Source organism: Turicibacter sp. T129 (assembly GCF_025594975.1).
In the GTDB taxonomy this organism is placed as follows: Bacteria; Bacillota_I; Bacilli_A; order MOL361; family Turicibacteraceae; genus Turicibacter; species Turicibacter bilis.
Genome location: NZ_JAMQUU010000020.1, coordinates 1 through 54,176, shown reverse-complemented (window position 1 = coordinate 54,176; position 54,176 = coordinate 1). Strand labels below are relative to the sequence as shown.

The window sequence follows — 54,176 nt, the reverse complement described above, 5'->3', positions numbered from 1 at the left end:
TGGTGGCTGAATAGTTACTTTATATATAGATAAACTTATTTACTTGAATTTAATATAGGTTTATTGGATGGATGAGGTCACGAGAGAATAGTTTAGCTTATGGATTGAATATTACGTCATCTTGATTTAACAGTGGCTTCTATTTTTTATAAATTACCGTGCTTGATCATTTAAAAAGATATATGAATGACCAATGGAGATGAAGTTGTAGAACTAACCTCTATTCATCATTCCCTAGAATGAGGATTTAAAAAGGGCTCAAATGTTTAGAAAACTAATTATATGGGATGATGGGGGTGTAAGCACCGCCATTATGGATAATTCCGCTCATTTTTAAAAAGTTTTCGTTAACTCAAGAGCCCTTTTGTTATTCTAATTATAACTGTAACTATTTTAAATGATTCTAATTATTTTAAGATAACCTCTTTTCTTACATTAATGGTGCAAAGATACGTAAAAAGGCAAACATGATTTTTCTATACCAAGGAATCATATTAAAATCAGCAGACGTTATTTTCTGAGAAACTTTTAATGTTTCAAGATAGTCGTCACGCACGTCTAACACACTCTTCGTTTTATACAGCCATGCCGCACATTCGTAATGTAGATATAAACTACGGTAATCTAAGTTAATTGTCCCAACAACTGCATATTCATCATCGACCACAAATGTTTTCGCATGAACGAATCCAGGCGTATATTCATAAATCTTAACTCCATCATCAACTAAGGCCCAGTAGTTCGCACGAGTAACACCGTGAACATACCACTTGTCGCCATGATGAGGTGTTAAAATACGAACATCTACGCCACGTTTAGCGGCCTGAGAAAGTGCTGTAATCATTTCATGATCTAAAATTAAATAAGGTGTATTAATATAAACATACTCTTTTGCGTTGTTAATTAAGTTTAAATAAACATTTTCACCCACCGATTCATTATCCAGAGGACAATCCGTATAAGGCTGCACGAATCCGTCACCCTCAAACGGTTCCGGATGATGGACATGTGGACGGTAAGCCTCGTAATCTTCGTTAGTTTTACGTAAATAATCCCACATTGTTAAGAACATAACGGTAAAGCTCCAAACAGCTTCCCCTTTAATAATTAAAGCTGTATCTTTCCAATGCCCATGTTTATCAATCGCATTAATGTATTCATCTGCTAAATTGATTCCACCTGTAAACGCAGTATGTCCATCAATGACACAAATTTTACGATGATCACGATTATTCATACGTAACGTTAAAAGTGGAATAAATGGATTAAACACACAACATTTAATTCCCATCGCTTCTAATTTTTTATCATATCCAGTAGGTAATAAGAATAAGCAGCCGAAGTCATCGTAGATAACACGAACATCCACGCCTTCAGCAGCTTTCTCTTTTAAAATCTCTAAAATGGTATCCCACATTTGACCTTCTTCAATAATGAAATATTCCAAGAAGATATAATGCTTGGCTTTCTTTAATTCTTCAATTAAACGTTCAAACTTGCGCTCTCCTAAATTCAAATACTCACTACTTGTCTGTTGATAAATCGGACACAGTGCATAATTCGTAATATAATGTGATTGATTGGCTGCTCGTTTATCGATCGATTCAATCTCAGTCATAATTTGAGGATCTTGAGTTAAATGACGTTTCATTTTTTTATGAATGGGTAGCATTTCATTTAAAAACTTTTGTCTCGTTTGATCACTACCAAATAATAAATAAAATAATCCCCCGAAGATTGGAAAGGCCATGATTGCAATAATCCAACCAATCTTATAAGCTGGATTCAATCGACTATTCACAATCACCATGACAACAAGCACACTCAATAAAATACATAAAGCATAAAAATAAACAAAGTATTGTTGGAATCTTAAAATCACCACAATTAAAATAATGGCTTGAAGCGCGATTAAAAGTCCACAGAAACCAATACGTCCTAAAAGAATCCTTAGTGTCTTCTTCACTCGTATTTCTCTCCTTTTTAATAAAAAATATACCAGATAATGAAACATATTATAGCAAAATCCCCATAACCCGTAAACAGATATCGCTCCGATAGCGTTGTCAGAACGAACTTTCTTACGATAAAATAAGACATAAGAAAAGTGGGTGAAATCATGAAAATCATTAATGAATTAAACGAATTAAAACGGATGAATAAATTAACCTCAACGGAGCAAGGCATTGTTAATTACATCTTAACGAACCCAGAAGAACTCGAAAAAATCTCCTCTCGGCAACTAGCAGAATTAACCTATACCTCTCCCGCAACTGTCGTGCGTATTTGCCAAAAACTTGGGTTTAGTGGATATTCTGAATTTAAAATTAAGTATTTACAAGAAGTGAATCAAACACCGAGGATGGATCAAATTAATCGAACGAATCCCATTACAAGTGAAGATTCACTTCATCGTATTGTTAATAAAGTGGCAGCCTTAGAAATCACAGCGATTGAACAAACCAAAAAGGGAATTGATTTAGACCAATTAAATCGTGTATCAGAACTCTTAAATCAAGCAACGTGTATTGATTTTTATGCCTTTGATAATAATTTGCATTTAGCTAAAAATGCTTGCTCTCATTTTTTATATGCAGGAAAACAGGCAGTTATTCATGATAGTTCTAATGCACAGTTCATGCAAGCTTTTGCTTCAGTAGAAGGACATGTTGCCATTATTATTTCTCGTACAGGAGAAAATCCGATGTTGTATCGAATTGCAAACGTATTGCATGAGCGAAAGATTCCCTTACTTGTCTTAACAGAATCTCGTCATTCTTCATTAGCCAAAATCAGTACGGAACATTTATACCTCTATAATGTTCATCGTTTTACTGATATGGGAACAATCCTCTTTCAAACATCGGTTCAATATTTATTTGATTTATTATTTGCTATTTTATTTTCACGCAACTTTGAAAATAGTGTGAAGCAAAATGAAATGTATGAAGAAATTAATGAATATCATCAGTTTTATAAAGACCCTCAAAAACTGTAACACTGTTTCAAGAAAAGCAACGATTTTTTAATATTTTCTGAGACATTCAACCGGAAATCATCTCAAAGATTGAGTTGTTATTTTTGGTATGATATAAGTAAGTCATCACAGAATTAAAGGAGTGTTAAACATGACCAAACGTTTTCCAGATGGCTTCTTATGGGGAGGGGCAACGGCTGCTAATCAATTTGAGGGAGCCTATAATGAGGATGGAAAAGGACTTTCAACACAAGACGTTGCACCAAAAGGAATTAAGGGACCAATCACAGAGGTTCCAACAGAAGATAATATGAAATTAGTGGGGATTGACTTTTATCATCGTTATAAAGAAGATATTAAATTATTTGCTGAAATGGGATTTAAAGTTTTCCGTTTATCTATTGCATGGTCAAGAATCTTTCCTAATGGAGATGATCAGGCACCAAATGAAGCGGGACTAAAATTTTATGACAATGTATTTGATGAATTAGCGAAATACGGGATTGAACCATTAGTCACGATTTCTCACTACGAAACACCATTAAACTTATCTAAAAAATATGATGGATGGGTGAGTCGTGACTTAATTAAGTTTTATGAGAATTATGTGCGCACGATTTTTACACGTTATAAAAATAAAGTTAAATATTGGTTAACGTTTAATGAAATCAATTCTGTTTTACATGCACCCTTTTTAAGTGGTGGAATTTATACGGATAAAGAAAAACTATCAAAGCAAGATTTATATCAAGCAGTTCACCATGAATTAGTGGCGAGTGCCTTAGCTGTTAAAATTGGACATGAAATCAATCCTGATTTCCAAATTGGATGCATGGTTTTAAGTATGCCAACGTATCCATTAACACCAAATCCAGATGATGTCATTGCTGTCATGAAAGCTGAACATATGAATTACTTCTTCTCAGATGTGCATGTACGTGGAGTCTACCCAGGATACATGAAACGTTATTTCCGTGATAACCATATTGAAATTCAATTCGCTGAGGGGGATGAGGAAATCTTAAAACATACAGTAGATTTCATCTCATTCAGTTATTACATGAGTAGTTGTGAAACGGCTAATCCAGCTCAGAAAGTAGCCGGTAAAGGAAATATTATGGGTGGGGTACCAAATCCAACATTAAAAGCTTCTGAATGGGGATGGCAAATCGATCCACAAGGATTACGTTATGTTTTAAATCAATTCTGGGATCGTTATCAAAAACCATTATTCATCGTTGAAAATGGATTAGGTGCTGTTGATGAATTAGTTGAAGATGAAGATGGAAACAAAACAGTTATCGATGACTATCGTATTAATTACTTAAATGACCACTTAGTACAAGTTTGGGAAGCAATTGAAGATGGGGTTGAAGTCATGGGATACACTTCTTGGGGATGTATTGATTTAGTCAGTGCTTCAACAGCTGAACTTAAAAAACGTTACGGATACATTTATGTGGACCGTCATGATGATGGAAGTGGAACGTTAGAACGTTATAAAAAGAAATCATTCTACTGGTATAAAGAAGTTATCGCTACAAATGGTGAAAGTTTAAAATAAAGTTGAATTCCCTCTAGGATATAGAGGGAATTTTTCATTCTATCTCATTATTAATTAGTGTATAATAATAGTAAAGAAAAGAGGTGTTCTGATTGGAATGGTTTAAAAAATTTATGGAAGATCGAACAGGCGTTGATCATTTATCATTGGCTTTACTGATCGTTTCAATTCTTCTCTTTTTGGTTGGAAAGTTATTTGGATGGGGATTCTTTGCTTGGCTCGCTTTAGTTCCACTTGTTCTTTGTTACTATCGAGCACTATCTAAAAATAAACTAAAGCGTCATCAAGAAAATATTTTATTCTTAAAATACTGGTATCCTATTCAATCTAAATGGATCAACCAATATCGTGCATTCAAAGCAAAGCGTCAATATAAATATTTCAAATGTAAAGAATGTGGACAACAATTACGCGTTCCTCGTAAAAAAGGAAAAATTGAAATTACATGTCCAAAATGCCGTCATACGTTTATTAAGAAAACTTAAAGGACCTGGATTTTCCAAGTCCTTTTTTCATTATTAATGATTTATGGTTTTAAAATGACTTTAATACAGTCATCTTGTTTTTTATCAAAAATTTCATAAGCATGAGATCCTTGATCAAGAGATAATTGATGCGTAATAATATCAGTAGCATCAAATTTTCCCTCCTGAATAAGTTTCATAATCGGTTTAGTATAGGCTTGTGCTGGACATTGTCCCATTTTTAAGGTGATATTACGGGAGAAAAAGTCTCCAAGTGGAAATGAATTATAACGAGTACCGTACACACCAAGTAAAACAACTGTTCCACATTTTCGAACACACTGTGCTGCCAATTCAATAGCCGATTTTGAACCTCCTTGTAGCTTAAGTGCCGTTTCTATTTTTTCAAAGGTTGACATTTTACCATCCAGACCAACACAGTCAATCACAACGTCAGCTCCACCATGAGTGATTTCTTTAATATAATCTCCTGTTGAATCATGTTCTTCAAAATTAACAATTTCTACACCATAATGTCTTTTGGCATGTTGTAATCGATAGCCGACGCGATCAATGGCAATTACTCTTTTTGCTCCTTTAAAGATAGCCCATTTAATGGTTAATAAACCAACAGGTCCACAACCTAAAACAACAACTGTATCATTAGGTTTAACTCCCCCAATATCAACTCCCCAATAAGAGGTGGGTAAAATATCCGTTGTAAATAAAACTTGTTCATCAGTTAATTCCTCTGGTACTAAGACAGGTCCAACATTAGCATATGGCACTCGTAAGTATTCTGCTTGTCCACCTGGGTAATTACCGAAGGTTTTACTATATCCAAACAATCCTCCAACTTCACCATAATCATTTGAATTATCGCATTGACTGTATAATTCATGCTCACAAAACCAACAATGGCCACATGAAACAGGAAACGGAACGACAACACGGTCACCTTTTTTTAAGTGGTGAACATCTTTCCCAACCTCTTCAATAATCCCCATGGTTTCGTGACCAAGGACAGAACCTTTTTCAAGATTTGGAACTAAGCCGTGAACTAAATGTAAATCCGATCCACAAATAGCAGTAGAAGTTACTTTAATAATAATGTCATCATTCAGTTCAATCTTAGGATCTTCAACATGATTGACCTTAACTTTTTGTATCCCATCATAAATAATCGCCTTCATAACATTCCTCCTAAAAAGTGTAATATTTTTATTATGGGATTTAGTATCATTGACTATGTGTGAAAATCAAATATTATAAGAATGTCTATCTTTATAACGCGAGGGATGTATACATATTAATGACAATGTTTATCTTAAATCATTAAGAATGGTAAAGGATATTTAAGTTTAAATAGAATATATGAGTAATTGCACATATATTCATCCCTGTTGATAACTATTATCATTTGTATGAAACTATGCTACAATAGACATAACATAAGTAAGAGTACTTTTTTAGGAGGAGTTTTTTTATGAGAAAGTTTAAAGGATTAGTCTTTGTTTTAATGAGTTTTGTTGTCTTGTTGGTTGGATGTGATACTGATTCACAAACGGGTACGGTATCAGATAAATTACAAATTGTCACAACATTATTTCCACAATATGATTTTGCACGTGTCATTGGTGGGGATAAGGTAGATGTGACATTATTATTACCAGCCGGAATGGAGTCACATTCATACGAGCCGACACCAGCTGATATTATTAAGATTAATAAAGCAGATTTATTTATTTATACGGGGGAATCAATGGAGCAATGGGCGCATAGTATTATTGAGAGTGTTGATAGTAACGAAGTTTATGTTTTAGATGTTTCAAAAAATGTTCCATTATTAGCTCCAAATAGTACAGTTGAAGATAATCACGACCATGAAGATGAAAATCATGACCATGATGCAGATACTGATCACAATCACGAAGATGAAGACCATGATCATGATGCAGAAGTAGAAGCGGGACATGATCATTCTGAAGGGGATGGGCATAATCATACTTATGATCCACACATTTGGACAAGTCCAAAAAACGCGATGATTATGGTGAATAATATTTTGGAGGCCTTATGTGAAGTTGATCCAGAGAATGCAGACTACTATAAAGACAATGCTAATGCTTATTTAGCTGAATTAGAAGAGTTAGATCACGAACTTAAAGATGTGGTGGCGAATGCGAAGCGTGATACGATTTATCATGGTGGACGCTTTGCGATGCAGTATTTAACGAATCAATATGGAATTCATTATGTATCGGCGCCATTTGAAGCTGAACCGAGTGCTGCTTTAGTTGCACAAATGATTAAAGAGATTAAAGAACAAAATATTCCCGTTATTTATTATGAAGAATTAGTAGACCCAAAAATTTCGCAAATGATTAGTGACGAAACGGGAGCAAAAATGTTATTATTACATTCATGCCACAATGTTTCTAAAGAAGATTTTAATAATGGTGTCACTTATTTATCATTAATGAAACAGAATGTGGAAAATTTAAAAGTAGGATTGGATTAATATGGCGATTTTATCTTGTAAAGATTTAAATGTTCAATACGATAATCAAGTAGCATTAAAAGATGTTAATTTTGAATTAGAAGATGGCGATTATTTATGTATCATTGGGGATAATGGTTCTGGGAAAAGTACATTAATGAAGTCAATTCTTGGATTAGTAACGCCAAAGTCAGGTAATATTCAATACGGATCTCACTTAAAAAGTCATGATATTGGTTATCTGCCACAACAAACAGTGGTTCAGCGAGATTTCCCAGCTTCTGTGTATGAAGTGGTATTATCAGGATGCTTAAATAAACGAGGGTGGCGCCCGTTTTATTCTGCCGAAGAAAAAAAACGTGCCCTTGAAAATCTTAAAAAATTGAAAATTGAACATTTGAAAAAGAAATGTTATCGTGATTTATCGGGTGGACAGCAGCAACGTGTTTTAATTGCACGCGCACTATGTGCGTCAGAGAAAATTTTATTGTTAGATGAACCGGTCACAGGTTTAGATCCAGTGACGACTGCTAACCTTTATCAAATCATTGAAGAGTTAAATAAAGAATATGGTATGAGTATTATTATGGTAACGCATGATATGAATAGTGGTTTAGAACATGCAACGAAGATCTTGAGATTGAATAAAGAAGTTGTATTTTATGGAACGCCAGAGGAGTATTTATGCTTTACGAATTCGTGCCATCATATGGGAGAGGTAAAGCATGTTTAGTATTTGGCAAGAGATGTTTTCGTATAGTTTTATGGTGCGTGCGATTGTGGTTGGAAGTGCGGTATCACTATGTGCAGCTTTACTGGGCGTAAGCTTAGTATTGAAGCGTTATTCGATGATTGGAGATGGATTATCTCACGTCGGATTCGGGGCACTATCAATTGCAATGGCCATGAACTTAGCACCGTTAAAAATTTCAGTACCAGTTGTTGTCATTGCAGCATTTTTCTTATTGCGAATTTCACAAAATAGTAAGATTAAAGGTGATGCTGCGATTGGATTAATTTCAAGTACTTCGATTGCGATTGGGGTAACGGTGACGTCACTAACGAGTGGATTAAATGCAGATATTAATAGCTACATGTTTGGTAGTGTTTTAGCAATGACACAAAGTGATGTGAAAATTAGTATTGTGTTATCAGTTCTTGTATTTATTTTGTTCGTTATTTTTTATGATCGTATTTTTGCGACCACATTTGATGAGAATTTTGCAAAGGCCACAGGTGTAAAGGTGGAGCTTTATAATATGTTAATCGCATTCTTAACAGCAATCACGATTGTTCTTGGGATGCGTATTATGGGAACGATGTTAATTTCAAGCTTAATTATTTTCCCAGCTTTAACCTCTATGCGAGTGTTTAATAGTTTTAAGAGTGTTATTATTTCATCAGGAATTATTTCGGTCGCTTGTTTCTTTATAGGGATGACCGTTTCATTCTTATATTCAACGCCTGCTGGGGCTAGTGTCGTATTAGTGAATGCAGTTGCTTTTCTTATTTTTAGTGTGATTGGTATGGTAACAAAGCGCATATAATTAATGGGGTGTTTCATTTGAAACTCCCTTTTTTATAAGGAGGAGGATGCATGTTAGACGGATTAATGAGTGATTATCCATTTTTAAAGATGTTAGATGAAGAGGCATTAGCAATTATTGAACGGAATTTAGTACAAAAAAAGGTTCAAGCAGGGGAATTATTAATTAATGGTGAGGAAGCATGCTGGGGATTTTCATTTATTAAAAGTGGCGTATTACGTGTGTATCGCTTAAATGATGAAGGACGTGAAGTCACATTATATCGTTTAAGAAAAGGTGATAGTTGTTTTATGACCGTGTAGAAGAAGATAGTGAGCTTGTTATTTTACCGATTTTGTTATTTGAAAAGTATTTAATGAATCATCCAGTGTATTTACAGTTTGTCTTTAAGAATTTATATGAGAAGTTTTTAAGTGTGATACAAGTGGTTGAAAATGTGACGTTTAATAGTATTGAGCAGCGTGTGATTGATTATTTAAAAGAGCATAGTCGTGGTGGATTGTTATATCGCACCCATGAACAAATTGCCTTTGATATTGGTTCAACCCGTGAAGTGGTTAGTCGTACACTTAAATCGCTTGAGCGAAAAGGAAAGGTTAAGTTAGAGCGTGGAAAAATTTTAATCAAAAAATAGATTGCATTAACCATTGTGTGACTTTGTCACGGAATGGTTTTTTTATTTTATATATACTAGTACTATAAGTTACAAAAAAAGAGTGAATGAATCATGAAGTTACCAAATTGGATGAAGAGTGCAATTCTTTTATCGTTATCATTTTTTATAGCAGTTTGGTTAGTGAAGCCAGTTGGCATTTCAACGCAATTTAGTGTATTAAGTGGGATTATTCATACCGCAATTGATAAAGATGCTTTAGAAGAGAATGCATATTATCAAAAAGATGATGGGAAGATTGCTGAAGAAATTGAACATCCTTGGAATTACAATTTTGTATTTGTGTTAGCCATTCCGGTTGGTGGGATGATTGGCTATGCTTTAGATTCTAAGCGCCGTGAATCACGTCGTGAGAATACAACTTGTTCTATTAAATCATCAGTATGGCGTACGTATGTGTTACCGTTTATTGGAGGAATTCTATTGTTATTTGGAGCACGTATGGCAGGTGGATGTACAAGTGGTCATATGATGAGTGGAATGATGCAAAGTAGTGTGAGCGGCTATGTGTTTGCGGCGTCGGTTTTCATAGTTGCGATTCCAACCGCTTTAATTATAACTAAGATTCGTTCAAGAAAGGTGGGAATGTAAATGATGATTGTATTAGCTATTTTATTAGGTGGATTTTTTGGATTTGCCCTTTATAAAGTAGGAGCTGCTAATATGGATAATTTATTATCGATGTTAAGTTTACGTAATTTAACGTTAATGAAAATTATTTTATTTGCGATTGGATTAGCGAGTGTCTTAGTTGCGTTATTTTATGCGATTGGATTGTTTGATCCCGCGCATTTAAGTGTAAAAGCAACACACTTAGGTGTTGTTATCGGTGGATTAATTTTTGGTTTAGGATTTGGAGGGGTTGGTACTTGTCCTGGAACATGTGTTGCTGGTGCGATGACAGGCGGATTTAAAAAAGCTATTAGTGCGGTTTTAGGTGGATTAGTTGGTGCCTTTTTATTTTCAATGAGCTATGGATGGTTAGCTGATAAAGGATTTTTTGATGTGCTTAATTTAGGTAAATTAACACTATTTCATGTGTCAGACAAATATCCATCAGTGTTTAAAATGGGATATGGAGGACTAGCTATTGTTGGCGTAATTTTCATTACAGTTGCAATTATTTTACCGATCAAGGGATTAAAAAAATAATTGAATAAACATTAAAAGATAAACATAAGATAATATTGTTTTTCTTTGTCTTAAATGCTTTAAATAACATAAAAACCAAAAAAGTAAAGTAGTAAATGTTTTCGAAAATAATGAAAATAATGCTCAAAATTTACATGAATACTTTGCTTGAATCTTACGTTTTTTTTTAGTAAGATGGTTATATTAAATCTTCATCTTTTGTCGTTTTTCGCTAAAATGAGACGTTCAAAAGATGGAGATTTTTATGTGTAAAGGGGTGTTTACTGTGCGAGAAGTGATTAAACGTGATGGAACTCATGTAGCCTTTGATGAGTCTAAGATTTATCAGGCCATATTGAAAGCAATGAAATATGGAAGTGGAGTAATTGATAAGGAAATCGCAAAGAAGATTGCCCATGAGATCAATTTAACATTTGAACATTTACAAACAACGCCAACCATTTTTCAAATTGAAACGTATGTGTATTTAAAGTTAATTGAGAATGGTCATGAGTTGACAGCGAAAGCCTATGAAGGATATCGTGCGATTCAACTGTTTAAGCGTGAAACGAATACAACAGATGATAGTATTTTAAGTTTAATTGATTTAAGTAATGAAGAGGTCATGAATGAGAACTCGAATAAGAACCCAATGATGGCTTCTACTCAGCGTGATTTAATCGCGGGAGAAGTGTCAAAGGATATTACACGACGTAAGAAGTTGCCGGCACGTATCGTGCAGGCTCATGATGAGGGAGTCTTACACTTTCATGATATGGATTGTGTGAAACGTTTTCAAGAAACTCAAGTAGCCTAACTACTTGATGGGATTTGAAGGAGTAAATAAATTACTCTAACTACATTACTGATAACTCAAATGAGAGCGCCAATAAAGCTCGAAGGGGTACACTGAGACCTCCCGCATGCACTCTTAGCTAACAAATGAGAGTGTGTGAAGCCGGGTAAAGACGAGTGAAACCTACCCTAACACGTAATGGTGAGGAAAAATAAGTCAGAGGTGACTATGTAGGCATAGCACGGGTGGCGATTGACATGGTGAGAATGACATAAAATATGAACATAATATTTAGTCTGACGAACTTCCGAATGTACTGTCCTTAATGTCGGGTATATCGAAAGGTATACATACTCTTTGTGAAAGCAATGGGTAGTAAGTGTGGATTAGTAGTTCTTAGTCTTGGCGAAACTCCATATACCCTTATGGCGGGTATCAAGCTTGCAGGGCAATAGGAAGCACCTAAATCAATCATTAAGCTAAGTAATGTGGAACGTTTGAAGCTTCTTACATCTATATAGCCTTTGTTAGAGGTGATGGTGAGATATAAGACTCCGGTTGAAATTCTCTTTGAAGAAGTGGCAGTAGGGGTGTAGTAGCGACGAAACTATGATAATAAGTAGTGGAGCGAAGGCCCCAAGTCAATAAGATAAGCAAAATATAGCAGAATTGAGTCATAAATCAGTTACGAAAAAGAGGGGTGGAACCAAAATGAAGCCCGAATATGCTCAAACAACGAGGATACAGTTCTTTAAATCGGCTGATTACTATGGCATGTCAGAGGTATACGAAGATTTATACCATAAAAGCACGAATAACATTAATGTTAAGAGCTTAATTCCAATAATCAAAGATAAACGCAATATGCTTATAGCTATAAGATGTATCAAAGCCAATAAAGGTGCTGATACTGCTGGTATCGATGGAATTACTTTCTCCCAAATGCTTAAATCTAATTCAATAGATGAACTACATCATAAAGTATGTGAACTTATTGATGACTACAAGAGTTCGGGGGTAAGAAGGGTATACATTCCCAAGAGTAATGGTAAACTTCGTCCCTTAGGAATTCCTAATGCAATTGACAAGTTAGTCCAACAAATGATTAAACAAGTCTTAGAGCCTTACTGTGAAGGAAAGTTCTATAAACATAGTTATGGGTTTAGACCTACCAGAGGCGTAGGGGAAGCCATTGCAAGGTGTCACCACTTAGTTGTGAATGCTCGATGCACATTATCAAAGGTTTCTTTGATAATGTGCATCATAATAGACTAATCAAACAAATGTGGAACTTAGGTATCAGAGATAAACAAGTACTTATGTTAGTCAAGAAGATAATAAAATCCCCTGTAGATGGAGTTATCCCAACAAAAGGGACACCTCAAGGTGGCGTTCTATCGCCTTTACTAAGCAACATTTTTCTGAATGAATTAGACCATTGGGTAGCTAAACAGTGGGAAGATTTTCAATCTCACTGCCACAGTAATAAGACGAAAGATGAGTTCTACAAAGAACTACAGTATAAGAACAAAAGTCCTAATCCGAATTACATCCCAGGTAAGAAGACCAAAGGAAACTCAAAGTACATTCGAAAATGGAAAACCTTGAAAACAGGATTTATTGTTCGATATGCAGATGATTTTAAAATTTTCACATCAAATTATAAAGAAGCAATCAAATGGTTTCATGGTGTTAAACAGTTTATTGAGAAGAGGCTTCACTTAGAAATAAGTGAAACCAAATCAAAAATCATAAATCTTAGGAAAATGAAAAGTAAATTCCTTGGATTTGAACTTAAGGCAATAGATACCAAACAGAAGTACAAGAAAAGACGTACTAATGTTAAAAATAAAGGAAATAAAAGTCGATGTATCCTGCAAGTAAGAGTAAGCAGAGATAAATTGAATGAAATGGTAGGGAAGTACAGAACACTACTGAACAGTCTGCTCAAACAAGGGGCGAATAAGCCTCAGATAATGAAGCGGATTAACACGACAATCATGGGATGGCAAAATTATTGCCAACTCAGCACTTATCCATCAAAAGACATGGGTGAAGTCCATTATAGAATTTTTGGTAAACTCAAGAGATTAGCAATCTACCATGGGAAACTTAAAAAGATTTCACTTAAGGAAGCTAAGAAACGTAGTGAACTAATCAATAGGAAATATTCTGAATATAATGGAAAGACATTCATATCTGTCGAGGGTATTGTTTTATGTCCAATCTGGGCAATTAAACAGAAGAGACTGGCTCAAAGAAATCCTAATATTAGTCCATACATAAGGGATGATTTAGTCAACTACTGGTATAAGGAACTAAAATGGGATAACTCTGCCGGCAGAAGATTAATTGAAAACTATTGTAACTCCCAATGGGTGAACTCTTTAGTTTCAGTTCATGCCTTGAGTCTCTACACAAGTCAGTATGGTAATTGCCCTGTAACAAATCTACCACTTTCAGAAGGTTTTGAGATACATCACAAAGTAGCAAAGAAAGATGGTGGTGAAGACCATTATCAAAATTTAGTTCTTATAAATCCTTTAGCACATAAACTATTGCATGCAAAAACTGATGAAACAATCATGAAATATATTGGTTTAATTAAAAACTTTGGTGGAAAGATTAATAAATCGTATACTAATGAACTTCGTAAAAAGTTACATTTAAATCAAATTAGGATTACTGCTATGACCCAATAAATCTTATTGATGGAACGCCGTATGAGTACGAAAGTCTCACGTACGGTGTGGAGGAGGGGAAAAGGTAGAGATAACTTCAAAGCCTTACCTATTCCTATATTTCATGCAATCAATCTTCAACTGCTGCTTGATTGACATTAAAGATATGCTAGATAACGGAACGGTTATTAATAAGCGAATGATTGAAAGTCCAAAAAGTTTTCAAGTGGCTTGTACGGTTATGACGCAAATTATCGCGCAGGTAGCTAGTAGTCAGTACGGAGGCCAGTCAATCGATATTAGACACCTTGGAAAATATTTAAGACGAAGCCGTGATAAGTATGTGGCGATGTTAGAAGGTGTTATTTCTTCAAAAGCTGAACTTTCACAAACAGTCGAAGCATTAATGGCTAAAGAATTAGCATCGGGTGTTCAAACGATTCAATACCAAATTAATACATTAATGACAACAAATGGTCAGAGTCCCTTCGTGACCCTATTTTTAAATTTAGATGAAACTGATGAATATGCCCAGGAGGTTGCTTTAATTATTGAGGAAATCTTGAAGCAGCGTATTCAAGGGATTAAGAATGAAAAAGGAATTTATACAACACCAACATTCCCTAAGTTAGTTTATGTCCTTCATGAACATAACTGCTTAGAAGGTGGAAAGTATGATTACATTACGGAATTAGCAGTTGAGTGTAGTTCGAAACGTTTATATCCAGATTATATTTCTGCTAAAGAGATGAGAAAAATTTACGAAGGAAATGTGTTTAGCCCAATGGGTCAAGGAACGGCCCATGTAAAACCTTGTGAACTGTTATGTGCATAACGGGTGTGCATTCTACACGAGAGTGGAACAGTAGGAAATGACTGTTTAAGGATGTGCTAACTGGGAAGCCTAAGTGTTTTTACATATGGTAATCCAGTGCTAAGCCATTCATTTTTGAATGGAAAGTCAATCGACTATCGAAAGCGTAGCTCTCTTTGAGGGTGAGTAAGTGAGTAGAGTACAGTGGGAGATGCACCCATTGGAAGTGCAAGGCGCGATGATGGATGTGGGAGTCCTGAGCGAAGATATAGTCAGAGTGGGTAACCAGTATAGAAATGTACACCTCACTTGTGTCGTAGTTTCTTATCTCCATGGAAAGATGAGAATGGAGAGTATAAGTTTGAAGGACGCTTTAATCAAGGGGTTGTGAGCTTAAACTTACCTCAGATTGGAATTGTTGCTGCTGGGGATGAGGACAAGTTCTGGAACTTACTTGATAACCGTTTAGATTTATGTTATGAGGCGTTAATGTGCCGTCACAATGCGTTAAAAGGAACGTTATCGGATGAGTCTCCAATTCATTGGCAGTATGGTGCCATTGCCCGTTTACCACAAGGAGCGGTCATTGATCCACTGCTTATGGATGGATATTCAACCATTTCATTAGGATATATTGGATTATACGAAGTAACAAAATTGATGACAGGAGTGTCACACGTGCATCCTGATGGCGAAGCATTCGCTGTAAAAGTGATGAAACGTCTAGAAGAAGCGACAATATTGTGGAAAAAACAAACGGGAATTGGGTTTGGTTTATATGGAAGTCCAGCTGAATCTTTATGTTATCGTTTTGCGAAGATTGATTTACAGAAATTCGGTGAAATTAAGGACGTGACGGATAAAGGATATTATACGAATTCTTATCACGTCGATGTGCGTGAGGAGATTGATGCATTCTCGAAATTACAGTTTGAATCTCAGTTCCAGCCAATTTCAACAGGAGGATGTATTTCATATATTGAAATCCCAAATATGTCGCATAACTTAGAAGCATTAAAGCAGTTAGTGAATTATATTTATCATAATATTCAATATGCTGAGTTTAATACGAAGTCGGATTGTTGTCATGTTTGTCACTTTGAGGGTGAAATTATTATCAATGATGACTTAACATGGGAATGTCCAAATTGTCATAATAAAGATCAGGCGAAGATGAATGTTATTCGCCGCACGTGCGGGTATTTAGGAGACAATTTCTGGAATAAAGGGAAAACAGCGGAAATTAAGAGTCGTGTACTTCATTTATAAGCTAAAAGGCTAGTATAAATTAGATATCTATTTGTATATAGCTGATGAAAATGAGTATATTATGAGTAGGAGTTTCATTTCTACTGTAATGATGGCTTCTATTTGTGATACAGATAAGAAAACAGAGCCAATTTGGCTCTGTTTTCCTTAGCTTATCATTAGGTATGTAGGGAACAGATATGATAAACTTATAGTAGTTAAGAATAGGAAATGTGGTGATTTTGATGTATTATGCACAAATTCGAAAATTTGATACTGCTAATGGAACTGGTATTCGTTCAAGTTTATTTGTATCTGGATGTACGCATTGTTGTGAAGGTTGTTTTAATCAAGATTATAAACATTTCAGATATGGTCATCCGTGGACTAAAGATGTAGAGGATCAATTTATAAACCACCTGACGAATCCTAATGTACATGGCGTAACGATCCTTGGTGGCGAACCCATGGATCAAGTTCGAGATAATGATTTACTTAATTTAGTGCAGCGAATTAAGGAAGAGACGAAGCAAAATATTTGGATTTATTCAGGATATACGTTTGAAGAGATTATGGCACATCCAAAGACGCGTGCTATTTTAATGCATTGTGATGTATTAGTGGATGGTCTATTTGTTGAAAATTTAAAAAATTTAAAACTACGATTTAGAGGAAGCAGTAATCAGCGAATTATTGATATCCAAAAGTCGTTACAAGAAGGACAAGTATGTGTATTGGAAAATTATTAATAGAAGCAGATTTATATGAGAAGTAGCTCAATTCAAGAGTGAGAGTTTAGTGATTCTTATTCATATAAAACAAGGTAGGAGAAGGAGTTTATAGATGAATCAGTTGATTTATTTTGCGAAGGTAAAACCGGAAGCAATTATTCCATCAAAACGTGTTGAAGATGGAGCATTTGATATTTATGCTTGTTTTGAAGAGGATTACATGAAAGTTGAACCTCATGAGACGGTGTTAGTTCCGACAGGAATTGCATCAGCATTTTCAAGTGACTATGTCGCAATTATTAAAGAGCGTGGCTCAACAGGATCAAAAGGAATCGGCCAAAGATGTGGTGAATAAAATTTATATAACTAACACAGTATAATCTCATTATAACCATATAATGAAGTAGAAAAAATTTTGACTTATATGGTCAGATTATGTTAGCGTGTTTTAAGTTTTTAACTTAGACTTGCTTAATGTAATTGATTTTATTTATCAATTATTATATAGATTGATAGGAGATTATACATGCAGAACTATGAATTTAATCCAGATAAGAATGAATTTATTGCTAATTACCAAAAATTAAAATCTGGTAAAAATATGTCAGAATATTATGGGGTTAGTGTTTGAAAAATATATTCTTATGCTCAAAAGATAAATTATAGAAATACTTTAAAGAAAGATATTTCATGGAAACCACAAGATAAAGAGGAATTTATTAAATTGTATAATCAGTTAAAATCATCAACATTGATGGCAGCGCATTATAGAGTTAGTAAGAAAACGATTCTCAAATATGCTAAATCTATTGGGTTTAGGAATGAATATAGAAACTCTTTAACGAAAGAAGAAGTAAACTATGTTTTAGAAAGTTATCATTTAAAAAAGGCAATTACTATAAGTAAAGAGTTAGGAGTTTCTAAATCACTTATTACTAAAACATGGAGAATCAATAATTTAAGTGGAAAGACGTGTAGGAGATACTATATAAATGAGGATTATTTTTTCAATATAGACACAAAAGATAAAGCATATTTTCTAGGGATAATTGCTTCAGATGGATGTGTCTATTATCAACCAAATCCAAATAAGTTAAAGATGTTATCCTTTCAATTTAATATAAAAGATAGGGAAATAATTGACTCTTTTCTTTACTATACAGAAGCAGAGTATCAACCTATTATTAAGAATAGATATATATCTTTACAGATTAATAGTGATAAAATTGTAAATGATCTAGAGAAATATAATATAGTTCAGCGAAAAACATGGATATATGTACCTTATTTTATAGATGATCAACTCATGTGGCATTATTTACGTGGTTATTTTGATGGAGATGGTTCAATTTATCTTTGTGGAAAAGTGAATCCAAGTAATTGGATAATATCTATCTGTGGAAATGAATGTACAATGCATGCTTTTCAAAACTTTCTTAGAACTCATGGGATTGAAAGTTATGTAAGGTTAGATAATAGAAAAGAAAAGTATAAATATGATTTTTATAATTTGATTATTCGTAAAAATAGTGAGAAGATTAAATTTATACAAATGCTATATAATGATTCAGAAAATTTAAGGTTAAATAGGAAATATCTTAAATGTGTTGAATTTTTAAAGCTATATAATGAACGCCATCCTAATTAGAAATAGTTAGGTAATAAAGTGGGGTGTATCGGTGAAGTCCACCAATTTATTGGATAATACCGAGGGCTATAATACCTAATATAGTCCGTAACGCATAGGTAGTGAGCGTAAGTTAGGGATTGCAATAATCTACCCAAGAGCCTCCACCACCCTAACGGTAAAGTCGAGGGTGAAAATGTATGCTGGACTTACACGATGGAAAAGTGTAAGAACTAACAAATAAAAAGTTGTTAGGGTAACAATTCGGTAATCGATTCAGGATATCGTGGTGAGTGGTTTATTGCTTTAACGAACCATAATACAAAACCTTTAGTTATTGCAAAGGAGTCTGTTAAAGATCAGTTTGAAGGATGTATTATTTATCCTTATGAAAAAGGAATTTGCCAGTGTATGATGGTAGAAGTTCCTAAGCTTCAGATTGAGGAAATGAGTTATGAAGACTTATTAAAAATTGAATCTGAGCGTGGAACAGGTGCGCTTGGTTCATCTGGTAAGTAAGAAGACAGCAAAAGCTGTCTTTTTTTTATTTTTACACTGTTTACTAAATAAGATATAATTTTGTAAGAAGGGAGAGAGAGTATGATTCGATTATCACAGAGTTGGGTGCTCTATTTATTAATTTTTGGGATAGCCCCGCTACTTTTATCGGTACGTTCATACATTTGGGGACGTGAGGGATATGCTTTTTTAAATCGTACGAATATCGAAGTAGTAAAAGGATTCTCCATGTTATTAATTATTTTTCAAAGTTTATGTGATCGATTAGTGAATCAAAATTTTTTTACTACTAGTATTTCAAGAAGTGGGATACTAGGAGTGACACTGTTTTTATTTATTTGCGGGTTTGAGGCAATGACTCAATATATGAATAACCGACGTTATTTAAGAGGGTTTATTTTTCATCAAGTGATTCGAATTGTCTGTGTGTTTTTAGTTTGTAATTTCTTAGGTGCACTTGTGAATATTTCAATGGGTGGTCATGATAGTTTGAAGGGCATGTTATATCAGACAGTGAGTTTTCATTTTTCAGATAGAACAAGTGCCTGGTTAATCGGTGCACTTCTTTATTTTTATATCGCATTTTATCTAAGTTATCGAACAAAGTTTAAAATGAACTTATTATTATCGTTCAGTGTAATTTATATTGGGATTAGTTTGGCCGCCAGATGGAATTTTAGTATTGCGTTTTGCTTCTTAGTCGGTGTATTTGTTGCTAAATATAAAAAATATTTATTCCGTTTGATACGTGAATATTTACTGGGCCTTTTTATAGGTTCATTGGTTTCGTTTAGTGGGATTTATTTACTATACCTGAGAGGATTTATGTTCATTTCTCCGCTGGTACCTTATATATTTTTAATATTAGTTTTATGTATATTGATGAAGTTGCAGTGTCGATCACGAGTATTTGCTATGATTGGATATGCAGCTACAGAGTTATATTTAGTTCATGAGGTATTATTAATTTTAGTTTTAGGTTATTCAGAGACACGAAGTAGTGGTTTCTTAGTATTATTCTTGATTCTTGCAATGGTTGGTGCCTTATTATTGAAAAATGTCTCTTGTCGAATGTTCTTGGTTCCCAAGCAATATCATGTACAAAAATAGATAGTTTTTGTCGGAAATCGAATGAGTATTTTCTCTTTCTCTTATAATTAGAGAAGGAGGGCGATTTGATGAGTGATGGGTTGATTAAACGAATATTTCAAGGATTAGTAGTCGCGTATATTTTATTATGCTTAATGTTAATATTAGGATCAGTTTTATGTTGAAAATCGGCTTGCTTTAGGCACCGATTTTTTTATTTAATCGTTGTTATTTCTATAGGTGCTTTTTGATTGATTGTATTAATATCACAAAGGTTTATTTGATGAGAGTTGAAATTTGAATAATTTCTAAGTAATCAAATTCCTAAATATGGGTGTTAGGGTTAGATTATTTAAGTAATAAAAGTTTAACAATACTATGGGCTCAACTAGTTGTGACAACAATTTTATTTTTATCCAATTTAAGACATACCTTTACAAACAAATTCTATCAAAAAATTTCCTAGGAAAATATCTATAGATTGGTGTCTATTTTTATCAGAGCAATGAAATATTGCGTAATTGTAATAGAGATTTTGTAGTAAGAACTTAAAGTTTTGATAAACTAACGTTTTTAGACTATGAGAAATGATATTCTCAACGAAAACATCTCTCTCATCCATAGTTATCCAATTTTAACTTTCTTTGTCAAATAAGTTCTTTCATAGATTTTTTTCTCATAAGGTGTTAATGCCTTTTTAAATATAGGGGGAGGAATTTCAATGAAAGTACGCATCGCAACAGTAGAAGATGTTCAGGCCTTACATCAGCTTCATTTTGAATTAAATTGTCATCGTCATACATTACAGCCAACAAATTTTCAGGGGCGTAGTGTTGATGAGGAATGGATTTGTGAGAATATTTTGAATGTTGACAAGGATTATTTGGTTTTAGAGATTAAGGATGAAGTTGTAGGAATGGCCCTTCTAGAGAAGAAAGAAGGTCATACGGTTAATGGAAGTGTTCGGTATCGATACTTATATCTTTGTGATTTTATGATTGACTCATCACTTTGCTTACAGAAGTATGGTCATGAGTTATTTAAGGAGATTCGTCGTTATGGTAAAAAGAATTTTCTTTCATATATTCAATTAAATGAGTTAATTAATGATGAGGAACGATTAAAGTTTTTTGAAAAAGAACAGTTATTGGTAACTCAGCAAACATTAAAAAGTGCGATTTAGCTACCCGTTTGGGTAGTTTTTTTATGGTGAAGTTTTAATAGAGAGGATCATCTACTGATTGGTAGAGGGTATTTTTTTTGATGTTTCTTCATAGGCTATAGAGAATGAATGGACAAGACTTGTGGTATTAAGTCAAGTATATGATTGAAAAAAATAGATAAAGATTTTTAAAAGTTGGGCGCACTGAACTAGACCCTCGGCTAATTTTTTAAAAATTTAGCCTAGCGCCAGACAGAAAGGATTCAAAAGCAATCAGTTAGCTTTTGAGTGATACGCTCCTTTCCGGCGTGTAGAGTTGGTGGTTACGTAACAGCGTATCCACCAAACGCACTAATTTTCTAGCGGTTAGGACGAGGGCTCGTTTGTGTTTAAATTTCGGAACTTCATCGTATTTTTTCTGGTAATACAAGCGGTAAGTATCTTCGTGTCGTCTGATAGAGTTGGCAGCTTCAACCATATAATACCGAAGATATTGGTTGCCTGTTCGTGTCAGTGGTGTACGTTCCGATTCAAAGTTTCCAGACTGATTTTTTTTCCAGTAGAGACCGCAATATTTGGCTAATTGGGCTTCATTTTCAAAACGTTCAATTTGACCGATTTCAGCGACAATACCGGCGGCATAAACAATACCGATACCTGGAATACTTTTTAAACATTGGGCTTCTGTTACAATTTCAAAGAGCGCCACAATGCTTTTTTCTAAATCTTTAATCTGTTTTTTCAACGTTTGGATTAATCGTGCATAAGTCGCTAAAACCATGTCTACTGATTCTTGAACGACTTTACCCAATCGATAAGAATCACGAATAGCTTTTTTAATGGTTTTAGCTAATTTCTGTGGATCACTAAAACGACCTCGACCTTTTTCTTGTAGAAGGTTAGCTAAATCTTCTAACTCCATTTCGGCCATTTCATCGAGGGTTAGTGCATCAGAAAGAAGATCGAGCATGGTCGCACCAAAAACAGAGGTATCGAGCTCTTTAGAGAGGCTATTACACTTGTAGTAAAGGTTCTCAAGAAAGTGCTGTTTACATTCGGTGAGTTGATGAACCATTTGATATCTCGAACGAGTCAGACGTTGAAGAGCGACATAGCGTTCCTCTTTTAAAACTGTCTTATTAAATCGTTCAATACGTAAGAAGTCGGCAATACGAAAGGCATCAATTCGATCGTTTTTATCTTCTTCAAAAAGCCCTTTATAACGATGAATGGACTTAGGGTTTTGGATAACGACTTCAACGAGACCTAAGGATTTTAGTTCAAGATCTTCAGATAAAAAAGTTGCAGGATGAAAACTGTAAATCGAAGTATATAAGTCCAGATAAATTTTCTTCAGAGAAAATTTTTAACTGGACTATAGGCTGCCTTGATAGGTAAAACATATCAGTATTTTTTTATTTGCTACTTGAGATGTAGAATATTTATCTGTTTATATATAGACTCCATTCCAATCACGATTTTTTCATAGTTAAATGATTGGTGAAACTGGAGAACATCTTCTTTGATAGAAGAGGCACCGTTAATGTTATTAGGAAGGGTAACTTCTTTTAACGTCGTGTCTGAACTATCAAGAAAACAAACATCAAGTTTTTCAGAGCTAACATCAATACCGACAAATAATTTCATGGAAGGGACCTCCTTTCTTTTGAATGAATTTGGAATAAACTCGGATACGGCTGGACATCCCTAGGGTCCCAAACGTGGCGACAACCTCGCGTATAAGTATTCTAAAGACTTTAGCTATGAGTGCTGCCCTCAACCCTGTTAAGAAGAGGAACATAGAAAGAGTCGATACAGCTTGTGCGTCTGTCGAACAGTTTGGGTCTGGGTCACAGTCTTCAAATGTAGTCGAACTACAGGAGGAAAAAGTATATTCCTGATGGATCCAATTCCATTACCTATATGATGGAACGTCCGAGGGTATCTGAGACAAAAAGAGATCACTAAATGAATCATTTAGGTAAAGAAAACTCATTCAGTTTTCAAAGAACAATTCATGCCCTAAATGAAGGGCTTAAACTTATTATACGAGGAGGGCTATTTATGAAGAAAGGTTTTGTTGTGATGGGGGGGGTCATCACATGTCTCTTTATTGGAAAGACAGGTTTAGCTTTTGGGCCAAGTAGCGAGTTGTTATATGATGGAATTGATGTGAGCCAGTGGCAGGGCAATATTAATTTTGAAGCTGTGAGTCAGTCTGGGATTGAGGTTGTTTATATTAAGTCGAGTGAAGGTTACTCTGTAGATCCGTATTTCGAGACGAATTATAAGAAGGCGACGGATGCTGGATTAAAGGTTGGGGTTTATCATTATGTGACAGCGACAACGGTAGAGGAAGCACAATCGGAGGCGGCCTTTTTTGTATCGAATCTTGAAGGAAAAACGATTGATTGTCGATTAGCCATGGATTTTGAGTATTTTGGTAATTTATCGCGAAATCAAATCAATGAGATAGGATTAGCTTTTTTACAGACCGTAGAGTCATTAAGTGGAAAAGAAGTCGTCGTTTATAGTGATACATCAAATGCGATAAACATTTGGGATGAGACAATTGCTCAATATCCACTTTGGGTGGCAGAATATGGAGTAGAGAGTCCACAAGCAAATGGTACATGGTTAGACTGGGTTGGATTTCAGTATAGTGATACCGGAATTATTTCTGGAATTGATGGAAGCTCAGTTGATTTAGATTATTTTACGGATGGAATTTTCTTATCTGATGTTTCGACACCTGTTTCAAGTGTACCTGAAGAACAAAAGCCATCTAATCCAAGTGAATCTTCAACTTTGGTGACAACTTATACGGTACAGAGCGGAGATACATTATCAGAAATTGCGGCTCGATATGGAACAACGGTAAATGAGTTGATAAGCTTAAATGGAATTAGTAATCCAAATTTAATTTATCCGGGAGAAGTGTTGAGAATCCCAGGAAGAGTGAGTGAATCAAGTAGTTCTTCACTAACAATATATAAGGTACAGAGTGGAGATACATTATCAGAAATTGCGGCTCGATATGGAACAACGGTAAATGAGTTGATGAGCTTAAATGGAATTAGTAATCCCAATTTAATTTATCCGGGAGAAGTGTTGAGAATCCCAGGAAGAGTGAGTGAATCAAGTAGTTCTTCACTAACAATATATAAGGTACAGAGCGGAGATACATTATCAGAAATTGCAGCTCGATATGGAACAACGGTAAATGAGTTGATGAGCTTAAATGGAATTAGTAATCCAAATTTAATTTATCCGGGAGAAGTGTTGAGAATTCGAGGGAATGTAAGCGGATCAGTGGCAACTTATACGGTACAAAGTGGAGATACATTATCAGAAATTGCAGCTCGATATGGAACAACAGTGAATAGATTAGTCAGCTTAAATGGAATTAGTAATCTGGATTTGATTTATCCAGGAGAAGTGTTGAGAATTCGAGGAAGAATGATTGGATCAAGTAGTTCTTCACTAACAATATATAAGGTACAAAGTGGAGATACATTATCAGAAATTGCAGCTCGATATGGAACAACAGTGAATGAATTAGTGAACTTAAATGAGATTAGTAATCCGAACCTGATTTATCCAGGAGAAGTGTTGAGAATTCGAGGGAATGTGAGCGGATCAAGTAGTGCATCAGTGGCAACTTATACGGTACAAAGTGGAGATACATTATCAGAAATTGCAGCTCGATATGGAACAACAGTGAATGAATTAGTGAACTTAAATGAAATTAATAATCCCAATCTGATTTATACGGGAGAGGTTTTGCGCTTGAGTTTGTTAGATGAGGTATCCGATTCTATGATGGAATGACGATGTGGAAATATGATTCAGATACATTCCAATTTCAATTTATTATTACGATTCCTCTCCCCTCTTAGTAAAGTGAGTGTGAATTTGAAAAAACGGTTAGCCATCAAATGATGACTAACCGTTTTTTTAAGTACTTGTAATGGTTCCACCGTTTGGATGAAGAATTTGTCCGGTCATGTAACTTGAATCATCACTAGCTAAAAAGAGAAAGGCTGGTGCCACTTCAAAAGGTTGTCCGGCTCTGTTCATCGGAACTTTAGATGTTTTTGTTCCGAATGTTTCGAGTGCTTCTGCTGGCCATGAGGCTGGTTGAAGGGGTGTCCAAATTGGACCCGGTGCCACCCCATTTACACGAATGCCTTTTTCAATGAGAGATTGAGAGAGTGAGCGAGTGAAAGTAAGGATAGCGCCTTTGGTTGCACTATAATCAATTAAATGCTTATTTCCCTCGTAAGCTGTTACTGACGTGGTGTTAATGATAGTGCTTCCCCGCTTTAAATAAGGAAGTGCCGCTTGTGTCATATAAAAGAAAGAGTAGATATTTGTTTTAAAAGTTCGATCCAGTTGCTCTTCGCTAATATTTAAAATACTATCTGTTATGAATTGAACGGCGTGGTTATTCACAAGAATATCGATTTGTCCAAAGCGATTAAGTGCTCGACGCACGACTTCACTTGCCATTTCTTTTTTGCTTAAGTCGCCTGGAACAAGGATACAATCTCGCCCGAGCTCTAATATATGTTGTTGTGTTTCTTTCGCATCAATATGTTCATCAAGATAGGCAATGACAATATCTGCTCCTTCACGAGCAAAAAGATAGGCAACAGCCCGACCAATTCCAGAATCACCACCTGTAATAATCGCAACCTTATCTTTTAACTTCTGACTTGATGTTGCATATGGATTTTCTGAGATAGGGCGTGGCTGCATTAAGTATTCGAATCCTGGCTGTTGATCTTGGTGTTGAGCAGGGAAGGTTAAATTGACTTCTTCACATTCTTCACGTTTTCCTATGTACTTATAGACTGGATACATAAAACACCACCTTCACAAGACTTGTAATAATATAAGTATATTTGTTTAGTTTGATAAATATGAAAGATTTCAAGTAGATGAGATTGATGTTCAGAAAATGACATGATATGATAGTTAAGTTGCACTAAAATGTTATATTATGTAAAAATATAATGGGTATTGTTTGATTGTAAACCTTTTACTACTGATAGCTTATGTTGAGAATTATTTAAGACTTTAGTTTTCATGTAGATCATGTAATAGATTTATTTATATTTCTATAGGAGGGAAAGAGGATGAAGGTAAAGGCCATATTGATAGGGGCAATAGGTATTATCCTTTTATTCGGAATTTTACTTACACCAAAGTTGAAAACGGTTTTGAAAACAACGGCAAGTGATGAATTTATACAGTTAATGTACGATGGGGATGTACGAGAATTAACACAGGAACAATTAAAGCAGTATAAAGATGATATTAATCAGGAGTTAACTGAACTGAAACATCGCCAATCATTTGAAAAAATTTATCTTTCTCTTGGGAAAATTGCCTCGTTAGAAGAAAGATATGAGGTCTCAAATAATTATTTATTAAATGTGATTAGTCCTAGTCAGGAGACAAATAAAATGATTGATCTCAAGGTTTATGAAACATTAGCGGTTAATTATATAGCGATGGGAGATATCGAAAAAGGATATTTTTATTTTAATGAGGCAAATAATGTGGCCTATCAATTACGAGATGCTGAACTAACAGCTTCTTTTTATTAGCTTTTTTCTGAAACATTACTAAACTATACAAATCATACTAGCTTTCCAATTTATTTATTAGGTGAGGCAGTTGAATTAACTAATGATTATTATAAGAAGATTCAATTAAGAAAACAATTAGCCTCAGTTTATGAACTAAATGGTTTTTTTGATTTGGCCTTAAATGAATTTATAAGGGCACTAGATATGAGTGTTGAAAAGGGATATGTAGATTTAGAAATTAAAATTTTGGGTCGGCTGAGTTTGTCATACTATTCAAATCAGCGCTATCAAGAATCAATAGAGGTAATCAATCGTTATTTTGAATTGTCTTCAGATGATCCTGATTTAATTTATGTTTCACTATGGCTTCACAATCATTATTATTTGTATGGTTACGAGTCTGTACAGGAAGAATTGAAATCATTAGAAGAAGCAACTTCTAATTTATCGATTGAACAAAAGCATCAACTTTCAATATTTATTGATTTTAATCAAGCCTTTTTTCTTCATTCGGATGGGCGATATGAAGAGTGTGAGATGTATATAAGAAAATTACAGGAATTAAAAACACAAACTAATGTACCAGAATTAACAAGTTTATTGATAGATAAAATGAAATTAGACTTAGCGTATGATAGAGGGGATCAAGGGATAGATTATATAAAGGAGTATCGACGATTATTGTCTGACTTACAACTGACTAACGATCCGGTTGAACGTAAAAGACTGATTATCGATAATGTATTACTCCACTTAATAGAATTAGGTGATTATGAGACGGTTTATCAATACACAGCGGATTTACAACAACCGGTAACTCAAGAAATTACAATAATTAATTCTATCATGAATATGATTCAAAATAGCAGTGATAGCCATTATCTATCTAACAATAATATAACATCTATGCTGCTAAAGTTAGGTGGTTATGTCCTTACCGCACTAGCTGGGATGGGGGTAACTTATAGTGCGTACAGATATAATAGTTACTTAAAATCTTTAAAACAAAAAGCTAAAGATAGTACTATATTCGATCCATTAACAAAGACATTAACGAAAGAAGCCTTGTATGAAACATTAGAATTAGAAATAGAATTAGGTCAGAATGAACTTTATTATTTCTTGTTAATAGATGTTAATGATTTAGGTTCTTATAATGAATCATTTGGATATTTAGCAGGTAATAAAGTCTTGATAGAAATTTCTAATTTGCTAAAAATCTATTTTCCAAATGCTTATATTTCACGTCATTATGGTCAACATTTCATTGTTGTGATAAAAAAACCTAATGAGGAAGAGTTATTGCAGCTTATTACCTCTTTGATTAATGAGATCAGCAATAATGAAAAAATTTCTGCAAAAAGACCGATAACATGCTGTATCGGAGTTAGTAAAGGATATTTAACTAATACATTAGATATTGATGAACAAATTAAATTAGCGACTAAAAAATTACAAATATCTAAACAACGCGGAACAGGAAGTTGTACGATGTAAAGTCATATCAGTTGATATGACTTTTTTAGATTTACCTATAGAAAAGGAAAGTGCTATATAAAACATAAGTCACTAGTTTAGGCTAATGACTTTTTAATTGGAAATATCTTATTCAACAAAATTTGACTGATTATGATACACTAGATACATAGCGAAATATCATTCGCCTTTTTAATACCAAGACTAACTATAGTGGCGCTAAAAGTTTTCAGTGATGAAAAACTTAGCGCCACTTATCTAGATACAAAATGATCAATCATCTCATATTTCAATTTACTCTTAGTGAGTAAAAGAGATGATGATAAGGGGGAGGGAGCTTCAGTGATGAAAATGAAGGAACGATTTGAATGGTTGAAGCAATGGTTTCAATTATATAAAAAACAGTTGATGATAGGTGTCTTAGCCCTAATAGTGATGTTTATCGCTGGGGTGTTTGCTTTTAACTATCAATTAAAAAAAGTATTTAATCAAGCTATTACCTATTATCAAGAAAATGACTTATTTGGATTTGAGGAGATTCGCTATGACTTGTATGCAAAACAAGGAGAGGCATTTGATGCGTTTTTAACACAGGAGGCATTAGAAACATTTGAAAAATTTAAAGCCGAGGATATGAGCTATTATGAGGCGATAGGAATCGCTCAACGAATTGAATCCTTTGCGAATAAATCCTCTAATATTCAAAGTTTCCAGCAACAAATTGAACAGTTAAATCAATCCAGAAAAGTCTTTGAGAAAGCTGAATCCTTTGCCATTAATAAGGAATGGGAGCAAGCCTATTACCATTATCAACAAGTGATTGAGTCAGATCCTAACTATGAGAAAGCACAACAATTAGCTGATTCTGCGAAGCGTTGGTGGATACAAGAGATTCTAGTGGAAGCAGTGACGTATTACGAAGAAGGCGATTATAAACAATCATTGACAACTATTGAAAAAGGATTGGAACTATCACCGAATCATGAAGCCTTTGTTGATTTAAAAGATGCCGTTCATGTTGCAATAACAGAAGGACAAAAAGAAAACAAATGGATAGAATTTAAAGATAAAATCACCTTATCGATTCAGTCGGGAATCGAAAACATTCAAGGGATTTTCAATAAAATCTTTAAGCGATAATAGGGGAGAAATTTGTAGAGATAACATCCTTTTTCGGATAAATATGGTATAATTTTTATTAGTTTTATAAACGGAGGGAATCGGATGAAGCGATTTAAGATTTTATGGATTGTTTTAGGGACTATTGTCGTTTTAGTTGGTGGAGGATTTATCTTCGCTAATTATGTAATTGACTCAACGTTAGGGAAAATGACAACAACAGAAAAGTTAGAAAAAGAAGAGGCAGAAATTAGTGAAGAAGTCATCGCAAAGGAAGAAGAGTCGCAAGTTGTCAATATTGCGATTTTTGGAGTCGATAAAAATGGCGATCAAACCGATGGGCGTAGTGATGCTATGAAAGTTTTATCACTAGATGCTAAAAATAATGTCGCAAAAATTACGTCTATTCAACGTGATACATTAATTTATATTCCAGGTGTGAAACAAGACTTTGAAAAATTAAATCATGCCTATGCTTATGGTGGAGCGACACTAGCGATGCAAACGATTAATTATAATTTTGATTTAGATTTAACACGTTATGTTGCTATTAACTTTGAAGGAGTCCAGCATGTCATTGATGCCATGGGAGGGATTGAATTGGAGATTAAGGAATATGAAGTTCCTTATATTTCAAATGTCTCTAAAAGTGGCTATCAACATCTAAGTGGTGAACAAGCCTTAGGTTACATGCGAGTTCGTTATGCCGATAGTGATTATGTTCGCATGGATCGTCAAACAACGGTGATGAAGGCAATGTTTTCTAAGCTAACAACACTAGGTTATACAGAGTTATTATCATTACTGAATGATTGTTTACCTTATGTTGAAACGAATCTTACAAAAGACGAAATTTTATCGTTAGGAATGCAGGCGTTGAAGGTGGATTTAGGAAATATTCAAACGTACCAAGTACCACGTGGAGGATATGAAGACATTAATCATACCGTAAGTTATAATGGGTATAGTCCACTTTATGTCATGAATAGTTATCAAGACATGGTGAAAGACTTGCATCAAAATATTTATGGTGATGATAACTATGAACCTTCACAAACTGTAAAAGATACCGAAGCAAAAATTTATGAAAAATTCGGATATTTTGAAAAATAAAGTAAAAAACTCTTCTTACTGTTTTGAGTTAAAGGAGTTTTTTTAGTTTTTATTCTGAGGTTACATGAATTTTATACAAAGTTTAGGGTTAACAATTAGGAATAGACCTGCTATATTATTAGTAACAATAAGGGAGTAGTCAACACTGATACAAGTGTGGTGAACATCAACAACCGCGAAGGAGTTTTCTGTTTTATGCGGCATCTTATTGCCAATAACTATCCTTAATGACTAGGATAATAGAGACTCATTCTGGTGTCACTAAGAATCTAAATTTTTCACTTAAAAGGTAAGCGACTTTATTTGTGAAGGATAGTTTAGGATTCTCGACGAGACTTATGTTATAACAACGCTTTTAGTTGGGATAACTTAAGTCTTTTTTTGTATCTTAGTGTGCTTGACTGCTCCTTTTTTTCATATGATTAAAAGGATATGAGCCATTAGACGGATGAGACGAAAGATTAAGTTATCGTAACGAGCTTGAACAAACATAATCAAAAGGAGTGAAACGATGGAATGGATAATTGATTTCATTACTCAGTATGGACTGATTGCAATGTTTTTGTTTATTGCACTTGAGTATGCCTGTTTGCCACTACCAAGCGAAGTCGTGTTACCACTTTCAGGTGCCATGGCCGTTTCAAGTGGAAGGCCCCTTGTCCTTGTGATTATTATTAGTGTGGTTGCAGGACTTTTAGGTTCGATGATTTGCTACAGTATCGGATATAGCGGTGGAAATGCAGTTCTCGATAAAATCATGGATTATTATCCTAAGTCGAGAAAAGGGATTGAATCAACTAGACGCTTTTATAGACAATATGCGACGATTTCAGTTGGAATTGGACGTGTCATTCCGCTATTTCGCACGTATATTTCGTTTATGGCAGGAATTACGAAACAAAACTTGAGCACCTTTTTACTTGCTTCAAGTCTTGGAATTTTAGTATGGAATAGTATTTTAATTGCACTTGGTTACTGGTTAGCAGAGCGTTGGACTGATGTGATGGGGTATTATGACCAAGGAAAGTGGTTTATTTTAGGAGGAGCGGTCGTTGTGATTGCTTTCGTCGTGCTTAAAAAATTACGTCAAAGGAAAGTGGGGAAACTTTAATGGCTCATTTTTATCAATCGTCTCATGATGAAGTATTAAAAGAATTAAAAACCTCAGAACAAGGATTAACACCAGAAGAGGTGAGCAAGCGTCAAGAGCAGTATGGATTAAATGCCTTACTTGAGGAAAAAGAGGCTACCATCTTTCAAATTTTCATTGATCAGTTTAAAGATTTACTCGTGTTCATTTTAATTGCAGCGGCCATTATCTCTATGCTTAGTGATAATGTTGAAAGTGCACTCGTTATTTTAGCGGTGATTACGTTAAATGCGATTTTAGGGACGGTACAAACCGTTAAAGCAAAAAAATCACTACAAAGCTTAAAGGCACTATCAACCCCACATGCGAAAGTTATTCGTCAGGGGGAGAAACAAGAGATTCTATCGACTGAGCTGACCATTGGGGATATTATTTTACTTGAAGCGGGAGATATTGTGAGCGCAGATGCACGACTATTAGAAGCGTATAGCTTACAAGTAAATGAAAGTGCGTTAACCGGGGAAGCGGTGAGTGTCGATAAAGGAACCGATCCGATTGTAACTGAGAATTGTGCCCTTGGGGATCAAACGAATATGGTCTTTTCAAGTGGATTAGTCACTTATGGACGTGGAGTCGCTGTGGTCACCAATATTGGGATGGAAACTGAGATTGGGAAAATTGCAAAGTTAATGAATGAAACAGAAGCCCGTAAAACACCGCTGCAACGAAATTTAGATGCATTTAGTCGTCGTTTATCATTTGTGATTATTGGGGTTTGTATTATTGTCTTTATTTTAAATATGATTCAAGGCGCATCAACGATTGATGCGATGATGTTTGCAGTGGCATTAGCGGTTGCAGCGATTCCAGAAGCTTTAGCGTCTATTGTGACCATCGTCTTAGCTATCGGAACACAAAAGATGGCGAAAGAAAATGCTATTATTAAAAATTTAAATAGTGTCGAAAGTTTAGGATGTGTATCGATTATTTGTTCTGATAAAACGGGAACATTAACACAAAACAAAATGGTGGCCCAGCAACTATATATTAGTGATGAATTAATTCATTGGGATCAACTTCATCCTAATCAGGATCCGGATCGATTACTGATGCTTGCTTGTGGATTATGTAATGATTCAACAACGACCACCCAGCAGCGTATTGGAGATCCAACCGAGTTAGCACTCGTTGATTTATTAGAAAAATATCAAATAGATGAGATGGATCTTCGTAACAAATATAACCGTTTAAGTGAGTTACCTTTCGATTCACAGCGCAAGTTAATGAGTACGCTCCAAATGATTGACGGTCAATCTACTATGCTCATCAAAGGGGCTCCTGATGAATTGTTGGCGCGTTGTCATCAAGTCTTTACTGTTGATGGCATTCGTCCACTTTCAAGTACTGACCAACAAGTCTATCAAGAAATCAACCAACAGTTTGCAAAGCAAGGGTTGCGCGTCTTAGGCTTCGCCTATAAGAAAGTCGATAAAGACGAGTTGGAGATGAACGACGAGCATGACTTAGTATTATTAGGACTCATCTCATTGATGGATCCACCTCGAATTGAGAGCAAAGAGGCAGTCGCAGATTGTAAACAGGCTGGAATCAAGCCAATCATGATTACAGGAGATCATAAAGTAACAGCCAAAAGTATCGCAGCGCAAATTGGGATTTATGAAGATGGCGATTTCGTCTTAGATGGAAATGAACTGGATCAATTATCAGATGTCGAGTTAAAACAAAAATTACCTCATATTTCGGTCTATGCGCGTGTCGCACCAGCCCATAAAATTCGTATTGTTAAAGCGTGGCAAGACTTAGGTCATATCGTTGCAATGACAGGAGATGGCGTAAACGATGCGCCAGCTTTAAAAAGTGCGGATATCGGAATTGCGATGGGAATTACGGGAACGGAAGTTTCAAAAGATGCAGCTTCGATGATTTTAACGGATGATAACTTCGCCACAATTGTGAAGGCTGTCATGACCGGACGTAATGTCTATGCGAATATTAAAAATACGATCACCTATTTATTATCAGGAAATTTTTCAGGAATTTTATGTGTGCTCTTTGCTTCGATTTTTATGTTACCTGTGCCGTTTTATTCCGTGCACTTACTATTCATCAATTTAGTGACCGATAGTTTACCAGCGATTGCAATCGGGATGGAAAAATCAACACGAAACTTATTACAGGAAAAACCGCGTGATGCTCGTGAATCGATTTTAGATACAATAACAATGAAAAGAATTGCAACAGAAGGGGTACTAATTGCAATTGTGACGATGATTGCATACTTTATTGGACTTGAAGAAAGTCATGGATTAGCAGCGACTTTAGCGTTTGCGACGCTTTGTTTATCTCGCCTATTCCATGGATTCAACTGTCGTAGTAAAGAATTTATCTTTAATGTTGGATTATTCTCAAATATGTACAGTATTGGGGCTTTTGTTATTGGATTTATCTTATTAAACTCAATTTTACTGTTACCACAGTTAAACTCACTCTTCATGGTGACAGACATTACATTGAATCAATTAGGAATTATCTATCTATTAGGATTCATCCCAACGCTGATTATCCAAATGAATCGATGGATGAAAACTAATAAAGAATGATTATTTACAAAGTGAAAGATGAATGATAAAAGACAGCCACGCATATACTATTAGTAGCGTGATAGGCAAGTATGACAAAACCGTTCATCAACAAAAAAGGAAGTAATCAGCTAGACTACTTCCTTTTTAAGTTTTGAATATAAGAGTTTCTAGAGCATATTTATAAATGATTCAATATATGTTTACTTGATGGAAAGGGAAAAGATGATTATGGAATTGTTAGAAATGATTGCAATAGGATATCACACGTTTTTATATGTGCCTGTACTGTTAACAGCATCTTATATTTGTACATTTTTCTATCGTTTAATGATAAGGGATCGGGATTGGACGTACGATGTTGGGAAGATTTTTTTAGGCATTATTTCAGTCGTATCGATTCAAATTGTTAAGATGGTCGTTCTTCATTTAGGTGGCACAGTGTTGATGAAGCAATCACTATTATTTTTTCAAACCTTAATTGCTATTGAATTTTTACTTCAAATGACTAGATATTCAATTACACCTAATCTTTTAAAGTCAAAGCTAAGGACCTTATGTTTTATTCCGATGTTATTTTTTGTTTCTGTCACAGTTGATTTCATAATGACTATTTTTTTATTAAAATAACCAAAAGCAAGTTGTCCTAATGATAACTTGCTTTTTGAATTTATTTATCTAAGGACAAAGGTTCAGCCACCTCAAAAGAAACAAATAGTCGACCTTGGAATTGTAATAATCCTTCATCCCCTTCAACAATATATCCGAACTTATTTCTTGGAACTTTTAGTTCCATACGTTGTCCAGTAATAAACTCAAACGTCACATAATAAGTGGTTGATGTTGAATGATGAATGTGCCCATCATGGTTATGATGATGGTGATTAACGTTGGTTCGTTTTGCCACAACCTTCACTCGTTCGGTTTGAATCGGTTTATTTTTATCCTGTGCGTATTGAACAATGCTGTAAATAATCATTCCAATAATAATACAAAAGATTGTAATAAAGAAAATTGGAAATAGACTACTCATTAATGAGAATCCATCAAATCCATTGTAATAACCCATATAACCCCTCCTTATCCTTATATTACTAGTATAATATATCATCGTTAATAAATACTATAGTTTTTATTTGATTATAGTGAAAGGTGAGGTTGCTGTCGTTTTGCTCACAGATAATATCTAACAGAGGAGTTGTTTTTGTCATATTGTCGAGATTTTGTTGAATATAATGTGATAAGGATTTATTTGCAAAAAGGAGGAGTTGTGATGACATCTGAGGAAAAAGAAGCTCGGTTTGAAACCTTATCACTCAGTTTGAAAAAGCGAGATATTTTTAAGGCTCGTGAGTTATTAACTGAAAACTTAAACATATACGAAGATGATAAAGACTTTTTAAATGATTGTTACCATTTAGCTTTAACGGATTCCCTCGTTTTTCAAAAACATAATGATGAAATGTTAGATTACACACCAGCTCACTGGAGCGAAGATATGTATCCTAATTTACTGACTGATTTGAAAAAGAATTTCTCGCGTAAAAGATATCATTTAGCCATGGAGTTAGCTTTATACTTTTATGAACAAAAGCATCAACAAGAAGAAGAGGAAAATGAAGAAGAATTAGAGATTGAACTTAAACCAAAGAAAAAGAAAAAACCTAAAAAGCCCAAACGCGTCATACCACTTGAACAAAAATATACACTCACTGGAATTGGTACGACGAGCCTTTTGTTAATTGCAATGATCATCCAATTGTTGATGAGTGGAGAATAATTTCTTTTAATAGAAATGCTAGCAGCACTTTAATTAATGACTCATATTTTAAACAGTACGGGGTTCCTTATAGTAAGCGAATCAGCGTAGATTGTTTAAGGTGGTCATTAATTTTGTGTTGCTTTTTTTAGAGAGCAAAACAGTGAAAACAACATGAATCGAATGCGGTTTAAAATTTATTCACTATTAGTAATAAAGTTTGATGAGATAGTTAGTAGTAAAACTTTTTAAGTGTACAATCGATATAAAGTTATTGGGGAAGTTTAATTTAAGAATTTTTTAAGGAAAAGGGGTTAAACTTAAGTCTATCTATTTTATTCCACGAATAAAATAAGAAGTGAAAATTCGGTTGGGACATATGGACTCCCATTTATTTCTCATTGTTTAGCTTCATTTTTCATGATAAAAATAGAGTAGAAATACGTATTAAAAATCACTATCATTAAAGTAATATATGAGCCCAGATAAGTTTTTACATGGTAAAAATTAAAGCCCTGACAGAGGAGGATACATTTCGATTGGAAATGGCAGGGGGACTATAGGTTGTCTTAGTACTAAAGTATTTTTATAACTAAGACTGATTCTAACAATGCCAAAAACATTTTAGTTTATATGCAGATTGAGTTTTAATATAGGGAGGGATTCAAATGCTTAATCAGGAGAGAACGAAGCGGTTGCTACGAACTAATTGGTATTATAGTGTTTGGATTATCTATTCCTTTGTATTAACCTTTATCATGCAATGGGTTCAATTAGGATCATTGCCTAATGTTTTGCAATTTATACACGAAAGTACCTTTTATTTTGTAGTTAATTTTGGTATCGTACTGGCCAGTATGAGCCTTGTTTTATTAGTTAAACAAAAAGTTTTTATGTTTTCTTTAATTACATTTTTGTGGAGTTTTTTATCACTAGCAAACGCTATTGTGGCTCATTTCCGTGGAACGCCACTGATGTTTTCAGACGTCTTTCTTATTAAAGAGGCAGTCAAGTTAGTCGATTTATATTTTACACCGGCTACGATGATTACTTTTATAAGCCTACTTGTTATATTAATGATTGTCATCGGCTTCTTATGGAAGATTAAGTCTCCTGTCAAAAAGATAGACTACGTTCTGTGTGGAGTTATTTTTTCATGTACTACATTAGGACTGTACACAGTCGAGCAAAATGATTGGATGGCGCCGATTAAGTCAAACTATATGAAAAGTTATCAAACGTATGGATTTTCATATTCAATCTTAAATTCGATTTATCCTTATTTAGGGTCAAATCAACTAGTTTATGATGAAAATATAGATGAGATTATGAACGCAATGTCTTTACCAGTAGCAGCACAGATGCATTCAACTATCGACTCTGATTCTCCGTACAATTTAATTGTCGTTCAGTTAGAGTCGTTTATGGATCCGTTATTAATTCAAGGGGCTGAGTATAGTGAAGATCCGATTGCGACGTTCCGTGCATTGACGGAATATTCACCCAATGGCTATATCACAGTTCCGACATTTGGAGCGGGAACAGTCATGACCGAGTTTGAAGTGTTAACATCGATTTCCATGTCCGCTTTAAAACCAGGAGAAATTCCATACGATCAACTACTTTGTACAACACCTGTTCAATCGCTAGCGACAATTTTCAACGCTAAAGATTATCAAACGACATTTTTACATAACTATGAAGGGAATTTTTATAACCGTCATTTAGCGATTCGAAACTTAGGTTTTGATGTGTATGTTCCACTTGAATATATGGCAGGTGATCATGGCGTTCATCAAATTGATAAAACAGATGATGGACTATTATTTGATTATGTCATTCAAGTGTTAGAACAAAGTGAGGAAGCAGATTTCATTTATACCGTAACAGCTGGAACGCATCAACCGTATAGTCTTACTGATGGAAATGATGCGGAAATTATCGTAAGTGGTGACTTAAGTGAAGAATATCGTCTACCATTACAGGACTATGTTAACCGTATGCATAGCCTAGATGAACAAATTAACCGTATCGTAAATTATGTAAATAACTCAGAAGAACCAACACTACTTGTCTTCTTCTCAGATCATTTACCAAACTTGTCAGCTGTTACTGATGAAAGTACATATGATGTGGATTTATATCAAACACCCTATTTAATTTATAGTAATGCAGCGTTAGAGCCTGTTCTACCTTATGAAAACATGACCTCTTATCAATTAGGAGCATATGCCCTTAATTTATTAGGAATTGATTCAGGCGCGATGCACAAGATTCATGACATCTATGCAGATTCTGATGATTACCAAAACATCCTAGATACCGTGCAAAAAGATTTACTATACGGTGAAGGCCGCTTTTATGAAAACCAATTGCTTCCATCTAGTTCAAATCTCTTCTTTGGATTAGGAGAGCTTAGCATTGAATCAGTAGAGCAAACTGGCAATGTGTTATCAATTCACGGTAATGACTTCTCTTCAGAAAGTCGTGTTTATTTAGATGGAGAGGCTTTGAGTACAACCTTTGTCTCACCACAACTATTGCAAGTAGTGGCACCAAGCCAAACATATCAAACCATTGAAATCAAACAACATAGCGGTGTAAATCAAGCAATTGGACAAGGGATTCAGATAACAATATCGCAATTAAATTAGATTTAAGGGATTAGCGTCGTATTTGATAAAAAGAAAATTATTAAAATAATTTAAATGGATAGTATAGAGATACAATATTAAATAATTAAAGGGCTGTAATGTGTTTTTAACATTCAGCCCTTTTTATATAATCATTCCACTTATAGGATTAATGTTTTTTAAGACTTTTAATGACAAATATAAACAATATACTTTATAATAAAAAAAGGTATATCTATATAAGGGAGAGATGAAAGTGAAAAAGCACCCTAAATATTTGAGAGTGATAAATGCTTTAATATGTATGTGCATATTAATATCTCATTTACAGGACTTAGTTATTGTGGCAAATGCCTCAATAATAGATTCAAGTAGCTCTACTTTAACAGAGATTAGTGATGGGGGATTGAATGAAAGTACTGAAGAGAGTGAAGATTCGTTCAATACAGTGGAAAATAATGAATCTAATAGTACCTTTATTGAAGAAGAAAGTAATGAGGAGGAATTACCTTCTCAAGAAGCTATTGATATTGATGATGTATCAATAAATGATGAGATTGACTTAGAGATAGAACAAGAAGAAACTGAGTCTATTGCTGCACAGTCAATCAATTTAGTTTCAGAAGATACTGAAAGTCGAAGTGCAGGATCAGGACTTGTACAATTTAAAGTAGAGGGAACTACAACATGTGGCTACAACCATAATCTTTATCCAAATAGAGGGAAGAGTGAACATGCAACGTATATTAACTCTTGCTATGTTAACGACGCACTATATTTAGGAGAAGATGCCGATTATTATTATATTTATATTTCAGGTTATGAAGGAAAAGTTCTTAAAGAAGAACGACAAGGAAATGTTCGCATCATAGCAGAATATATTCCTGCTAATCCAGTAAGAACTGCATCTTTAGGATTAGAAGAAGCTGAAGTATTAGATGTACCTTATCTAAATTATGCTGATCAAACATTAAATGAAAAGGAAAAAGCAATTAGTTTAGCTTCAACGGGGACAGTTCAATCACCGTCATATTATGCAAATGAAGGTGGAACGTTAGTTCATTACATTACAAAAAATGTAACAATAGATAGAAATTATTCAAAGATTATTGTTGGTTTAGCACCTGAATGGATGCAACAAGGTTATAAATATTATAGTTATGATGGAATATATTTCTATAATAGTTGGCAAAATATCCGAGTGAATGGTAATGGTGCTATTAATGAGAATAGTCCATTTTATAATTATTATCAGTATCTTTCATTACGCTCTAGCTCTAATTATAATGCCCAAACACTCGATAATTATACAAACAATAATGGTGGATCTGGAGGTAAATTAGTTAATACCGGACAATATTTTAATGCAGTTCGAAATAAATATGGAGTTAATGGAACACTTCAGTATGTGATGGGGATTCATGAAAGTGGATGGGGAAAAAGTAGCATTGCAATGAATAAAAATAATTTATTCGGAATTAATGCAACAGATTCAAATCCAGGTCAAGATGCAAATCATTTTAACTCAGTAGAAGACTGTATTTACACACATGCACAGCGTTATATTTCATGGGGGTATACAGATCCTATTGATGACTGGCGTTATTTTGGAGCTCATGTTGGAAATAAAGGTAGCGGGATGAACGTTAAGTATGCATCTGATCCATTTTGGGGAGAAAAGATTGCTGGATGGTATTATCGCCTAGATCAAGCAAACGGAATGAAAGATTATAACTCATATATTATTGGAGTTAAAACTGCTAATAAAGTAGTCAATGTATATTCTTCAAACAACACGTCATCTAAAGTGTTATATCAAACTAAAAATAAGAAAAGTAATCTGAAAATTGCTGATTATCCATTTTTAATTGTAGGAGAAGAAGGTGGATTTTACAAGGTGCAAACAGATACACCAATTGTAAATGACAACCCATCTTATAGCGCAACTTATAATTGGGATAATTCGAAAGGTTATATTTCTAAAGAAAGTATTAACTATACTAGTAAATCACTAAATGGTTGGATTATTGATCAAGGATACAAATATTATTATCAGAATGGAACAAAAGTAACTGGTTGGTTAACCTTAGATAATAAAAAGTATTACTTCAATTCATCAGGACAAATGCAAACTGGATGGATAAAATTAGGTAATAAGTGGTATTACTTGAACCATGAAGGTATCATGCAAACCGGTTGGCTGCAATTAGATAATAAGAAATATTATTTAAATGCTGAAGGTATCATGCAAACTGGATGGTTACAATTAAATAATAAATGGTATTATTTCTATGAAAGTGGAAGTATGGTAAAAGGTTGGGTTGAGCGACCAGATGGATGGTATTACACAAACAATGAAGGTATCATGCAGACTGGCTGGATTAATATATCAGGAAAAACATATTATTTGACGTCAACTGGTAAAATGCATAGTGGATGGCTACAACAAGGTAGTGAGTGGTATTTCTTCTACGAAAGTGGAAGTATGGTAAAAGGTTGGGTTGAGCGACCAGATGGATGGTATTACACAAACAATGAAGGTATCATGCAGACTGGCTGGCAAACTATCAATGGTAAGAAATATTACTTCTATTCTTCTGGATTAATGGCTACTAATACAGTCATTAATGGCTATAAAATTGGTGCAGATGGAGCAGTAATTTAAAATTTAATTAATAGAAAAGAGGATGATGGTAAAGTAAATTTATCATCATCCTCTAATATGCTAAAAGATGATGATTGAAAAGTATTAATAAGCTAAAATCAATTTATTAATACTTTTCATATTTTTTTATATAATAAGCGCATCATAAAGAGGTTAAAGAAGAAAAATATTTGCTATTAAGAATGATAGTATTTTTATAATAATTCTTTGTATCACTTTTATGATTATTTTTAAAAAGGATATGAAAAGTATTAGAAAACTAGGAAGGTGTGAGGGTTATGAGTATCTTTGATATAAGTATTATTATTCCTGTTTACAACACAGGAAAGTTAGTGGAAAAATGTTTATTACCTTTGTTGAAACTGGATGATGATTCACTGGAGGTTATTTGTGTAAATGATGGATCTAAGGATGATTCATTAGAAATATTAAGAGAGATTAATGAGCAATTTCCAAAGATGAAAATCATAAATAAAGAAAATGGTGGCTTATCAAGTGCCCGTAATTGTGGATTAGAGGTGGCAACAGGAAAATATATATTCTTTCTTGATAGTGATGATTGGCTAGATATTGAGTCGTTTTTGAGTCTAAAAGATTATTGTAAGGGTGATTATGATATTATTCATGGAAATTTTGATTACACGTATGAAGATCAAGATCCTATTAAGAATAAACCGCAGTATGAAGTAGAGGGGATAAGTGGTCAAGAGTTTTTAAGTAAGGCACTATTAACTAATCAGTTCTCTATACCTGTTTGGATTAACTTGTATAAAAGAAGCTTTTTACAGGATAATGAATTAAAATTCATGGAAGGTATTTTACACGAGGATGAAGAGTTTAATATGAAGGCTTTTCCGTTAGCCAATAGCATTATAAGTAAAAATATTTACTTCTATGAATATTTCCAGCGTCTAAATTCAATTACAAATAATGCCAATAACGGTGAAAAAAGATTTCTTGATATTTTAAAAATTTCAGATGAAATTCATTCATATAGTAGGCTGCATCAATTCAATTCATCATTTATGAAAGTAATAGATACTTATATGGCACTTGTTATTATTTCAGGTTATATTCGAATTCAAGATAAAACAATAGCGAATAAATATTATTCGAAAGTCAAATCAATGAAATTATATCAATTAATCACACCATTTAAATTAGAATTTCAAGTACTTAGAATAATGTTAAAATATTGTCCTAAATTGTTCTTTACTTTATATCGATTATATTTTGACTTAACTAGTAAAAAGATATAGGAAGTTTAGCATTGTTTAAAAAATGTAGTAAGGGAGAGAAAAGTGATGAAGCTTTTATTAGTTATCATTCTATTCTTAGTATATTTCCACTATATAGGGAATTATATTTATCAAGTTTTTAATAAATATTTATATTGGAATAAATTTAAGTTTCCAATTGGTTTTATAACAACGATTGGGATGATTCAGCTTGTTTCATTCCCGATGACTTATCTTCATGTTTCCATGAAGGTAGCAAGTATGGTTTATTTGTTTATTTTGGCAACACTGTTCTTATTGGCAACTATTTATTTTATTTGGAAGAGAATTCATCATTCCTATTTATCTTCAGAAAAGAATTTAAGAGAACATTTATTTTTGGGGTTAATTGTAATAGGATTTAGTGGTTTACATCTTGCTTTAACGTTTTTCACAAATTCATTAAATGTTGCGTCTTCTGATCAGAGTTTTTATATTACATGGATTGAAAATAATGTAAATGCTGATCAAATTAATATGATTACGCCTTTAACAGGGGTTATTAGCCCGCTACATTTATTTTATAATTTCCAATCATACTTTGTTTTCTTAAGTTTTATTAGTCAATTATTCGCGCTACCGAGTATTCTTATTTCAGTTTGGGCTGCCCCAGTTATTTTGTTAACTTTTATTGCAACGAGTATTTTAAATGCATGTAGTTATTTTAAAATTAAACATAAAGGTTTAATTTTTTGTTTCTTTGTAATAGCGTTTATATTTAACTTTTGGCCAATTGAAAGCCTAGCAAAGTATAATATGTATATTGGACATTTAAGAAGTTATATATTTATCTTTATTATTATTTTGTACTATGAGTTGTTTAACAAAAATAAATTAAGCCATGTTTTTACCAATTTAGTTTGGTTGGCTGCAATTGCGGTACAATCAACTGCCCTATTTAATGGGTATCTTTTTATTGCAGCTCTAATTTTATATGATCTCTTTATCGCTAAGAAAAAACTGATTTTTGAATTATTCAAAAGCTCACTAGCTTTACATTTATATTTATTTTTCTTCTTAAGATATTCATGGCACTATAAAATATCAACTGCTGGTTTAATATTAGTCTTAATTGGACTTTTAATGGATAAAGTTCCAGTGATAAAAGAAAAAATTATTACATGGATTTATCATGATAATATGAAAAAGGCGGTTATTTGGGGATATGGAGCATTGGTTTTACTAGTATTAATTATTACAAATTATGGTTATATAAATCCACCAATTAGTAGTAGTTATTTCGTTGAATATTTATCAGACTATTATTTTAATAATACTTATTATAGCTTAATGCCGTTCTCTTTATTAAATACAACATTAAAATTAATTTTCTTAGGCTTAAATATCTATTTAATAACGAAAGTAAAAACATTAAAAGATCCTATGAAGTTCTTTATTCAACTACAAATTATCTTTTTCATTTTCTTCTATAATCCATTGGTAGCACCATTTATTAGTACTTTTATAACAGGGTCGGTATTCTTCCGTCTTAGGGATGTTATATATTTTGTCCCATTTACTATTGTGTGTTTCTTATACGCAATGGACCATTTTAAATATGGAAAAAAATTCATTGTAGGTGTAACAATATTAGGTGGTCTCTTAGGAGTTATAAATATATATGAATATTTAACGTTCTCTTATAATAAAATACCGGATTCAATCAACTATGAGTATGCTTATCGATTACCAAAAGATACAGTGAAAGTTGCTCAATTTTTAGATGAGTATATTACAAATGAATTATCAGCGGATGACCAAGACATAGATCGACCACTAGTCTATAGTGTGAATCGTCAAATAAACTATTTTTCACATAGTTATGAAATGTTTTATACTATTCATGAAGAGCGAAATTTAAAAAATATAAATATGGAAGAAAGCTTAAAAGCGTTAGATAAGTATGCATTAGAAGAGTTAGTTGTTAACTCTGAAAACTATAAAGATGAGCTTTATAGATACGGTTGGATGCTCTTAAAGCATAATATCGATTTTATTGTTTTAGATAATAGTGTTTCAAAGAGTATTAAAACTATGACAACTCAGTACTATGATAAAATTTATAATAATGATACATTTAGTGTTTATGAGTTAAAGAAAAGACGATAGGTTTTAATTAAAGGAGAAAAGAATGTACGATGTAAGTGTAATTATTCCAGTCTATAATTCAAGTAAATATTTAAGAAAATGTCTAGATTCGATTGTTTTTCAAACATTAGAGAATATTGAAGCTATTATTGTTGACGATGGTTCAACAGATAACTCATTACAGATTGCGGAAGAGTATGAACAAAACTATCCTCATAAAGTGAAGGTGTATAGTGTCCCGAATGGGGGGCAGGGGATTGCACGTAACTTTGGTGTCACAAAATCAAGTGGAGAGTTTATAGCATTTGTGGATTCAGATGATTATGTTGATTTAAAGATGTATGAGACATTAGTTACCTATGCTAGAAACCATCAATCAGATTTAGTTATTTGTCCGTATAGTCGTGTCGATGAAGCGGGAAATTTACTACATACTGAGATGCAAAATGTTGAACATTCAGTGACTAGTATGAATAGTGGACCAACAAATAAATTATTTAGAAGAGATATATGGGTCAATAATTCTGTAAGATTCTCAGAAAATTTATGGTATGAAGATTTAGAGGCAACATTAAAGTATGTTTTCAATTGTGAGGCAATTGGCTGGATTGATGAAATGCCGTTATATTATTATGTTCAACGCTCTAATTCCTCAATTAATTTATATGATGAGCGAGTTAATGATATTTTTAAAGTTATTGATAATGTATATGAATATGTCAAGGAAAAAAACTTATTAGAGGGTCATTACCAAGAAATTGAGTATCATTGTATTATGCATTTAGTTTTCGGTCATTTATCAAGATGTGTTGGGGAGAAGAGCTGGATTAAAGTTCACGGATACATTAAACAAACGAAAGCATATTTACAGGAAAAATTTCCAACTTACTATAAAAATAAATACTTTAAATGGGAGAATATTAAAGATCAATCTCTTTTCATGAAAGTATTAAAAGTAGTTGGATTACGTTTATTCTACTTTAATTTATTTGATAGTATTTTACTAGTCTATCGAGTGAAAATGAAGTTTAATAAAAATATTAAGAGATGGTAATTCAGCCGTTAAATTTGAGAGGTGCAACAATGGAAAATGAAGAGTTAAGAAAATTGCAACTTTATCAATTAGATATTTTAAAAGAAGTCGATCGTATTTGTCAGAAACATCATATAAAATACTATATTTCTTGGGGAAGTTTGCTTGGAGCTGTTAGGCATAAAGGGTTTATTCCATGGGATGACGATATCGATATCTCATTATTTTGGGATGATTATGTTAAATTTATGGAAGTATGTCAGGAAGAGTTAGATGAACGCTTTTTTCTACAAAATCCAGAAACAGATTCAGGATACTTTAGACCATGGGCTAAAGTTCGTATTAATGATACAACTTCTATGGACAAAGAGTTAGATTTTGTAAAAATGCATTGGGGAATCTGTATTGATGTATTCCCAATTATCTCGATTCCAACAAAAAAAAGTAAGCAGCATTATCAAAAAGTGTTAATTATTTTATATCAAATCATGTGCTTTGAGCCATTAATTAGATCAATGGTAAAAGATAATAAAAGTTTAAAAGGTTATTTACGTGCGTGCTTATATATTCCGTATATTGGATTTTCTATTATTCCATCTAAATTAAAGAGAGCAGTGAAAAAAAGGATACTTCAGAAAATTATTGACTTACAAGAAAAAAAATCTCCTCTTTGTGGAGAGGCCTTAAGTATGAATTATGAAAAATCTATTGTTCCAACACAGATGTATGGGGAACCTGTTCGAGTTGAATTTGAAGGTCAGGAATTTAATGCACCGGAAAAGTATATTGATTACTTAACAAACTTTTATGGAGATTTTATGAAGTTACCGAAGGAATCAGAACGAACAGGACATGGAGATACGATTATTAGTTTTGAGTATCAAGCGAATAAATAGTCGAAAAGGTGTGAGATTAATGCCACACCTTTTTGATTGTTGAATAATTTGTAATATCGCTAATAGGCATTTACTATGTTATCGATTGATGTTAAAATTTTGTAATATACTGTTGAACAAAAGAAGGTGAAGAAGAATGAGTCCTATCAAATATATTGGTATTTTTGATTCCCCCTACTGCTTATTAATATATTTATTAAACTTTACAAATCAGGTGGATGAAACTTACTTTTTTATTTCAGATGGAATCAACCCGAGTATTACAAAAAACTTACCAAAAAACTTTCATGTGATGAGTAATCAAAAGTTAAAGAAGAAATCTTATTTGTTAAGAAAATTAAGTGAGTTAGGTGCGGTTTTAGCTTTGAATCGAATACTTGGTAAAGCGATTAAGCCCTATAAAAAGGAGATAGTTCAAGCTTTTGGCCAGGATCATATCCCAGGAGGTAATTATTTTGTTTCCCATTATCCTTTTACATTGCTTGAAGATGGATTGGCTAATTATACAGAAATTAAAGATTGGACAAATCTTAGTTTATTTTATCGTATTTTATATAAAGTTTTTGGAATTCGCCAGACCTTTGGTTTAGATGATAATGTAAAAGATATTTATTTAACAGGATTAGCAGAAATTCCAAGTTGCATTGAAGATAAAGTGCATCTTATTAATTTAAAGGATTTATGGCGTAATAAGTCATTAGATGAAAAGGAAAAAATCTTGAATATTTTCAACTTCAATTTAGAAAAAATAGAGGAAATGAAAGATTATCCATACTTATTACTCACTCAACCATTATCTGAAGACTGTTTAATGACTGAAGAAGAGAAGGTTAATCTTTATAAAGAAATTGTTAAAGACATGGATGAAGACTTATTATTAATTAAAGTTCATCCACGCGAGGTCACAGATTATAAAAAACATTTTCCAAAGAGTTATGTGCTATCAGAACCGTTCCCAGCTGAGTTGCTACGTTTTAATGAGATTCAATTTAAAAAAGTGATTACGTTATTTTCAACAGCAGCTAATGATTACTTAGATTCAGAAAGTGAACTAGTATTTGTCGGAACTGAGTGCCATCCAGCCTTAGTCAATCAATTTGGAATTATCCGCTATAATAAGAGGATGAATAAACTAGAGAAAATAGGATGAAATTATGAAAGATAACTTTATAAAATCAAGTGCCATTTATTTTATAGGAACACTATTACTGAGAGGAATTTCCTTTTTTACACTTCCGATTTATACAAGGTTGATGCTTCCAGAAGATTATGGATTATATTCATTATTTACGGCAAGTTTATCAATTGTCACTATTTTTATTGGACTACAAATTCAGGGAACGGTCAATTTAAGTTATAATAGTCGAAGTGAAGAAGAATTCGAATCATATGTCGCTAATATATCAATTTTTCCGTTTATTATTTTACTTTTATGCTTAGGAGCTTTAGTAATCATCCCAAGTTTGATTAATGTCTTACAAGTGCCATCTTTAATGTATGGTGTAATGATGTTAGTTCAAGCATTTATTGGAGTTGTTGTGAGCATTTACACTTCCGAGTTAATTATTAAGAAACAACCGAAGAAGCATTTATGCTTCTCTTTAGTATTCACCTTATTAACTGTTCTATTATCAGTTAGCTTTGTGTTAATGATGAGAAATCAGTCGTATTTCGCGATGGTGATGGCGAGTACATTAGCTAACACTATTGTTTTTAGTTATATTTTTATAAAATATGTTAAGAGAGTTAATGTTAAATCTTTAAAGCAGGATTGGTTACATGGTCTAAAGCTATCACTACCATTAATCTTTCATGTTTTATCTCATCAGGTGTTAAATGTGGCTGATCGTTTTATGCTAGCTTACTTCAAAACAGATATTGATGTTGCTATTTATAGCGTAATATATAGTGTAGGAGCGATTGTTCAGATGATTTGGACGTCAATTAATAATGCATGGGTTCCATGGTATTTCGATCATTTAAGAGAAAAATGCTATGATTTAATTAAGGTTTATGCTAAACAGTACATTATCTTCTTTTCCGTTGGAACGACCTTATTCTTACTAGCGTCTCCTGAAATAACACTAGTTTTAGGAGGTAAGCAATATGAAAGTGGAATTTATTCTGTTCCATTAATTGTACTTGCTTATTTCTTTGTTTTTCTTTACGGGTTTTATGTTAATTATGAGTTTGCAAAAGAGAAGACAACCATTATTCCAATTGCTACTTTACTAGCGGCGATCGTAAATATTGTCTTAAATATTTATATTATTCCGAAGTACGGCATTATAGGTGCTTCATTTACAACAGCTGTTTCATACTTCTTAATGCTAATGTTCCACTATATTGTCGTTGTAAAAGGAATGAAGCATCGAGATTTTCCAGATTATTATATGTGGATAAGTATATTCGCTATCTTCATAAGTATGTTAGTGACTTATTTAGCTATTCATCATTTTATTATTCGATGCATCTTGTGTATTAGTATTATTATAGTATATTCACTGTATTTGTATTATTTTGTTATGAAAAGAAATCAACTTAAATTAATAAAAAAATAGGAGAAAAATATGAAATCAAATAAAAAATTCCTCGCTTTGATTCCAGCCCGTGCAGGTAGTAAAGGGATTAAAGATAAAAATATTATCGATTTAAAAGGAAAACCATTAATTGCATACTCAATTGACGCCGCCTTAAAATCAAAATATATTGATCGCGTCGTTGTTTCAACAGATGGAGAAGATATTGCAGCAGTAGCGAAGGAGTGGGGAGCAGATGTCCCATTCTTAAGACCTGATTACTTAGCATCAGACACAGCAAAAACGATTGATGCCGTATTGCACTGTATTGAAGCATTAAAAAAAGCAGGAGATTCTTATGACTATCTTGTTTTATTACAACCAACACAACCATTACGAAAGCCATTCCATATTGATGAAGCAATTGAGAAAATGTTAGAGTTAGAAGCTGAGTCATTAGTTAGTGTTTCAAAGGTTAAAGAGCATCCAGTATTAATTCGTACAATTGGTGAAGATGGAAAACTTCAAAATTTATTAAATTGTTCAAGTACGGTTCGTCGTCAAGATTTCCCTGATTTTTATCGAGTAAATGGAGCAATTTATATTAATAAAATTGATGAAAATTTAAATGAAACAACAAGTTTAAATGATAATATCATTCCATATGAAATGGCACATGAGTATGATGTTGATATTGATGAATTATTAGATTTAAAAATTGCAGAATTAATGTTAGAAGATAACTAGGAGGAAATTTAATGCGCGGTTTTACAATGATTGACTTAGCAATTGTCATCATTTATTTAGCTGCAGTTTTATTTGCAGGAATGTATTTTTCTAAGAAAAAGATGACAGGAAAGGAATACTTTAAAGGAGATGGAACGATTCCGTGGTGGGTGACATCAGTTTCAATCTTTGCTACCTTACTAAGTCCAATTTCTTTTTTATCAATTGCTGGAAACTCTTATAATGGAACTTGGGTATTATGGTTTGCTCAATTAGGAATTTTCATTGCTGTTCCACTAACCATCCGATTATTTTTACCCGTGTATAGTAAGCTAAAGATTGATACGGCTTATCATTATTTAGAACTTCGTTATAAAAGTAAAGGGCTTCGAGTACTAGGAGCTTTATTATTCATTATTTATCAAATCGGGCGTATGTCAATTATTATGTACCTACCTTCAGTTGTATTAGCTCCTTTAGTTGGGATTAATATTAATGTTTTAATTATCATTATGGGAATTATTGCAATTGTTTACTCATATGGTGGTGGATTAAAATCAGTATTATGGACAGACTTTATTCAAGGATTAGTATTAATTGCAGGTGTTGTTTTCACGTTAATCTATTTAGTATTCTCAATTGATGGTGGAATAGGAACGATTTTTACCACATTACAAAATGGTAAATTTTTAGCTCCAAATGAAGTTGTTTTTGATCCGAATATTCTAAAATCAAGTGTCTTCATTATTTTAGTTGGAGCAGGAATTAATACGTTTTCTTCTTACATTTCAAGTCAAGATGTTGTTCAACGCTTTACAACAACAACAGATATTAAAGAATTACGCAAGATGACATTTGGAAATGGATTTTTATCAATCGGAACGACAACGGTTATTTATCTAATTGGGACAGCTTTATTTGTTTTTTATCATCAAAATCCACAATTATTACAAACAGCACATCAAGACCAAATTTTTGCATCGTTTATTGTTTATCAGTTACCGATTGGAGTTTCAGGAATTTTAATCGCTGCAATTTATGCTGCCTCTCAATCAACGTTATCAACGGGGTTAAATTCTGTGGCAACGAGTTGGGTTCTAGATATTCAAGATAGTTTTAATCGTCAAATCTCTGAAGAAAAACAAACAAAGATTGCAAAGTTAGTTTCACTTGGTGTTGGTATTATTGCGATTATTGTTTCAATGATTTTAGCGAATGGAGAAATTAAATCGGCATATGAATGGTTTAATAGTTTTATGGGATTAGTACTAGGAGTCTTAGCAGGAATCTTTGTGTTAGGAGTTATCACTAAAAAGGCGACAAGTATGGGAGCTTATGCAGGATTTTTTACATCTGCTATTATTGTGATTAGCTTAAAGTATAATCATCCAGAAGTTACATCATGGAGTTATGCAATTATTTCAATTGGAGTCTCATGTATTATTGGATACATTATTAGCTTAATTCATTTAGGTATAAAAAAGCAAAAATCAGAAAATTGTTAATAGACGGGTATAGGAGATGAATGGAATGAAAAACTATATGCAAATTGGAAATCGAAAAATTGGTGAAGATTATGCACCATTAGTTATTGCCGAGATTGGAATTAATCACGAAGGATCATTAAAAACAGCGTTTGAGATGGTAGATGCGGCTTATGCAGCTGGTGCGGAAGTAATTAAACATCAGACACATGTTGTTGAGGATGAAATGTCAAAAGCCGCAAAAGAAGTGATTCCAGGAAATACAGATGTTTCAATTTATGACGTCATGGCACGTTGTGCTTTAAATGAGGAAGATGAGATTAAATTAAAAGAATATGTTGAATCTAAAGGAATGATTTTCATCAGTACTCCATTTTCACGTGCAGCAGCGGAGCGGTTAGAGCGTATGGGGGTTCAAGCCTATAAAATTGGTTCAGGAGAATGTAATAATTATCCATTAATCGATTTAATTGCCTCATACGGCAAACCAATTATTTTATCAACGGGAATGAATGATATTGAAAGTATCCGTAAATCAGTTGAAATCATGGAGAAACACGGGGTTAAATATTCGTTATTACATTGTACCAATCTTTATCCAACACCGGCTCATTTAGTTCGTTTAGGTGGAATGATTGAATTACAAAATGAATTCCCTAATGCCATCATTGGGTTATCTGATCATACGATAAACAACAACGCTTGTTTAGCAGCAGCAGCTTTAGGGGCATCAGTTTTAGAACGTCACTTTACAGATTCAAAAGACCGTCCAGGACCAGACATCATTTGCTCAATGGATCCAAAAGAATTAAAAGAACTCATTGATGGAAGTGCTCAAATCCAACAAATGCGTGGTGGAAAAAAAGAAGCAGCTAAAGAAGAACAAGTGACCATTGATTTTGCATTTGCCACAGTTGTAACAACAAAAGAGTTAAAAAAAGGTGATGTTTTAACTCATGATAACATTTGGGTAAAACGTCCAGGTACAGGTGAAATTAAAGCTGAACACTATGAATCATTAATGGGGCGTGTCATCAATAAAGATATCGAATGTGATGAGCATCTTTCATGGGCTGATTTGGAGGCGTAACAATGAAGAAGATACTTTTTTTAACAGGAACACGTGCTGATTATGGAAAATTAAAATCATTAATGAAAAGGGTTGAAACAGATTCACATTTTGAATTACACGTCTTTGTAACCGGAATGCATATGTTAAGTAAATACGGATCAACTTATCATGAAGTAGAAAAAGATGGATTCAAAAATATTTATAAATATATTAATCAAAAATCAAGTTCACATGACCAAATGGATATCTCACTTAGTAACACGATTACAGGATTGAGTAATTATTGCGATGAAGTAAAACCCGATTTAATTGTGGTTCATGGGGACCGTTTAGAAGCTTTAGCAGGAGCTATCGTTGGAGCTTTTAATAACATCAAAGTCATGCACATTGAAGGTGGAGAAGTGTCAGGAACAATTGATGAATCGATTCGTCATGCGATTACAAAAATGGCTCACTTCCACTTGGTAGCGAATGATGAAGCGAAAAAACGTATTTTACAATTAGGAGAAAAAGAAGAATCAGTCTTTGTTTTTGGATCACCTGATTTAGATATTATGTATTCAGATACTTTGCCAAACATGGATGAAGTAAAAGACAAATATGAAATTCCATTTGAGACATTTAGTATTTTAATGTATCATCCAGTGACCACAGAAGTGGATCACTTACCACAGAAGGTTAAAAATGTCGTTGATGCCGTTATTGAATCGGGTAGACAATATGTTGTGATTTATCCAAATAACGATCATGGAAGTGACATTATTTTAAAAGAGTATAAGCGATTTGAAACTCATCCAAACTTCTTAGTTTATCCATCTATGCGTTTTGAATATTTCTTAACATTACTAAAAAACTGTGACTTCATTATTGGGAATTCAAGCTCGGGAATTCGTGAAGCGTGTGTTTATGGAAAGATGGCGATTGATTTAGGATGCCGTCAAAGTGGGCGTTATAGTGAAGAGACAATCAATATTCTTCACTGTGATGAAGTCACGGATCAAATTTTAAGCTCGATCCAAGCTGCTCTTCATATTCATCCGGATTGTGCCTCATATTTTGGAGATGGAAAAAGTGATGAAAAGTTTATAGATATCCTCAATAATTCAACGGTTTGGACAACCGAAATTCAAAAACGATTTAATGATATTGATTTCTAAAATTAACCTTTAATGATATTTTTTTATAAATAGCATTGATACAGGTTTAGATTATAAGGTGAAATAAAATATCACTTGAAAATGAACATGATAGAATTGTGATTATAAAGAAACTAAATATTAGCTTAGAGCCTAGAGTGACTATGCCATAAACTTTAGATATACATGAAGGGGAGATTGACTATAAAAAAAATAAAAGAGCTTGATATTTTAAGTGGTATTGCGTAAGCGGGTAATATAAACCTGTCTATTTTGACCTCCAACTTTGAGCTAAAATGAAGCTATCAAAGAAAAGGAGGTCAATTTTTTTATGAAAGAGAATCCAATCATTGTTCCCGTTCAGCTAGAT

General features: G+C 33.5%; 45 protein-coding genes and 1 pseudogene. 41 read left to right on the top strand and 5 right to left on the bottom strand.

From position 1 onward, the window contains the following. Positions 1-430: 430 nt before the first annotated feature. On the bottom strand, positions 431-1,966 hold the full coding sequence (gene cls, locus NEH75_RS04460; RefSeq protein WP_262940867.1) for a cardiolipin synthase: 1,536 nt from the start codon (positions 1,964-1,966) through the stop codon (positions 431-433). Positions 1,967-2,119: 153 nt separating this feature from the next. On the opposite strand from cls, the gene NEH75_RS04455 reads away from it, so the two are divergent. From NEH75_RS04455 to NEH75_RS04445, 3 genes are all read left to right on the top strand, one after another. Then, positions 2,120-2,998 carry a MurR/RpiR family transcriptional regulator gene (locus tag NEH75_RS04455; protein WP_262948590.1) on the top strand — a complete coding sequence of 293 codons (879 nt, stop codon included), beginning with the start codon at positions 2,120-2,122 and terminating at the stop codon, positions 2,996-2,998. A 130-nt stretch (positions 2,999-3,128) separates the two neighbouring features. Beyond that, positions 3,129-4,541 carry a glycoside hydrolase family 1 protein gene (locus NEH75_RS04450; protein ID WP_055275077.1) on the top strand — a complete coding sequence of 471 codons (1,413 nt, stop codon included), beginning with the start codon at positions 3,129-3,131 and terminating at the stop codon, positions 4,539-4,541. Positions 4,542-4,633: 92 nt separating this feature from the next. Further along, entirely contained in the window at positions 4,634-5,026 is a 393-nt protein-coding gene (locus NEH75_RS04445; RefSeq protein ID WP_068759068.1) for a hypothetical protein, read from the top strand. Positions 5,027-5,067: 41 nt separating this feature from the next. On the opposite strand, the gene NEH75_RS04440 is transcribed toward NEH75_RS04445, so the two are convergent. Beyond that, positions 5,068-6,198: a zinc-dependent alcohol dehydrogenase gene (locus NEH75_RS04440; protein ID WP_055305666.1), complete on the bottom strand. Its 1,131-nt coding sequence runs from the start codon at positions 6,196-6,198 to the stop codon at positions 5,068-5,070. A 293-nt stretch (positions 6,199-6,491) separates the two neighbouring features. Here NEH75_RS04440 and NEH75_RS04435 point away from each other — a divergent pair, with 293 nt between their 5' ends. The 17 genes from NEH75_RS04435 (at position 6,492) to NEH75_RS04355 (ending at position 21,544) form a co-directional block, all read left to right on the top strand. Next, on the top strand, positions 6,492-7,526 hold the full coding sequence (locus NEH75_RS04435) for a metal ABC transporter substrate-binding protein (RefSeq protein ID WP_262948589.1): 1,035 nt from the start codon (positions 6,492-6,494) through the stop codon (positions 7,524-7,526). Position 7,527: 1 nt separating this feature from the next. Then, positions 7,528-8,238, top strand: a complete 711-nt coding sequence (locus tag NEH75_RS04430; RefSeq protein ID WP_055275074.1) for a metal ABC transporter ATP-binding protein — start codon at positions 7,528-7,530, stop codon at positions 8,236-8,238. Beyond that, entirely contained in the window at positions 8,231-9,052 is an 822-nt protein-coding gene (locus tag NEH75_RS04425) for a metal ABC transporter permease (RefSeq protein WP_262948587.1), read from the top strand. Before NEH75_RS04430 ends, NEH75_RS04425 begins: the two co-directional genes overlap by 8 nt. A 50-nt stretch (positions 9,053-9,102) precedes the next feature. After that, complete coding sequence (locus tag NEH75_RS04420) at positions 9,103-9,354, top strand: Crp/Fnr family transcriptional regulator (protein WP_262948585.1); 252 nt, start codon at positions 9,103-9,105, stop codon at positions 9,352-9,354. Next, complete coding sequence (locus NEH75_RS04415) at positions 9,336-9,686, top strand: Crp/Fnr family transcriptional regulator (protein WP_262948583.1); 351 nt, start codon at positions 9,336-9,338, stop codon at positions 9,684-9,686. Before NEH75_RS04420 ends, NEH75_RS04415 begins: the two co-directional genes overlap by 19 nt. A gap of 93 nt (positions 9,687-9,779) precedes the next feature. After that, positions 9,780-10,316 (top strand): YeeE/YedE family protein, encoded by a 537-nt coding sequence (locus tag NEH75_RS04410; protein WP_262948582.1) that lies wholly within the window; start codon positions 9,780-9,782, stop codon positions 10,314-10,316. Continuing rightward, positions 10,317-10,877, top strand: coding sequence for a YeeE/YedE thiosulfate transporter family protein (locus tag NEH75_RS04405; RefSeq protein WP_262940863.1), 561 nt, complete (start codon positions 10,317-10,319; stop codon positions 10,875-10,877). A gap of 265 nt (positions 10,878-11,142) precedes the next feature. Beyond that, entirely contained in the window at positions 11,143-11,673 is a 531-nt protein-coding gene (gene nrdD / locus NEH75_RS04400) for an anaerobic ribonucleoside-triphosphate reductase (protein WP_238581297.1), read from the top strand. Positions 11,674-12,363: 690 nt separating this feature from the next. Then, positions 12,364-12,927: a reverse transcriptase domain-containing protein gene (locus NEH75_RS04395; protein WP_262948580.1), complete on the top strand. Its 564-nt coding sequence runs from the start codon at positions 12,364-12,366 to the stop codon at positions 12,925-12,927. After that, the gene (locus tag NEH75_RS04390) at positions 12,879-14,354 is read left to right on the top strand and encodes a reverse transcriptase domain-containing protein (protein WP_262948578.1); all 1,476 of its coding nucleotides are present in this window, start codon (positions 12,879-12,881) and stop codon (positions 14,352-14,354) included. Before NEH75_RS04395 ends, NEH75_RS04390 begins: the two co-directional genes overlap by 49 nt. A gap of 103 nt (positions 14,355-14,457) precedes the next feature. Next, positions 14,458-15,168, top strand: a complete 711-nt coding sequence (gene nrdD, locus NEH75_RS04385) for an anaerobic ribonucleoside-triphosphate reductase (protein ID WP_055305673.1) — start codon at positions 14,458-14,460, stop codon at positions 15,166-15,168. 288 nt (positions 15,169-15,456) lie between these two features. After that, positions 15,457-16,416, top strand: a complete 960-nt coding sequence (nrdD, locus tag NEH75_RS04380; protein WP_212724124.1) for an anaerobic ribonucleoside-triphosphate reductase — start codon at positions 15,457-15,459, stop codon at positions 16,414-16,416. Between the two features lie 224 nt (positions 16,417-16,640). Then, positions 16,641-17,144, top strand: a complete 504-nt coding sequence (gene nrdG / locus NEH75_RS04375) for an anaerobic ribonucleoside-triphosphate reductase activating protein (RefSeq protein ID WP_262948576.1) — start codon at positions 16,641-16,643, stop codon at positions 17,142-17,144. Between the two features lie 94 nt (positions 17,145-17,238). Beyond that, a complete protein-coding gene (locus tag NEH75_RS04370; RefSeq protein ID WP_237257732.1) occupies positions 17,239-17,481 on the top strand; it encodes a hypothetical protein in 243 nt (80 codons plus the stop codon). A 369-nt stretch (positions 17,482-17,850) separates the two neighbouring features. Further along, a complete protein-coding gene (locus NEH75_RS04365) occupies positions 17,851-18,774 on the top strand; it encodes an LAGLIDADG family homing endonuclease (RefSeq protein ID WP_262948575.1) in 924 nt (307 codons plus the stop codon). Between the two features lie 579 nt (positions 18,775-19,353). Next, on the top strand, positions 19,354-20,382 hold the full coding sequence (locus tag NEH75_RS04360; protein WP_262948574.1) for an acyltransferase family protein: 1,029 nt from the start codon (positions 19,354-19,356) through the stop codon (positions 20,380-20,382). A 700-nt stretch (positions 20,383-21,082) separates the two neighbouring features. After that, complete coding sequence (locus tag NEH75_RS04355) at positions 21,083-21,544, top strand: GNAT family N-acetyltransferase (protein WP_055244030.1); 462 nt, start codon at positions 21,083-21,085, stop codon at positions 21,542-21,544. A 256-nt stretch (positions 21,545-21,800) separates the two neighbouring features. Here NEH75_RS04355 and NEH75_RS04350 read toward each other — a convergent pair. Next, positions 21,801-23,170, bottom strand: a pseudogene (locus NEH75_RS04350) (IS110 family transposase). 417 nt (positions 23,171-23,587) lie between these two features. Between NEH75_RS04350 and NEH75_RS04340 the strand changes: the two are divergent. Beyond that, positions 23,588-25,354, top strand: a complete 1,767-nt coding sequence (locus NEH75_RS04340) for a LysM peptidoglycan-binding domain-containing protein (RefSeq protein ID WP_237252741.1) — start codon at positions 23,588-23,590, stop codon at positions 25,352-25,354. A 126-nt stretch (positions 25,355-25,480) separates the two neighbouring features. On the opposite strand, the gene NEH75_RS04335 is transcribed toward NEH75_RS04340, so the two are convergent. Beyond that, positions 25,481-26,389: an SDR family oxidoreductase gene (locus NEH75_RS04335; RefSeq protein WP_262940846.1), complete on the bottom strand. Its 909-nt coding sequence runs from the start codon at positions 26,387-26,389 to the stop codon at positions 25,481-25,483. A 275-nt stretch (positions 26,390-26,664) separates the two neighbouring features. Here NEH75_RS04335 and NEH75_RS04330 point away from each other — a divergent pair, with 275 nt between their 5' ends. The 7 genes from NEH75_RS04330 (at position 26,665) to NEH75_RS04300 (ending at position 35,148) form a co-directional block, all read left to right on the top strand. Further along, on the top strand, positions 26,665-27,138 hold the full coding sequence (locus tag NEH75_RS04330; protein WP_262948573.1) for a THADA/TRM732 family protein: 474 nt from the start codon (positions 26,665-26,667) through the stop codon (positions 27,136-27,138). A 243-nt stretch (positions 27,139-27,381) separates the two neighbouring features. Further along, positions 27,382-28,617 (top strand): GGDEF domain-containing protein, encoded by a 1,236-nt coding sequence (locus NEH75_RS04325; protein WP_262948572.1) that lies wholly within the window; start codon positions 27,382-27,384, stop codon positions 28,615-28,617. A gap of 321 nt (positions 28,618-28,938) precedes the next feature. Next, complete coding sequence (locus NEH75_RS04320; RefSeq protein WP_262940844.1) at positions 28,939-29,736, top strand: tetratricopeptide repeat protein; 798 nt, start codon at positions 28,939-28,941, stop codon at positions 29,734-29,736. An 84-nt stretch (positions 29,737-29,820) separates the two neighbouring features. Next, on the top strand, positions 29,821-30,828 hold the full coding sequence (locus NEH75_RS04315; RefSeq protein WP_262940842.1) for an LCP family protein: 1,008 nt from the start codon (positions 29,821-29,823) through the stop codon (positions 30,826-30,828). A gap of 511 nt (positions 30,829-31,339) precedes the next feature. Next, the gene (locus NEH75_RS04310; protein ID WP_262940841.1) at positions 31,340-31,939 is read left to right on the top strand and encodes a DedA family protein; all 600 of its coding nucleotides are present in this window, start codon (positions 31,340-31,342) and stop codon (positions 31,937-31,939) included. Continuing rightward, entirely contained in the window at positions 31,939-34,539 is a 2,601-nt protein-coding gene (locus NEH75_RS04305) for a cation-translocating P-type ATPase (RefSeq protein ID WP_262940840.1), read from the top strand. The genes NEH75_RS04310 and NEH75_RS04305 overlap by 1 nt, the downstream gene beginning before the upstream one ends. 210 nt (positions 34,540-34,749) lie before the next feature. After that, entirely contained in the window at positions 34,750-35,148 is a 399-nt protein-coding gene (locus NEH75_RS04300; protein WP_262948571.1) for a hypothetical protein, read from the top strand. Between the two features lie 40 nt (positions 35,149-35,188). On the opposite strand, the gene NEH75_RS04295 is transcribed toward NEH75_RS04300, so the two are convergent. After that, complete coding sequence (locus NEH75_RS04295; RefSeq protein ID WP_055305237.1) at positions 35,189-35,587, bottom strand: DUF2500 domain-containing protein; 399 nt, start codon at positions 35,585-35,587, stop codon at positions 35,189-35,191. 204 nt (positions 35,588-35,791) lie between these two features. Here NEH75_RS04295 and NEH75_RS04290 point away from each other — a divergent pair, with 204 nt between their 5' ends. The 13 genes from NEH75_RS04290 (at position 35,792) to neuC (ending at position 53,827) form a co-directional block, all read left to right on the top strand. Further along, entirely contained in the window at positions 35,792-36,298 is a 507-nt protein-coding gene (locus NEH75_RS04290; RefSeq protein WP_068759043.1) for a hypothetical protein, read from the top strand. Between the two features lie 647 nt (positions 36,299-36,945). Continuing rightward, a complete protein-coding gene (locus tag NEH75_RS04285; protein ID WP_262948570.1) occupies positions 36,946-38,931 on the top strand; it encodes an LTA synthase family protein in 1,986 nt (661 codons plus the stop codon). Between the two features lie 322 nt (positions 38,932-39,253). Beyond that, a complete protein-coding gene (locus NEH75_RS04280; protein ID WP_262940837.1) occupies positions 39,254-41,575 on the top strand; it encodes a glucosaminidase domain-containing protein in 2,322 nt (773 codons plus the stop codon). Positions 41,576-41,853: 278 nt separating this feature from the next. Further along, positions 41,854-42,834 carry a glycosyltransferase gene (locus NEH75_RS04275; protein WP_262948569.1) on the top strand — a complete coding sequence of 327 codons (981 nt, stop codon included), beginning with the start codon at positions 41,854-41,856 and terminating at the stop codon, positions 42,832-42,834. Positions 42,835-42,879: 45 nt separating this feature from the next. Continuing rightward, the gene (locus NEH75_RS04270) at positions 42,880-44,961 is read left to right on the top strand and encodes a DUF6077 domain-containing protein (protein ID WP_262948568.1); all 2,082 of its coding nucleotides are present in this window, start codon (positions 42,880-42,882) and stop codon (positions 44,959-44,961) included. 22 nt (positions 44,962-44,983) lie between these two features. Beyond that, positions 44,984-45,994 (top strand): glycosyltransferase, encoded by a 1,011-nt coding sequence (locus NEH75_RS04265; protein WP_262948567.1) that lies wholly within the window; start codon positions 44,984-44,986, stop codon positions 45,992-45,994. Positions 45,995-46,023: 29 nt separating this feature from the next. Beyond that, positions 46,024-46,869 (top strand): phosphorylcholine transferase LicD, encoded by an 846-nt coding sequence (locus tag NEH75_RS04260; protein WP_212724106.1) that lies wholly within the window; start codon positions 46,024-46,026, stop codon positions 46,867-46,869. Positions 46,870-47,005: 136 nt separating this feature from the next. Continuing rightward, the gene (locus NEH75_RS04255) at positions 47,006-48,019 is read left to right on the top strand and encodes a glycosyltransferase family 52 protein (protein WP_262948566.1); all 1,014 of its coding nucleotides are present in this window, start codon (positions 47,006-47,008) and stop codon (positions 48,017-48,019) included. 4 nt (positions 48,020-48,023) lie between these two features. Then, positions 48,024-49,430: an oligosaccharide flippase family protein gene (locus NEH75_RS04250; protein ID WP_262940830.1), complete on the top strand. Its 1,407-nt coding sequence runs from the start codon at positions 48,024-48,026 to the stop codon at positions 49,428-49,430. Positions 49,431-49,439: 9 nt separating this feature from the next. After that, positions 49,440-50,135: a cytidylyltransferase domain-containing protein gene (locus NEH75_RS04245; protein ID WP_262940829.1), complete on the top strand. Its 696-nt coding sequence runs from the start codon at positions 49,440-49,442 to the stop codon at positions 50,133-50,135. 11 nt (positions 50,136-50,146) lie between these two features. Next, positions 50,147-51,619 (top strand): sodium:solute symporter, encoded by a 1,473-nt coding sequence (locus tag NEH75_RS04240; protein WP_262940828.1) that lies wholly within the window; start codon positions 50,147-50,149, stop codon positions 51,617-51,619. Between the two features lie 25 nt (positions 51,620-51,644). Next, the gene (gene neuB / locus NEH75_RS04235) at positions 51,645-52,688 is read left to right on the top strand and encodes an N-acetylneuraminate synthase (protein WP_237257727.1); all 1,044 of its coding nucleotides are present in this window, start codon (positions 51,645-51,647) and stop codon (positions 52,686-52,688) included. 2 nt (positions 52,689-52,690) lie between these two features. Next, on the top strand, positions 52,691-53,827 hold the full coding sequence (neuC, locus tag NEH75_RS04230) for a UDP-N-acetylglucosamine 2-epimerase (RefSeq protein ID WP_262940827.1): 1,137 nt from the start codon (positions 52,691-52,693) through the stop codon (positions 53,825-53,827). The last annotated feature ends 349 nt before the right edge of the window (positions 53,828-54,176 follow it).

Bases quoted from the DNA above. Each gene is read 5' to 3' on its own strand.
- NEH75_RS04455 (WP_262948590.1), top strand. From the start codon at position 2,120: ATGAAAATCATTAATGAATTAAACGAATTAAAACGGATGAATAAATTA.
- NEH75_RS04450 (WP_055275077.1), top strand. From the start codon at position 3,129: ATGACCAAACGTTTTCCAGATGGCTTCTTATGGGGAGGGGCAACGGCT.
- NEH75_RS04440 (WP_055305666.1), bottom strand. From the start codon at position 6,198: ATGAAGGCGATTATTTATGATGGGATACAAAAAGTTAAGGTCAATCAT.
- NEH75_RS04435 (WP_262948589.1), top strand. From the start codon at position 6,492: ATGAGAAAGTTTAAAGGATTAGTCTTTGTTTTAATGAGTTTTGTTGTC.
- NEH75_RS04430 (WP_055275074.1), top strand. From the start codon at position 7,528: ATGGCGATTTTATCTTGTAAAGATTTAAATGTTCAATACGATAATCAA.
- NEH75_RS04425 (WP_262948587.1), top strand. From the start codon at position 8,231: ATGTTTAGTATTTGGCAAGAGATGTTTTCGTATAGTTTTATGGTGCGT.
- NEH75_RS04420 (WP_262948585.1), top strand. From the start codon at position 9,103: ATGTTAGACGGATTAATGAGTGATTATCCATTTTTAAAGATGTTAGAT.
- NEH75_RS04410 (WP_262948582.1), top strand. From the start codon at position 9,780: ATGAAGTTACCAAATTGGATGAAGAGTGCAATTCTTTTATCGTTATCA.
- NEH75_RS04405 (WP_262940863.1), top strand. From the start codon at position 10,317: ATGATGATTGTATTAGCTATTTTATTAGGTGGATTTTTTGGATTTGCC.
- NEH75_RS04395 (WP_262948580.1), top strand. From the start codon at position 12,364: ATGAAGCCCGAATATGCTCAAACAACGAGGATACAGTTCTTTAAATCG.
- NEH75_RS04390 (WP_262948578.1), top strand. From the start codon at position 12,879: ATGCACATTATCAAAGGTTTCTTTGATAATGTGCATCATAATAGACTA.
- nrdD (WP_055305673.1), top strand. From the start codon at position 14,458: ATGCAATCAATCTTCAACTGCTGCTTGATTGACATTAAAGATATGCTA.
- nrdG (WP_262948576.1), top strand. From the start codon at position 16,641: ATGTATTATGCACAAATTCGAAAATTTGATACTGCTAATGGAACTGGT.
- NEH75_RS04370 (WP_237257732.1), top strand. From the start codon at position 17,239: ATGAATCAGTTGATTTATTTTGCGAAGGTAAAACCGGAAGCAATTATT.
- NEH75_RS04360 (WP_262948574.1), top strand. From the start codon at position 19,354: ATGATTCGATTATCACAGAGTTGGGTGCTCTATTTATTAATTTTTGGG.
- NEH75_RS04355 (WP_055244030.1), top strand. From the start codon at position 21,083: ATGAAAGTACGCATCGCAACAGTAGAAGATGTTCAGGCCTTACATCAG.
- NEH75_RS04340 (WP_237252741.1), top strand. From the start codon at position 23,588: ATGAAGAAAGGTTTTGTTGTGATGGGGGGGGTCATCACATGTCTCTTT.
- NEH75_RS04335 (WP_262940846.1), bottom strand. From the start codon at position 26,389: ATGTATCCAGTCTATAAGTACATAGGAAAACGTGAAGAATGTGAAGAA.
- NEH75_RS04330 (WP_262948573.1), top strand. From the start codon at position 26,665: ATGAAGGTAAAGGCCATATTGATAGGGGCAATAGGTATTATCCTTTTA.
- NEH75_RS04315 (WP_262940842.1), top strand. From the start codon at position 29,821: ATGAAGCGATTTAAGATTTTATGGATTGTTTTAGGGACTATTGTCGTT.
- NEH75_RS04310 (WP_262940841.1), top strand. From the start codon at position 31,340: ATGGAATGGATAATTGATTTCATTACTCAGTATGGACTGATTGCAATG.
- NEH75_RS04305 (WP_262940840.1), top strand. From the start codon at position 31,939: ATGGCTCATTTTTATCAATCGTCTCATGATGAAGTATTAAAAGAATTA.
- NEH75_RS04300 (WP_262948571.1), top strand. From the start codon at position 34,750: ATGGAATTGTTAGAAATGATTGCAATAGGATATCACACGTTTTTATAT.
- NEH75_RS04295 (WP_055305237.1), bottom strand. From the start codon at position 35,587: ATGGGTTATTACAATGGATTTGATGGATTCTCATTAATGAGTAGTCTA.
- NEH75_RS04290 (WP_068759043.1), top strand. From the start codon at position 35,792: ATGACATCTGAGGAAAAAGAAGCTCGGTTTGAAACCTTATCACTCAGT.
- NEH75_RS04285 (WP_262948570.1), top strand. From the start codon at position 36,946: ATGCTTAATCAGGAGAGAACGAAGCGGTTGCTACGAACTAATTGGTAT.
- NEH75_RS04275 (WP_262948569.1), top strand. From the start codon at position 41,854: ATGAGTATCTTTGATATAAGTATTATTATTCCTGTTTACAACACAGGA.
- NEH75_RS04270 (WP_262948568.1), top strand. From the start codon at position 42,880: ATGAAGCTTTTATTAGTTATCATTCTATTCTTAGTATATTTCCACTAT.
- NEH75_RS04265 (WP_262948567.1), top strand. From the start codon at position 44,984: ATGTACGATGTAAGTGTAATTATTCCAGTCTATAATTCAAGTAAATAT.
- NEH75_RS04260 (WP_212724106.1), top strand. From the start codon at position 46,024: ATGGAAAATGAAGAGTTAAGAAAATTGCAACTTTATCAATTAGATATT.
- NEH75_RS04255 (WP_262948566.1), top strand. From the start codon at position 47,006: ATGAGTCCTATCAAATATATTGGTATTTTTGATTCCCCCTACTGCTTA.
- NEH75_RS04250 (WP_262940830.1), top strand. From the start codon at position 48,024: ATGAAAGATAACTTTATAAAATCAAGTGCCATTTATTTTATAGGAACA.
- NEH75_RS04245 (WP_262940829.1), top strand. From the start codon at position 49,440: ATGAAATCAAATAAAAAATTCCTCGCTTTGATTCCAGCCCGTGCAGGT.
- NEH75_RS04240 (WP_262940828.1), top strand. From the start codon at position 50,147: ATGCGCGGTTTTACAATGATTGACTTAGCAATTGTCATCATTTATTTA.
- neuB (WP_237257727.1), top strand. From the start codon at position 51,645: ATGAAAAACTATATGCAAATTGGAAATCGAAAAATTGGTGAAGATTAT.
- neuC (WP_262940827.1), top strand. From the start codon at position 52,691: ATGAAGAAGATACTTTTTTTAACAGGAACACGTGCTGATTATGGAAAA.